The organism is Lysinibacillus sp. FSL M8-0216, assembly GCF_038595555.1.
GTDB lineage: Bacteria > Bacillota > Bacilli > Bacillales_A > Planococcaceae > Lysinibacillus > Lysinibacillus fusiformis.
Map to the genome: position 1 here is coordinate 1,325,929 of NZ_CP152007.1, position 57,671 is coordinate 1,383,599.

Sequence of the window (57,671 nt, forward strand, 5' to 3'; positions counted from 1 at the left end):
GTTCTTTTTATTCAATCTTCCACTCGTACTAATAATCTACTTGATTTATCATCGGTTTATCCATCAACCAATCATGAGCCATTTACCAGAATTTTTACAGGATTTTAATAGCTATCAAATTTCAGGGACTAAAACATGGAAAATCATTGTTTTTAGTTATTCAGCATTATTAGGTATGCTAACCCATGTCATATGGGATTCATTTACACATCAAAATGGGTATATGGTGACCAATCTTCGTTTTCTTTCTCAAACATTTACTTTATTTGGATTTCATATCCCCATTTATAAGTTTTTACAGCACGGAAGTACATTGTTAGGCATTACGCTTATTTTTGGATATATGTATTACAGGGCATCTTTGATCAAACATAATAAAGTGCCGGCGGTATCTCCTCAGAAAAAAATAGTTTTTTGGAGTGCGCTAGCTTTCTTAACGTTTGTTTGTGTATGTCTTTGGCAGTGGATCAATGGCATTCCGTTAAGCAGCTACGGGGTATGGGTTGTCCGTATCATCGATTCATTTTTTTGTAGTGTACTGACCCTTTCCATCTGTTTAGCATATCGGAAAAGAACGATGAACGATAAAAAGACTACCTAAAATGGGAGTCTTTTTACGAGATAGGGAGTGTAAGTGTAAAGGTAGTGCCTTCCTTGTGCTTGCTATTAAATGAAATTGAACCATAGTGTTCCTCCATAATATGCTGACAAATGGATAGGCCAAGCCCCGCTCCTTCGTTTTTAATAGCAGATTCTCTTTCGGCCTGATGACCTCTAAAGTAACGTTCAAAAATAAAGGGCATATCTTCGGGAAGCATCCCATTGCCATTATCTATTACTTGGATATAAAGTGTTTGATCTTCAATATAAGTAGTAATAGTTATGGTATCTCCATTGGAGGTATGCTTTAATGCATTGGTAACAAGGTTGGATATAACCTGCTCTAGCCGTCCCTCATCTACTTGAATAAGGACATTAGGAATCATTGCAGGTTTGATAAAATGAATATTGGTTGTTTGGACATAATAGTGAATCGGCTGCAAAATGTTTGTAAGGACGTCTCGGCTATATTGTTCTTTTAAATGGATGGGGATGTGGCCGAGTTCCTTTAATGTATGAATAAATAAATCATCAATGAGTCTCGACATTTTTTCCGTATTTATCTGCATGATATGAATGTAGGACATAAGTGAATCTTCATCTCGACAAACGCCCTCAGATATAGCGTCCAAATAAGCTTTTATAGTAGTTAGAGGTGTTTTCACATCATGAGAGATATTCGAAATGAGCTTTTTTTGATGTTGCTCCTGTTCATTTCGTTGGATGACTAATTGTTTAATCTCTAATCGCATTTGGTCAAATACGGCATACAATTCACCAAGCTCATCCAATTTCGGATAGCTACTCATTTGTTCGTAATTCCCTTTGACAATTTCCTCGGTGTTTTTTTTCAGCTCATGTAATGGTGTTAAAATGTCTTTCTGTACTTTCCTATTCATATATAGGGCGAAGCATATAATAAAGAAGCTCAGAGCGCCCATCATGACTACTAAAAATAAGTAGTTTGAATTTGGTTGTTTGGATGGAAATAGACTATCTTTGTTTAGGGTAAAAATAGCATTTCCTATTTGTTCATGACTCTCATCATTAACAATAGGAAAAGCAATATTTATTTTTCCCGGTTCTTGTTGTGATGTAAATAAATCATAATGTATATCATTTTTAATTTGAATCGTAGATGTAAGGTCATTCTCTTTTGTATGGAATATTACTTTGCCATCTAGGTGAAGTACGGTCATATCAATTTCTTGGTCATCGCTCATTTGTTGCAGCATACTACGTATCTCGGAATCTCGTTCTAGAATTGAAAGATGATCTTCTATGTACAATAATAACTGGTTCACGGATAATCGAATTTGATTGATGACATATTGATCCTCTGATACTTCTTGAGATTTGTTGGTAGCAAAGAATAGAATAAGAGTTCCTATAAACAATAGTCCAACACAGATGATAAGCGTCCATATCCATTTGTTGATCCATTTTTTTAAGTACATTTGAGTCTCCTATACGTGATTGGATGTACTGAATTTATAACCAACTCCCCAAACGGTTTGAAGATAAACAGGATGAGAAGGATTGATTTCAATTTTTTCTCGAATCCGTCTAATGTAGACTGTAATTGTATTTTCGTCTCCATAGGTGTCATAACCCCAAACTGCATCAAGCAACTGACTTTTGGAGAAGACTTGATTTCTATTTTTAGCTAGAAAAAATAGTAACTCGAACTCTTTTGCTGACAGGGGAATAGGCTTGTTATCGCGCAAAAAAAGATATTCCTGCTTATTAATAATGATATTATCAATGTGAAGGACATCCTTCTGAACGTCATGATCTTGAAGCCATCTATCCTGCCTTCGTAAATGGGCATTAATTCTTGCCACTAGTTCACTTAGTGAAAATGGTTTAGTCATATAATCATCCGCACCAAATCCTAGCCCCAATACTTTATCGGTATCACTCCCTCTAGCACTTAAAATGAGTATTGCCACATTACTATGTTCACGGATCTTACGGCATATTTCGATCCCATCACAATCGGGTAGAGAAAGATCAAGGATCACGAAATCTGGAGCGGATTCTTGCAAATAAAGGATAGCTTCATGGCCAGTTCTTACAATATGTGAATCGAACTGATGAACGCTTAAGTAATCCTTTATAATATTGGCAATATCATTTTCGTCCTCCACAATTAGAACGTTGATGTTCTTCATTAAAATGATCTCTCCTTAATTTAATGTCTAAATCATTTTCTTCTCCGATTAACGAGGAAGAAAAATAAAGTAATGATAAGGAATGCGTAAATGATTATCCAAGCAAAATGCCAGTAAAATACGTTAGGGACTACTTCTATTTGATCGCCAATGCTCATTATTTCTAGTGAAAAATGAACAGGCGGTAGTAGCCACAGGAGACCAGCTTGGATATTGTTTTTTAAAGTAGCGATAACGACAGAAATAATTAGGATACTTATGACACCCCACCAAGTATTTTGCCTATTGTTCACAATCTCTCTTGTGAACAAGGCAGTGAGTGCAATAGCAAGAATCGATAAACTAAAATGAGACAAGAAACCTAATCCTATATGTAATGGTGTTGGTTTTTCGAAAAACGCATCAATGAGAATAGGATAGAAGACTGAAACACAACTTAAGCTAAAAGCAATTAAACCACAAATAATGAAAACTCCAATATTGTAATGTGTTGGACTTTTGGCATGAAGAGTAGTAATCAACTTTTGCCCCTCATCCTCAGCATGAAATAATGTAACAGTAAACCAGCCCATTAAAAAGAACAGAATAAGCGATGTAAATGAATAGCTATCTAATATTGGATTAGGCACAAACGTATAGTTAACGACAAGACAGAGGATGAATATTGTAAAAGGTGGAACGTATTGATAGGTTCTTAAATAATTAATAAATTGATAGCGCAATAAACTGCTCATCTTTTTCGATACCTCCTATTAAAAATGAGAAGAAAATTGTTCTTTTTTGTGATGGCCATTAGCTAAATATTTAATAGAGGCATTTTTTTGTAGTAGTTTTAGCAAAATTTGATCTGAATCCTTTGCCTGCACTATCGATACGATTTCATAATGACCATTCGCTAAAGGTTGTTTTTGTTGAATTTCCATCAAAGGTACAATTTCATCGAGTAATGCTAGGCTTGCAATATCAAATATTAGTCGATATACAGGCTGGCTATTCAAATCCTTTGCTTGAATGAGTTGATTTTCTTGAATAAGTAAAACTGAATCGACAAGACTTTCGAGTAATTTCGTTTCATGGCAAGTTAGGATGATGCTTAGTCCTTTATCTCTTACTGTGGCCAATATTTGTTCGAAATCATTTTGTGCTTTGGCATCAAGCCCCGATAATGGCTCATCCATTATTAGTAAATCTGTTTCTTCTAGCATTGCCTGCATGATCATCACCTTTTGCCTCATTCCTTTTGAGAAGTGGACGATCCTTGTATTTTGAGACTCTTTTAATTGAAACATCTCAAGCAATTCATCTATTTTCTGCAAAAGACGCTTTTTAGGCATACCCCGAATCCGCCCCATATGATAAAGATATTCTTGCGGGGTAAATAAAATATGGGAAGGGGTGACTTCTGGGACATAACCGACTTTTAGCGAAGTTTTATGCGCCACAATTTTACCGCTGTCTGGTTTAATGAAAGCCGCAATAATTTTGAGTAAAGTGCTTTTTCCAGATCCATTTTTTCCGACAAGCGCAATAATTTCTTTGGCTGCAATCGAAAACGATGCATGCTCTAAAACTGTTTTCCCATTAAATTGTTTACTAACGTTTTGTACTTCCAAAATAGTAGCCATCTTCACTCACCTTTATTCTTTAGATAAATCTCGACTATAAAATTATTATAAAGAAATTTGGTCTTTCACTTCAATGAAATTGGATAAATTCCCTATATTTAGATATTATCATACCCGCAATAAAAAAAGTTCTGCCGAATGGAGCAGAACTTTTAACGTTTTATTATAACGAGCGATATTTTTTTAAACTAATAATATTTAAAGTGATGAAAACAATGGCGAAACAAGCAAGTATGCTGAGATTCAGGATAATATCCAGGAAGGCATACCCTTTATACATAACGCCATTCAATGCGTCTGCTGCATAGTAAAGGGGCATGATTCTGCCGATACTTTGAAGCCATTCAGCCATACTATCAAGTGGGAAAATGCCCGAAAAGAATACTTGTGGAACAATAATTAATGGTATAAATTGCATCATTTGAAATTCGGAAGCGGCAAAGCTTGATAATAGCGCACCCAATGATAAGGACACAAGAGCGACTACCATATTAATGAGTAAAACAAGCCAGATAGAGCCTACATGAACAATATCTAGTACATAAATACCAAACAACACGATAATAATCGTTTGTAGAAAGGCAAATAGACCATAGCCGACCATATAACCTACTACAATTTCTGAACGTTTAATCGGTGTGGCGAGTAAACGTTCCAATGTTCCAGAGGTGCGTTCCTTTAACAGGGCAATGCCAGTAATTAAAAAGACAAAGAAAAAGACAAAGAAGCCAATGAGCATGGGACTAAAAATATCGAAAATGGCAGTATCTTCATCACCATACACATAGTCTGTTTTCAAGCTCCTCATTGCGGCTTGTGATGGCTGTAAAATTTGTGCAAGCTGCATGGTTAAAGCTTTTGACTGGGAAGGATCATCATTTAATAAAGTTAATTTACTACTATTTGGCTCTATTTCTAGCCATCCGTCATACTCTTTATCCTGCAGTTGTTTTTTCGTAAAATGATCGTCTACAACAATCGAAAAATCCGCATTTTTAAGTTTCTCTATTAATGGCGTGGGGGCATCGGAGACAACTAGTGTGATCGTCGCTTCGTTACTATTAAAAATAAAGTACATTAATGACAGTACGAGCAGTGGGGCAAAGAACAATAATGCAAGTGTCCGTTTATCTCGTTTCATCTGTTGGATGATTCTTGTTACAATTGCACCCATTCTCATAATACGTCCCCTCCAGCCATTAAAAATACTTCATCAAAATCCTTTGCTTGGTAATGATCCTTTAATGCTTGGGGTGTACCTTGTGCAATAATTCGACCATTTCTTAACATAGCTAATTGATCACATCTTTCTGCCTCATCCATTGCATGAGTCGTTACTAAAATCGTTTTCTGTTCTTGATCTTTTAAACGAATGAGCTCTTGCCAAATTTCTTTTTTGAGGACAGGATCAATTCCTACTGTTGGTTCATCTAAAATCAATAGCTTAGGATCTTGAATAAGGGCAATCGCTAACGATAATCTTCTTTTCATTCCGCCTGAATAATTCCCCACTTTACGTTGTAAATCATCGGTAAGACGGACAAGATTGCCAGCATAGGCAACACGCTCCATTCTTTCGGCTTTCGATAAGGGATAAAGCTTAGCGAAAAAATGTAAATTTTCCTCCCCCGTTAAATCTGTATAAAGAGCATCTGATTGTGCCATATAGCCGATATCTTTCAATAATTGTTGGTGGGGTACAACCAAATTTAATACTTCAACAGTGCCGTTATCAGGTTTCAGCATGCCCATTATCATTTTAATTAACGTTGTTTTACCACAGCCTGATGGACCAAGTAAACCCATTAATTGCCCTTTTGGAATCGTTAAAGAAAGGGGGGCAATAACCTGCTTATGTTGGAAACTTTTTTCAAGGTCTTTTATTAAGATCGCATGGTCGACCATACAAATTTCACTCCTTCACTGAACACAATGTTGATTTGATAAAAATTTTAAGGTAGCATGTGAGCAAATACAATAAACAGTTTGCCAGTATGTGTTAAGTATATGGAGGGAAGTACATTGTCCGTACATGACAAGATGAATTTTGAAACAAAACAAGCCATTAAATCGGCATTGATCCAGCAAGTAGAGGAGGTGGGCTTTGAACGTGTGACAGTAAAAAATTTAGCACTAACAGCCCAAATTAATCGAGGAACCTTTTACTTGCATTACTCAGATAAATATAAAGTAATGGAAGATTTGCAGCAGGAACTGTTGATGGAATTAGAACGCTATGTGAAGTATGTACAACCAGTAGATGCTTTTCAAACATTGAAAATGGGACAACTCTATCAACCGTTCATCAAGGTTATCACCTGCATAAAAGAGCATGCACCCGCCTATCGTATGTTATTAGGTGAACAGGGAAGACCTAGCTTTACACAAAAGATGAAAACCATATTTGGCAATCATATTTTGGACAGATTATCGGTAGTTCGCGAGGAAGTGAAGGACCCGGAATTCCAGCAATACTTACAAGCCTTTATAGCATCTGCCATTTTAGGAGTGATTCAAGAATGGTTGGAAAAGGGCAATGACAATTTAACGGTAGAAGAAATGGTCACGATGCATTTTCGGTTAATGCGATTTTTAGGGAATGTAGTAGCTAGCAGTTAAACACAAAAATCTACATAACGTAGAATGGGCCATGTAGATTTTTGCTCCTTATAAAAACTAGAATAACGCTAAGTATGCGAAATAGAACAATGGGAAAATGAAAAAGAACATGATTGGCATCATTCACATCGCCTACCTCATGTTCTAATTAAGCGTATTCAAATTTATTTTCCATAATAATCATTTAATGCAACTTCCAAGCGTTCTTCTAAGTGTGTAGAAATATAATTTAAAACGAATTGCTCTTTTTCCATTTCAATTTGAGAGGATCTGAACATCCTTTTGAAAAAACTAACTTGATTATTCATTGAAAATTGCTGTAATGCTTCTGTACGTAAGGTAGAAACGATTTCATTTTCGATATGACGCTCTCTAATTTTCTGTACAATTTCCTTGACACCATTTTCTTGTAGCTCGGTAATCTGTTGTTGGAGATTTTCATTTTCTTGTTTTAATTCCGAGGTTTCCTTTTGAATTTCCTCAAACTGAAGGGCCGAATCGGAGGATAATCGTTGAATGTTCTCGGCAAGAAATTCCTGATTAATGTTAACTTGTAATGTTCCATGCTTCTCATCCGGCAAAATCTGAAAGAGCCCTGTTTGAATCATTTGCTGTAGGACATTCCCAAGAACATCAATTTTATTGGATAAATCCCCGGAGTCCATAGTCGTTGCCGTAATTTGATGCCTCAACAGCTGACCATTATCATCAATACCAAGCAATAATTTTATACCCTTCACACGATATTCATCCTTTAATAATAAAATCATTCTTAGCCTTAATATAGCTGGTAAGTCTAAACGGATATTTCCATGCTCATTCGGTGTAGCATTGTCGAAAATGTACTGCTCAAACGGCTTTAAATAGTAGCGAAGCATGGCATCTGTAATATCGAACCAGCCAGCGATTTCTGCTATTGTATAGTGATTAGTTTCATCGATGTTCGTTAAATAATCATCATTGTAGAGGCTCTCCTCTAAAGGCGTATGCTGTAGCGCAACAAACAATGGGTCATCTTGCACAATTCCAAGTACCATCTCTTTTGCATCATTTACTTTAAGCATCCTTTCACACCCCACTTTATTTTTCCCATAACAAAATGTTCCCTATATAGGTTTCTATTCGATTGGTAGCAATTGTATGCCTAATTTGTGTAGGAAATAATCATTAGAACAATGTACCTTTTAACCTTTTATGACTCTTTCGAAAAAAAATAATTTGTCCTAAGAGGAGATGTGTGGAGTTATTGGGAGAGGGGACTTATTGGATGGTTACCATCCAGCTTTATTAGATGAAACTGGTTTGAAAGTATTCGCTATGTTTTAAATAGATAGAGGATTGGCAAGGTATGAATTGAAGCTACAAGGAAGTTGAAAAATGATTCAACCCAATAATTTCAAAGGCTATAAAAAGTTCAAAGTAAAGTCATACACAAATTAACAATAATTAAGATAGATCGTAGTGGAGCGAGTATTTGGGAAATTGATAAAGGGCTTAATTGCCCCTAAGCATCAATGGTTTCAATAAAAAACTTAGTTACCTCAGTTTTTTCAACATTTGTTTTAGCTTCGCAAAATAGTACTATTGCACTTTCCTCATCGTCAAACCATAAATACCTTACTTCTGTACGAAAGCCGCTTTTATCATTATATTCGTATACATCTATGTCCATCTCTTCATCACTTTTCGGTAAGGTAAGGGTACCTTGCATTTGAAAAACTTCGTGTAAAAACTCTGCAGTCTCATCATTAATCTTATTCTCCTCTTTAAGTTTATCGTAGCGAAGATTTACTAGATCAACGAGTGTTTCTTTAGTTAATTGCACTATTTTTTCTTCTAATGTCATGGATAATCATCTCCTAAACTATGAAATAATTAACTAATAGTATACCATGATTTAATTAACTAAACTGACAGTGAGCGAGTTAAAATCTTGATTTTTGAGAAAAAACATCGACACTCTTTTTAGGAAAGAAACATTTAGCGTATATCCGTTCACTTCATTACGACAGTATATATAAAGATAGAAAAGATAGATGACCATTAGTAAATTGAGAATATCAATATTGCACATGAATGAATTGGTGGTCACTAATTACCTAGAGAAAGTATTGAAGAAACTAGTATTTTATCCCTGTTAATTTTGTTGAAATATAGTCAAAACCTCTCTTTTTATGTATATTATTGGTTATGGAGGGAATTATAATGAAGAAAATAACGATTTTATCATTTTTATTTTTATTGAGCTTTTTTGCAATTTTTGCTAATAGTGCAAGTGCGGAATCTGTTTTTAAAGATGTTGAAGAAACCAATCCTAATTACAATGACTTAAAATTTTTATATGATAAAGATTTATTATCTGATTCTGTTGTAGGTAAGAAACAAACTTTTGGCAAAGATAGGAAAGCAACACGAGGTGATGCTATGACTATGATAGGAAAAACAATGGGCTATAAAATGTACACTACATATACTCCATATAAGGATGTAGATTATGATGAAGTATTTAGTGGACACGTTTTAGAATTATCTAAGTTAGGGATTATAAATGGTTATTCTGATGGCACATTCAAGCCTGATGGCAGTCTTACGCGAGGACATCTTGCTTTATTCATTGTTAGAGCATTCGGTAAATATTTGCCTGAGGGTAATCAAGAGTTCAGAGATGTTCCAAAATCAAATGATGCTTACAAAGCTGTAAAAAAATTAGTTGGAGCAGGGATTACAACAGGTTATAGTAATGGAACATTTAAGCCCAATGAACCTTTAACGAAAATGCATTTACATGTGTTTATGGCAAGATTAGTTAAATACTTAGAAGAGCAAAACATAAAAGTACCTTTGAATGATCCTTTGATTGAGAGTACTGAAAGATATAAACCGATTAATGATGCTAAGATAAAATTAGGTTTATCTAAGTCAGAAGTATATGAGTTAATTAAACATCGTATGACTAATAAACAAACTGATAGATGGTATTCTACAAATGTTGGTAGGAATGGTTTAGATGGGAAAACTACTTATGGGTTTTTTGATGGAAAACTTGAAAGTATTACGAATATATATAATTGGAAATCACAAGTGAAAGCATCCAATTCAATTAGAAATATACATGAGATATATTTAGAAGAATATAAGAAAGAATTTGGTGAAAACTATAAAACAAATATAGAAGATGATTTAATTATGACATTTTGGGATAAATCGACTTTCACAATAAAACTAAACACACATATATTAGATGGAAAAATAGATGTAGTCTCACATATTTCTACTGATCCTATACCCTTCTAGTGCAATAAGTGCCTTTACGTTTATATAAACCAAAATATTAACAATATATAAATATTATTAACATTCCTCAATATTATATTTTAAATTCATGCATATAATTAATAGTAGGGGAAGTAAGTTAAGAAGTCTTTCGCTGACGGATCGCCGTATGCGATGAAAGTCGCCTGTGCGGTGAAGGCTCGTTATAAACCTAAAGAAAAAGAAGGATAAGACGAGAATGGCATAGGTGCAGCAATTACAGGAGTAGGAACCCCTTCATCTGTTTTACAAATGGGTGAAACTACTGAATTAATTGCTGCAACAATAGAGTTAGGCACAATTATTTGGTCATCAAACAATCCTAATGTTGTGACAATCAATTCTACCACAGGTAAAATTACTGCTAAAGCTCCTGGTATAGCAACAATTTCGTATGCAAGTAGTAACGGTAAAAAAAATTTTATCAATCTTAACGTACATGGAGAAGCAATGGCAAAAAATCCAACCTATACGCAAGTATTGCAAATGGGCGAAGTAACTACAGCTACAGTGGGAACAGGGTTATCTGCCAGTGCAACAAACAAAAGCTTTGTATCTAGTACAACGAGTGTGGCAACGGTTAATGCTACGACAGGTCAATTAACTGCAATAAGTCCAGGAAGTTCTGTTATTACGTATGTAGGGAAGGACAATAATGGAGTAGTAGTAGAAAAAGGAACGATAACGGTGACAGTTTATTCCCAAGCAGCAGTGGGTGCAGTACCGACAGTTTCAGCACCATTTTCAGTTATCGGATGGGGCTCGGCGGCAACAGGTTTTACGACTCCAGTTACTGGTCAATCTATCATTTGGACAGCAAACAATGGAACAGGTTCTGCTTTTATCCACCCGAGTACTGGGGCTATCAGAGGTGTAACAGCCGGTGATGTAACTGTAGCCTATAAAATTGTGGATATTAACACAAAAGTAGTGGTCTACAAGTCCGCTCCAGTATCGATTTCAATTCCTGATACACCAAGAGTAAATATTTCAGCACCATATGTTGATGAAGGGACTATTGGTGGAACTTATTCATCATCAACTAATGTAAATTTGACAGGTGTAATAGTAGGAGAAGATAACGCAATTGTCCTGTTTAGTAATCCAAGAAGTAACGATATAAATATTGCAACTGCAGTGATTGTGGGTCCAAATCCATCGGGGCATGTTTTTTTGAACGTGGAAAAAAAGGGTGTTGGCGCAGTTCAAATAACATTTGATTACACGGATAGCAACAACAAAACGGGCACGATGACCTGGACGTTTAATTTCCAATAAAACTATAGATAAAGAATGCTTCAACGTTTTCTTTTGCCTTCCACAAATCTGTGGAGGGTTTTTTTGCTTTTTTGTAGGATATATATTTCTATATCAATCAAGAACAAATGTGACGGAGGGCTCGGGGCTTGGACTAGCGATTGCCAAAAGCATCGTGGAGCTTCACGGAGGAACAATTCACGCGAAATACAAGAACGAAACATTGTACTTTGTTATCTCACTGCCCTTTACGACGTAACTAATTTGTCCAAAGTGGATAAATGGTTATAGCATGATGTGGTTGTTCATGGCTGGCAAGCATATCCTGCATGGCAGCTAAAAAAGCAGTGTTTTTAATTAATATTTGAATTTCTGTCTGTTTGTATTGCTTTTGAAAATCAATAATATAATCTCTAATGATTGAAAGGTTGTAGTGACTGTTAATTTCCACTTCAACGAAAAATGGCAATGTTAAATCAGGAAGCTTGGTACTACCACCGCGGCGAATCCAAACAGCTTCTTGTACATAATAACGGATGGGTAGTTGACGGTTACTGGCAATAAAAATATCCATAAAAAGCCCCCTTCTATGTCTATTTCAAGCCTAAAGGAAAATTCCTCAGTCGTCAAAAGAAAACATGTGGAAATCTTAACAGCAATTTTCTCATGTTTTTTTGTTTGCTTTTTGTAGAATTTTGTTTGATTATGTCCGTTTTTTGGACTAATTGTAAAGGTAGTGTAAACATTTATTTAATCCATTGTAAATGATATGTACAGAAAGCTTAAAACTATTAATAATAAAGTCTGACAACAAGGAAAGGGTTGAATAGATTGGATATCAATATACAGGAGATGATTTTCCAATTTCTTGGAGGGTTAGGCTTATTTCTTTTTGCTATTAAATTTATGGGAGATGGTTTACAGAAGGCTGCTGGTGACCGTCTACGAGATATTTTAGATAAATTTACAACAAATCCATTAATGGGTGTACTAGTTGGTATTATTGTTACGGTTCTTATACAGTCCAGTTCAGGAACCACTGTTATTACAGTAGGGCTAGTAAGTGCTGGACTTATGAAATTGCGCCAAGCAATCGGCGTTATTATGGGTGCCAATATTGGAACAACTATTACTGCCTTTATAATAGGGATTGACGTAGGTGCATATGCATATCCCATTATGGCAGTGGGTGCCATTTGCTTATTTTTCTTTAAGAAAAGTATCATTCAAAATATTGGACAAGTACTTTTCGGGTTTGCCGGTTTATTTATTGGTTTAGAGCTCATGAGTGGTGGGATGAAGCCCCTTCGTGATTGGCAACCATTTTTAGATTTGACTGTCCAAATGTCCGATGTACCGATTTTAGGTGTACTAGTTGGGACAATATTTACGTTAATTGTTCAATCTTCTTCTGCTACAGTAGGTATTTTACAAGGACTTTATGCTGAGGACTTAATTTCTTTACACGGAGCATTACCTGTTTTGTTTGGAGATAATATTGGAACAACTATTACTGCCATCTTAGCGGCTTTAGGTGCTTCTATAGCAGCAAAAAGAGCTGCTGCCACTCATTTACTATTTAACGTAGTGGGTACGATTATCTTTATGCTGATACTTGGCTTATTTACGAACTATGTAGAATGGATTGCTGGGTTGCTTAATTTAGAACCAAAAATGCAAATAGCCTTTGCTCATGGAACTTTTAATGTCATTAATACGCTCGTTCAACTGCCGTTTATTGGCGTTTGGGCATATGTCGTAACAAAATTAATTCCTGGTGAAGATTCAGTCATCGAATATAAACCAAAATTTTTGGATAAAAATTTAATTGTCAAGTCACCTTCAATTGCACTAGGCCAAGCAAAAATGGAAGTCGTGCGTATGGGGGAATATAGTATTCTAGGATTAGAAGAAACGTTAACGATTTTAAAAACAGCTGACACAAAATTGGTAGGCAAGGTCGAACAATTGGAAGAAGCTATCAATAATTTAGATCGGAAATCCACAGACTATTTAATAGAGTTATCCAAGCAATCTCTATCGAACCATGATTCAAAACTACACCACGCTTTGTTTGACAATATTCGTGATATCGAGCGTATTGGTGACCATGTAGAAAATATTATCGAGCTTCTTCAATATAAAGATAGCAACCGCGTCCGCTTAAGTGATCAAGCACTGAAAGAGTTAGAAGATATGTTTATTTTTACATTAGAAACTGTAAAAGTCGCTATTGAATCTCTTGACAAGCAGGATTTATCTTTAGCACAGCAAGTGATAGAAAAGGAAAATGAAATAGATAATATGGAGAGACGTTTACGTAAATTGCATATTAAACGATTAAATGAAGGTGTGTGCTCGGGTTCAGCGGGCATTGTATTTGCTGATATCGTAAGTAATTTGGAAAGAATCGGAGATCATGCATCCAACATAGCGGAAACGGTTATTTCCTAAAATGAGCTGTTCAGTAGCGTAAAAACTACTGAACAGCTTTTTAATTAAGTCATATTCAAAGTGGTAGATACAACTTTGAAAGTGACGGATAGAACCGTAAATGTAGTGGATACAACCCTAAAAGTGACGGATAGACTAGTAAATGTAGTGGATACAACCTTGAAACCAATAGTTATCAATAGTCGTAATCATTGGGGCGTTGAGTTTATTAGATGGAATAAAATACAAGTAGTTTCATCTATATAAGTATAAAAAAAGTAAGTAAGACATGGTTGAGTCTTACTTACTTTTACTTTAATGGATATCTCTTTTCTTAAAGTTCCCGCCACGAACTTCTGAAACATCAGAAATCACAACAAAGGCGCCTTCATCGATATCTTTAATAATAGTAACTAACTTGTTTTCTTCCATACGGTTAATGACACAGTTTAAAATTTCTGTTGGTTCATTGGAGAAGCCGCCACGTCCATGGGTATAGGTAACACCACGTCCGAGACGAGCTTGGATTGCGTCCCCAATCTCCTCCGATTTAGCACTAACAACACGGACTTCTTTTGATTTCTCTAAACCAACTTGGATAATATCGATAACATTTTTTGCAATATAATATGTTAACGCTGAGTATAAAGCGCTCTCTAAGCCAAAGATGAAGCTTGCCCCTAAGAAAATAAAGGCATTGATAAATAAGATAATATCGCCGACTGAAAATGGAATTTTCCGTGATAGTAATACAGCTAAAACTTCCGAACCATCTAAAGCACCACCGTTACGTAAGACAATCCCGATACCTACCCCAAGCAGCATACCACCAGATAGGACAATTAGTAAGGGATCATTTGGGCCTAAAATGGTTTTGACATCATGTAAAAGAACTGTTGATATGGATAATGCTGCGATCCCAGCACTACTCATTAGGGCAAAGGTTTTTCCAACTTGCTTATAACCGATATAGATGAACGGAATATTTAAGACAAAGAGCAGTAACCCTAATGGGAGTCCAAATAGGTGTGCCCCCATAATACTGAGACCCGTTACACCACCATCAATGACAGCATTTGGAATTAATACAGCTTCTAGTCCGTAAGCAGCAATTACTGCCCCGATAATAATCATAATGAATTTTCGAGTGTTTTCTAGTGACTTTCTTTTTTTCATAAATCTTCTCCATTTCTTTACGTAAAATACTACCTAAGGTTTTGGAATAATATTTATTGCAATTGTTTTAGTCTCCGAACCTTTACTTGAGTCGGCCATATTATAGTATTTAGTGAATAAGTCGTTCAATTCATATTCAAAGCTCTTGAATTGATCAGCTGTTAACGATAAGTCAATGAAAGAAAAAGTAGCTAAATCTGTAATACTTTCTTTTTCATCAAGTGAATGTAAATAATTTTGATATTGAGATAGTAGTGCTAATTGATAGTAGGAAATGTAATTTAATTTTTGCTTAGTTGTGAGCTGTGTCCAATCCTCCTTACTAAGTTTTGCTGCTCCTTCATTTAATGCATAAAACTTCTCTGTAACAGAACGGACTTTTCGCTCCTTCACAATTTTTATGATGTTTTCGTCCACTAAAATTTGGATATGTCTATATAAAGTAGCTTGCGGTACATCCTTAATGACCGAAATCATCTCTAAAGTGCTTAAACCTTCTTCTTTATTGTGCATCAGAGCTTGTAAAATTTTCATTCTCACAGGGTGCATTAATACCTCTGCTTTATTGCGCATAAACCGATCCTCCTAATAAAATAATGAGATGGTATCAAGGAAAGCATTAAATGTTATCAAAATGAGAACATTATCAAAAAATATACTATAGCTATTTTTTGAAGATGTACAGTAAAAAGGTAATGAAATTTTTTAACAACTCTGTTATCATTATTGATAATGATAATGAATGGAGGTTTTAGCAATGAAATTACACTATGGTTTTGATGAAATCAGTCAACTCGATTGGGCGAGTATACTTCCTATTCTTTTGCCATTTCTATTGGTGGGATCTATCCTCATTCTAATTGCATTAATCGATTTATACCGCAACAGAAATAGGAGAGAAAACGTACTAATGTGGACAATTATTATTGTGTTTTTTAATACAATTGGTCCTGTTTTATATTTCATGATTGGTAGAAAGGATGTCAATACACGTGCGCTTAGAAATTAAAGGCATTACAAAAAGGTTTAAACAAAAGACGGCAGTGCATGATTTTTCAATGGTCGTTAATGCGAATGAATGCGTCGGATTAATTGGACCAAACGGAGCAGGGAAATCGACATTGATTCAAATCATTGCAGATATTTTATATGCAGATGAGGGGGAAATTCTTCTAGATGGTCAACAAATTACAAGGATGAAAGATCAGATTGGCTATTTACCTCAGTATCCTAATTTTTTCACCTGGATGACAGCATTTGAGACATTATCCTTTATGGGAACACTTTCTGGTTTACCAAAGAATGAATTACAAAACAGAATTCCATTACTTTTAGAAAAAGTTGGTTTAGGGAAAGAAGCCCATTTTCAGGTTGGAACTTTTTCAGGTGGTATGAAGCAACGACTTGGCATCGCACAAGCTTTATTGCATAAACCAGCTTTGATGATTATGGATGAGCCAGTGTCAGCTCTAGATCCAATTGGAAGACGGGAAGTGTTGAATCTTTTAAAAGAGATTAAAAAAGAAACGACCATCTTACTTTCAACCCATATATTAAATGACGCAGAGGAAATTTGTGAGCGCTTTGTCGTTATTCAAAATGGTCACAAAATAGAGGACGCTACAAAAGGTCAGTTGCTGGAGCGTCACCAAGAATCTGCAATCTATTTGATGGTTCGCCAAGAAGACCTTAATTGGGTAACAACGGTTGAACAGTTATCCTATGTCAGAAAAATTGAAAATGAAAGAAATGGCTTTAAAATACACGTCCATCAATTGGAGGAAGACGCTCAAAAATTGTTACAGTATGCGATAGATTCAAATGTCATGTTGTTAAAGTTTGAATTGGGCATTCATGAAAGCTTAGAAGAAATATTTTTAGAATTGGTGGTGTGAAATTGTGAATACTTTTTGGGCATTAAGTAAAAAAGAAGTAACTCAAATGACGAAGGAATTTAAAATTGTCTGGCTACCAATTGTCTTTATTTTACTTGGGTTAACTCAGCCGATTATGATGTACTACATGCCGGTTATTTTGCAATCAATGGGTGGTGTGGAGGGTATTATGATTGACCCAACCTTGGCAAAGCCAGAGGGAAGCGAAGTACTGGCCACAACCCTAAGTTCGCAGTTTGATCAGTTAGGAATTATTATTTTGGCAGTTGCAGCAATGAGCATTATACAAGGTGAAAAAGCAAATGGAATGATGGCATTTATTCTTACAAGACCAGTGTCTATCTCATCCTACTTAAATAGTAAAATTATTGTCCATTATCTAGTAGCTGTTTTCTGTATAGCTCTAGGCTATGGTATGTCATATGGCTATACATCTTTTTTATTTACGGCGGTACCAGTGACGCATGCTTTGCTGGCTTTGTTATTTTATTGTGTGTGGCTATTGTTTGTTATTACGTTTGTTGCCATGATGAGCACGTTTTTTAATAGTTCGGCTTTTATAGCATTAGCAAGTATTGTCGTCCTATTTATCTGCCGTTTCATTGCTGGTTTACATCCGCTTTTGGATGTTGTTAATCCTGCCAGTAATAGCTTGCATGCTACTACTATATTGATGTCAGGGAGTATGAAAGCTTGGTATGGGTTCCATAGTGCAGTTACCATGCTCCTAGTTATATGGATGATTGCAACCATGCGCCATTTCATTGCAAAAAGGAAGTTTTAAATGGGAGTAATGGCGAATTTGTTATAGGTACTTTGTCAAAATCATCGGAAGCCATTATATCCATTCAACTGTATTAATACACTTATTATTCGAAGCACCTACTTTCATAATCGACCATCTTACGTTTGAACATACCCATTGATATCAGTTGTTAAGATTGTATCTTATTACTATGTACAATTATATAAATTTATAGAGTTAGCTCTTAAATGAAGGGATAGACTGGCCAATGAATCTGAAAGTAAATCGAACAAGTAAGGTTCCACTATATCAGCAGCTAAACCAACGATTGCTATTAGCAATAATAACTGGGAATTTAAAAAAGGGTGACCATTTACCATCCATTCGAAATTTAGCTGCACAAACAAATCTTAACCTTCATACTGTTCATAAAAGCTATAAGGAACTTCAGAAAAGCGGGATCATCACCATTAAACCCCATTCAAAAGCAATTGTTATTGTAGATTCTGGGGAAGCAATAAATATTTCCCTTCAACAAATATCTATACGTATCGAACATATAATAATAGAATCTTCTGTTTTAGGGATTAATGAAATTTACCTTAGGCAGATGTTTGAAGGGGTTTTACAGAAATATTACAATGAGCGTTAAATAAAAAGAGGTGGCTCCTATTCTAAGGAGCCATCTCTTTTTGCCTTATTTAAATCAAAAACACCGCTACAATTGTTGTCACAACAAGCCCAATGATTACAGGGATTAAGTTCCGCCTTGCGAGCTCAAATGGGCTCACATTACAAATGGCAGCTGCTGGAATTAATGCCCAAGGAATCAATGTTCCGCCACCAACCCAAATGGCAGTAATTTGCCCTAATGCCGTTAAAGTAGCAGTTCCTCCGCCTAGTGCATTGCCGAATAAGCTTCCGACAGAGCCCGCTAAGGAAATTCCTGAGAAGCCTGAACCATCTAATCCAGTAATGGCACCAACTACAGCCAAAGTGATTACTGCAATTTCCTTCGTTAAAGGGACTATTGCTGCAAGACCAACACCGAGATCATTGACAATACCGTGCGAGGCAGCGGGTAAATGATCTCCGAGAATTTGTGTGAAGCCTGCATCTCCTAAATAGAAGAAAGCAGCAATCGGGATAACAGGTCCGAACACTTTAAAGCCGAATTGAAACCCTTGAATTAAATAGCTTGTTGTCTTTTCGAGCCCCTCTGTTTTATGGGCTACGATACTAAGCAAAAGTAATATGAAAACGGAGGTTCCACCAATTAATGCAGTTGCATCGCTACCCTGTAATTTGAAAACCGACATGGCGATGACATCTAAGATAAAAGCAAAAGGAATAAGCACAGCGAAGAAACGTTTATGTCCAATTGACAGTAGATTTTCTAGCGTTTCTTGCTCACCGTTTTCTTCCGCGGAATTTGCTGTGTTTAAAAGTAAAGTTCCACGTTTCATATCTCGCCGCAAGAAAATATAAGCAACGATTGTCGTTACAACCCCCATAGTAATGACGAGCGGAATACTAGCAGAAACCACGTCTCCAACAGGAATACCAGCAGCATCTGCTGTTAGCTTCGGTGCCCCCTGGATGACGAAATCACTTGATAATGCAATCCCATGACCAAATAAGTTCATCGCCATCGCCACTCCGAGTGCTGGCAAGCCTGCACGAATGGCAACAGGCAAGAGTACTGCCCCTAACAATGCCACAGCAGGTGAAGGCCAGAAAAACCAAGAAATAATCATCATTAATAGACCAATCGTCCAATAGGCAAGAGCGGGTGTTTTAATGATTTTCGTAAATGGTGCAACCATAACCTCGTTAATTCCTGAAGTCATCATGACCCGGCTCATAGCAACAATAATAGAAATGATAAGAATGGTAGATAACAACTCTGTAATGGCATAAATAAAGCTGTTAAATACACCACTAATGGATGAAGTTAAATCGCCAGTCGCAACAATTGCTAGCATGAATATGCCTACTACACAAATGAGGGTGGTATCGCGACGTTTAACCATAAATCCGATGATAAGTACAATAAAAATAACGTAAATCCAATGGAGAGCAGTAAATTCAACCCCCATATGTTTCCCCCTCAATATTCGATCTGATTCTATAGAATATGAAGGGGAAAAAAGTTGGTGATAAATTTAAAAAAATTTCAATCTAAGTGAAGGGGAATGTAATTTGCAAATTGGCAAAAAAACAAACAATTCATATAGGGGATTACAGGGGGTATTTTGATCGAAAGGGGCACTAATTGATTACAGCTTAGTGTTACACAACTTCTAAACAAACTCTATGAAAGTAATCAGCGTAATAACTATTCCATTAGTGGTTTTTCTCATACCCAAAACAAGTTAATTGAAAGATATGGATTTTTATAATAGAATACTTTTATAGATTATCGATAATCTATAATCCATAATATATAACACCTGTAGCTAATCACTCTATACACTGAACTATGTTAAAATAAAACATATAAATTTATTGGAGTGGTTTAATGGGGTTTGATGAAAATTCAATTTCAAAAAAGACAATTTCTGAGCAAATAGCTGAACAATTATTATTTCGCATATTTTCGGGCTATTATGAACAAGGTCAGCGCTTAATAGAAGCGGAAATTGCAAAAGAGTTACAAGTAAGTCATGCACCTGTCCGTGAGGCGCTTTATCTTTTACAAAAAGATGGTGTAGTTGAAAAAGTACAGCATAAAGGTGTAAGAGTGAAGACCATATCGGATCAGGAATTGAAGGATTATTTGGAAGCGCTTTATAACCTTTTGGATTTTGCACTGACAAAGTGTGAAGCTAAATGGACGGATGATTTGCAAAATGAACTTTTATTTCGTTTTGAAGCGATGAAACAAAAAAAGTCTGCTGAAAATATTTATGAATATGTTGTTTCGTTTGCTCACTTATTACAATTGTTTTTTGATGTTTCAGGAAATATTGCGATGCTACGATTCTTTAAAGAAACAATCTTTGTTACAAATGTAGCTGCCCAAACAAAATGGAAAATGAATCTAGTTGAATCCTACCATATGTCCATTAATACATTTATTAGGTGTATAGAAGCATCGGATTTTGATCATGCACGAGTAGCTATTAAAGATGTTATTTTATGGTACCAATTTAAATAATTTTTTGGGGGTAACATAAATGAAAGCTGCAGTTTGGCATGGTGTAAAAGATATTCGAGTAGAAGAGGTTGAATTATGCGCTTTACGAGAAGATGAAGTGAAAGTAAAAGTAGCATGGGCTGGTATTTGTGGAAGTGATTTGCATGAATACGAAGAAGGTCCAGTTTTCGTACCAGTTGATGTAAAAGCAGAATTAACAGGTGAAGTTGCCCCACTGACAATGGGTCATGAATTTGCTGGTATCATTGAAAAAGTTGGCTCTAACGTGACGGACTTAAAGGTAGGCGACCGAGTTGTCATCAATCCTACTTTGACTTATAGAAACAAACATGAAGATGTTGATCGCTATGATGGATTTAACTTTATCGGATTACATGGAGATGGTGGATTTGCGGAATATGTTAATGTTCCTGCAACAAATATTCACCGTCTAGCCGATAACTTAACATTACAAGATGGTGCATTAGTAGAACCAATGGCTGTAGCAGTCCAAGCTGTCAAAGATGCTGGGGTTACATTAGGTGATTCGGTCGCAGTATTTGGGGCTGGACCAATTGGGTTATTAACAGTTATCGCTGCAAAAGCATCTGGCGCAAGCAAAGTTATCGTATTGGATTTATCTGATGACCGTTTAGAAAAGGCAAAAGAGTTAGGCGCAACCCATGCGATTAATTCAGGTAAAGAAAATCCTGTACAAGCAGTTCGGTCAATTGTTGCAGATGGGGTGGATGTATCCTTTGAGGTGGCGGGAGTTGCTCCTACCTTTAAGCAAGCAATTGATGTAACAAAACCTCGAGGTAATATGATGATTGTTTCAATTTTTGCTAGACCAATCGAATGGAATCCAATGCAACTTACAAATACTGGTGTTAATATACTATCCTCGATTGTATATACACCGTCCATATTCCAAAGAACGATTGATGCAATGAGCTCGGGTCAACTAAATCCACAAGGTATCATTACAAGCCAAATTGAACTAGATGAAATTGTGGACAGAGGATTTAAAACATTAACAAGCGACAAAACGCAATCTAAAATTTTAGTTGCAATTAGCGGAGAAAACTAATAGATTCATCTATTTCTATTTTTTAAATGGGAGCATGGCTAATTACAGCCATGCTCCTTTCGTATATTTTTTGCATGAAGCCACCAAATCTTCACTAGTCATTTCCACTTCTCCGCTCACACAAACTACAAGGTAGTTGCACCTCCAATAAATGCGCTCCATAAATAGTAGTAGGGATAATTTCATTTCATGACCATAGGTTTTTCTTCTTCTTTATTGAAAAGCGTTGTTTTGGACAAGAATTGACATTTATACAAAGAAATCGTTGCGTTTTTTCCATTGTTTCACCTTTTCACACAAATTATAATAATGTTGTAAATGATAATCATTTTCAATTAAAGATCGAAAGGAGCAACAAGTGTGACAAAACAACATGGAAAGAAAATTATACAATGGGTAGGGGGGTTCCTCCTGTTGTTAATCATATCAGCATGCAGTACTTCTAATGCTAATAGCAATGTGGCTGATGAACAGAAAGAGGAAGGTGAGAAAACAGTATTATATACAACGATTACTGGTGAACAAGTAGAAATACCTGCGGATCCAAAACGAGTGGTTTATATTGGTCAGACAATTGGTGATTTCTTGGCAATGGATATTCCGGTTGTTGGTAATAATCTTCCGAAAGAGCCTGCTAGTTACTATGAAGGTAAACTCGAAGGAATCGTTGATATTGGAAATCCTGCTGACTTAGAGACGATACTTACCTTAAAACCCGATCTGATTATTAATGGCTATTACAAGGCGGATCCAAACCTGAATGAAGAATTGGCAAAAATAGCTACTACGATTCCCTTCAACCCAGCTCTTCCTTATACAGAACGTGTAAAGGAAATGGGGAATATTTTGGGCAAGCAGGAAGAAGTAGCTCAAGTAATTGCTAAATTTGAAACACGTTTTACAGAAATGTTTGAAAAGCTTCAATTAGCAGAAGGGGAGACTGCAACAGTTTTCTATCAGTTAGGTAAAACGCTTTATGTTATGGGCGATCGTAGCCTTGGTGCTATTATTTATGGAGAAAATGGCTTTGCTGTCCCTCCAGCAGTACAGAAGAATATTATTGATGTAGAAGGCGTGTCTTTCGTTACGGTTTCAGAAGAGGTGCTTTCTCAGTTTGCTGGTGATCATTTGTTTGTAATCGTACAAGAGGATGATGAAAGTGAATCAGAAGCTGACCGGCTACTACAAAGCCCAATATGGGGAACATTGCCTGCAGTCCAAAAGGGAAATGTTTATGTGATTGCTAATGAATGGAATACAGATGAATTGCTAGCTTTGGAGCAATTATATAAAAAGCTACCAGAATGGATGCACAAACAGTAAAAATTGTATCTATCCAATCAATTATTATAACCGCTAGTTTTCTAAAATTAAGCATCCTCGGTCAAAAGTTGATAGTGAATCATTCTGTGTTATAATAACGATAATGATAATCATTTTCAATTGTTGGAGAGTTGCTTATGAATTTTGCATGCCTATATACTAGGCTACAACACTATGATAGTTTTCAAGTTAATCAGCAGACGGCAGCGATGAGCTATAAAAAGAGGAATGACAATGAAACGAATTTGTGCACATTATTAATAGCACTTAGCCATGGCATACGCCTCTATGTAGACAAAATTGCAATCGATCTAAGACAAGGGAGCTGCATTCTCGTTTTACCAGTACAACGCTACACTGTGGAATCGAGTACTGGAGAGGCACAGCTTGCACGTTTTACCTTCGAAACCTTTGAAGTAAAAGGAAGGGCTTTACATCCGGCTGCTCATCCACCCTTACTTTGTGGTTATCCTTATAGGCTATTATATTCTCAAGTTAAGCAAGTACTAGGGAATGAAATATGGGTGAAGAATCAATTTTTCTCCTCTCTAACCTCATCAGAAATGGCTATGATGCAAGGTAGACTTCAACTGATTCTAGGGATGATGGCCCAGTTAGATCAGCAAGCTGTCGATTTGCAGAGCGAAGAAAAGACAAAAATGATTCAACGTACGATCCAATATATGGAACAACATTATGATGAAGATTTAACGGTAGAACAGCTAGCGAATATGGCTGGCATTGTCAGGTGGCAATATAGTCAACAGTTTAAAATTTTGACAGGCAAAAAACCAACTGATTTTCTAGTCCATGTACGAATAGACCAGGCAAAAAAACTTCTATGTAATTCCACAGAGCCATTGAACAAAATAGCTCGACAAATAGGATTTAAGGATGAATATTATTTCAGTAAGTGTTTTCATAAATTAACTGGCAACACTCCACGTGAATATGCGAATATCCATCTTCGTACGCAGCAAAGAACAGTTATCGATTCACTTGGTAGAAGGATTCTTGTTCCTCAAGATGCCACACGTATTGTAACAGATGGCAAACATACACTGGGCGAATTATTAGTACTAGGTATATCTCCCATAGGAGCGGCTATCTCTATTATGAAAGAAAACGTAATTTATCATAATAAGCTACGCAATATTCAGAGTATCGGGTATTGGGCCGATCCAGATAAAATAGCACAGCTACAGCCTGAATTTATATTACTTAGCTATTATCCAAAAGATTTGCAGGAACTAAATACGCTTGCTCCAACGGTTATACTGGACAAAAAGTTTAGATTATTTGAGCGGTTACGGTATATCGCCAAACTTTTTCAACGCAGTAAGGCAGCGGAGAAATGGATTACTACATATGAAGACAAAGTAAGATTGGTGCGTAGACAGTTAGCAGATGCCTATGTAACTGGAGAAACAGCTACTGTTTATCTCAAGTTAGGTGAAAAACTTTATATTATGGGCATGAATGGATTGGCGAGCTCTTTATATGAATCACTAGGCTTTCGTCCCTCAGAAAAAGTGATGCAACTCATCGAGCAAGGGGAGGCATGGTTAGAAATTCAGCACCATCAAATAAGTCACTATGCTGGAGATCGGAATTTTGTCTTAGCTTCTCGTAAGGAATTACATACTGTCTCTCACTGTCCATATATTTCAGCTTTAGCCGAGTTAAGTCCCGGTAAGACTCATTTTTTAGATGCTATATGGAATTATGATGATCCCATTACTCGCGGACGGTTACTAGAGGAACTACCATATATTTTTAAAAAGAAGATAGTATGAACCTGGGTTAGTCCCCAGCATTCAAAGGCTTGAAATCATACAACTATTTATTTTTTAGCTTCGAGGGGCTTCCACGATAGCTCTTGTTATTTTTCTCCATCATAACTTTATGATGGAGTTGATTGGAACGAAGAGTCGCGATTTTTGCATTCCTCCTTCACCAACTAACGGGATATGTTTTAACGGTAGCCATACGCAAAAAAGGTGAAGGTGCCATATTATTTAATAGCACCTTTATCCTTTATGAAAACATTTATATTTATTTTTTCAATAGAATTTTCAGTAATGGTATTTAATTTATCGACAGTCCATGATTGGGGTCTGAAACGATAAGCCTTTTCTGAAAGATTGAAAATATCGGAGTCTATTTCCAACCCTTTCATAAATGTACTTTGAAACTGTGCTGAAATAATTTTTTTGACATCCTTTTCAATGGTTTTTATTCCGATGTTTTTTGGATTTTCTCTAATTGAAGCTTTTACATCTAAATTTAAAATGAATTTAGGAATGGTGTCACCGACAATTTCTATATCATAATCTAAATTGTCAATAAACATGGAAACAGATTGATCCTTTATTGATAATTTCATGTTATTAAAATCCTTATTAAACCAATCTAGCCCTGAAAGTTCTTCTTCCTTTATCCAACCATTGAATTTTTGTCGTGAAAGAAAATAAGCACCACTTATTTTTAATATATTTTTAGATTTATTATCCTCCATCCAATAATCTTCACTAATTTTTATTGTAGGAACCATAATTGATCCAACTGGTTCATAATATCTTTTAATCATGTCTTGTACAGTACTGGTTGAGATGAATGAATTAAAGAATAATTGTTCATTTGGATCATAAGGAAATGTTAATATAGGCGGTTTATAAAAGAGACCATGTACATTCATTATCTCTTTAATATCATCTTCATAACCATAAGCTAACGTATTGTAACGTAGATAATAATCTCTACTAAAAAAATCAAAAAATTCATCCAGATGACCATCCAATATATTTTTGGAAATAAAGAAAGTTTGTATATGTCCATAATACAAAGGATTAACAGAATTCTTTTCTATATCATCGATTGCTCCCTGAATTGTTTCACCTTCTCCATGTCCAACAACAATTGGAGCTGGCTCAGATGCAATGCCAGGATCTGAGCCAGCAACATTCGTAAATCCGAAAGCTTGAAAATATAAATGATACACATCATTAGAATAATCAATACCAAGAGCGGTAATATAAACTTCACTTTGTATTTCCTTCGTACCTAAACAGCCGCCTAGAATAAATAATAAAGGAAAAATTAATGATATTTTGAATGTGGAAGTATAGTAATGGGACATTTATAATCTCCCTTCTACTGAAAAAACAGTCAGTCTTTTATTTTAATTCTAAATGGCATTTTTAAAAAACCTCTAATAAGATTGGGTATACTAACTTTATAAAATGTAGAAAGGTAAGGATGCCCGAAACTTTCTAATGACGAGATATATGTTAAGAAAAATAAGACGCTTAAAACAAAGCCATACATTCCAAAAAATGCGGAAATTATTAATGTTGCGACTCTTATTAAAAATACATTGCCTAGTACATTTTGATTAATTAATGTATAGCTAGATATAACGGTAAGTGCTCCAATTACTAATGTTGATGGTGATGTAAATCCCGCTCTTATAGCAGCATCCCCAACTATTAAGCCTCCTAAAACTGCAACAGTTTGACCTACAGCTTTAGGTAAGCGTATTCCCGCTTCTCGAAAGAGGTCAAAAAAAATGAGCATAATAAGAATTTCGAACGAAGAGGAAACAGGGAGTCCAATTTTAGATGCAGATATGGATACTAGTAAGGGAAAGGGTAGCTGGTTAAGTTGATGGACAGTTAATGCAATCCAAAACCCAGGTAAAAATATACTTGTTAATAAAGAGGTAATCCTTAAAATTCGTGAAAAACTCACAAATAAAAAATTCGTTTGATCATCTTCAGCTGCTTTCAAAATAAGTAATAAATTTACAGGTCCAATTAAACAGCTTGGACTTCCATCTACCAATATGACAAAACGGCCTTTATTGAGGGAACTTACTACAAAATCGGGCCTTCCTGAATAATCAAGGAGGGGAAAGAGTGTCAACTTATCATAAAGTAATTCTTCAATATGATAACTACTTGCAATATTATCTACTTTTATTTTATTAAGTTTGTTTTGTACATTTTTTAAAGTGTTTTGATCAATATAGTTCTCAATATAGAGCAATAAAACTTTTGTTTTACTGGTGTCGCCAATTGTAAAATCGTCACTTGATAAATTTTTACTTTTTAATCTCATTCTTATTAAAGAAAAATTTGTATCTATATTTTCAACAAACCCGTCTCTAGGCCCTCTTAATGAGACTTCCATATTTGATTCTTCAATGGATCGTTCAGGTAGTTTAGCTAAATTGGTTGAATATAAGCTATTCGATGGAACATGATAAAAATATAAAAAACCTGAGAAAATTTTTCTATTTATTTCATCTGTCTTCATTCTGTACTCTTGGATCTCCTGTACTTCTAAATAGCGATTTATAATTTCCACATCATATAAATTTCCTTGTTCAGCCAGAAATCTAATATTTGGTAATAATGAATTTAAAAAAAGTACACTATCAATTAAACTATGGCAATAGATAAATATAACTTCATGTTTTTCGTTATTTAACATATAGAATTTACTACTTACCGTTAAATCTGATTGGTGGTCAAATTCTTTATAAAAAAAATCCTTATTTTCAGTCAAGATGATGAACTCCCTTTTGCTTTTTTTCTAATACGTAGAAAACAGTCATAAAAAAGAATAAAAATAAAAAAATAGAAAGAAGATAAGTGCTTTTTATAAATGACAAAAAATCAGAAACAGACCAAGGAATTAATAATCCTATTGTTAAGCTTAGATAACCAATAATTAATATAAATTTTCGATTTTTAAAGAAGGATGACACAATATACATAAATAAACATATACGAATAAAAGCCATTGATAATATTTGGAGAACAGATAAAGAATCTAATCTTGTAAAGTACTTACCAAATGACAAAACTCTCCATTGCTCGTTTATAGGAAAGAGCATTTTTTTAGTGAGATAAATGCCAAATTCAGATACAGTAGTCACAATAGCGATAAAAACTAATAAGACAAACATACTAGAGAAAACGAGTATTCCTGTCCTTTTCATTTGCTCTTTTACATAACTATTTAAAACGATTAAAATAAAGCCCATTTCTAAAATACCAATACATATGTATAATATTCCCCATAAAATGGACGGAGTATTACTTGTATTTACTGGTAATAATAGTTCGTATTCATTGTTCATTGAATTCCCTAAATTGAGGAGTACAAATAAAAAAATGTATAGTGAACAAATAATCAAAGACAGGATAGCTATAGTTTTGATCCCTTTTAGGGAACCATAAAAGCATAATAATATAAATAAAATAACTGTAATAAAATATGGATAATCAGAGTTAAAACTTTCTTCTGCCCAAATAATTGTAAATTTGAGTGAGACGAACGTTGATGAAATTAAATACATGATATATGAAGTAATGATAAATAAATAAAGTGGTCTATTATCTTGTGAAAATTGTTGTTCAAAAAACGAAGTATTATTTAATTTATTGGTAATTCTAGAAATAAGGAATGCTAAAATTAATATTGGGATTAAACTTGCCAAAGCGCTTATCCATGCTTCACGTTCGACGATTGTGAAAATGGTAGGAATTAAAATGAAATGTGCTAAAAAACTAACTGATAAAAATAACAAACAATATACATGGATTGGCTGTATAACTTTATTCATTTTATCTTAAACCTCCTTCTAACAATATTGCCCATATTGGTTGCCATCTAACCCCTTGGAGCTTCTAATGAAATCTATACTCACCTCTCGCAATTTTTAGGCTCCTATATTACTCTCATTCAAACTAGTTTCATAGAAAACCTAGCAATAATTCTATTAATACACGTAAAAAAACAATCAAAAATAGATTTTGATTGTTTTACACTGTATCCTCCTAATTTTGAAGAGTGGCCAAATAATTCACATACCTTTAAAAATGCTGAAATAGTTTTACAAGGCATGGCATATATTGAACTTTAATTCTCAAATTAGGAGTGGGGTAAGTGAAGGATAGGATGTTATTTTTAAAAGAACTACTGAACTTTGATAAGAAATTTCAGTTCATTATCCAGCAAAATATGGAGCAGCAACAGATTAATTATTTTGAGCTGTGTGAATTAATGGATGAATATTCTTCTTTTATCATAAATCGTGACAATGAAGAACAGTGGGCGAATATGAAGGAATCGAAAGAAATCCTATTATTAACCGACAACTTAAGAATGAACGCGTCTGTTTGTGTGCAAATCTTGGAGAAATATCGAGCGTTATTATTAAGTCATGAACAGGAAGCAGTCACAGATTATTTTCGTAACATAGAAAATTGTATTGGAAAGGAATTTGGCGATTTTGAAATAACTAGTCAGTCGAAGGTACTCTTAATTGGATCTGGATCCTTTCCGATTACCTTATTAATGGTTGCGGAGCGCACGGGAGCAGACGTTTTTGGAATAGATATTGATGATGAAGCCATTCAATTAGGAAAACAGGTAGTCAATAAATTAGGGGATCATTTATCCATTCAAATTGATAAAAAGACGGTAGCGGAGCTCGCAGTAATAAAACAAGTTAGTCATATTATATTTAGCTCAACGGTCAGCAATAAATATGACATTTTAAATCAACTATACGATGTAACAAATAAAGATGTGCTTGTTGCTATGCGCTACGGAAATGGGTTAAAGTCTCTTTTTAATTATCCGATGCAGAAGGTAGATGATACCAAATGGCATATAGTAGAAGAGATTATGCATCCTCAGGATGTATTTGATGTTATTTTATATCAAAAGGTTTAACGAAATTGATTGTTGAAAGCAAACAAGAATGGATTTGCATCTTGAATTTAGCAAGGGTTCACATATGGAAAATGATTAGAAAGGCTTTTAGAGAAATGGTTCTATGTTCAAGCTTTTCATAAGTAATGTAAGCCACCAATTAGTAGATGGGTGGTTATATTTCAAATTGACAATGATAATCATTATCGATAAGGTGGGGATAGGCGAAGGTCGTCAACCCACCTTTTTGCATTTCAGAGGAAGAGGAATTGACCTTACACATCGGCTTTTTATGTCTGTATCCCTTAGATGGAACAGTTTGTAGTCAAAAACGCACAGAACATACAGCTAAGATTCCACCATTATAGGCGGTAAATACAATTTTGAAATGAGGTAATTAATTTGAAAATCGATGTTGAGCAATTAGCAGAGCATTTAGCACATATTCCATTTCAAGTACAGGGGGTATACCGATATGCTAAAAGCACTGGTGTGCCCTATGCTGAATATACAGATTCTTTTCCTGGATTCGTTTTTCCTCTTAACGGAAAAATACAATTTCAATTTAATGGCACCCCGTATATCTTTTCACCAGGAAAAATTGTACATGGTGGTGCAAATATGAAGCTAGATCAAAAAAAATTTGAATATGCGAACTGGGAATATATTCTTGTTCAATACCAAATATGTAACACAGAGCTACAAGATTCCAGCTTTTCACAGCAGCATTTTGAATTATTGACTGGACAATCTCCTCGTCTTATCGAATTAATTTTGCGTCTTTGGCAGGTGTACAATCAGCGTGGAGGCATTTCGAGGTTTCAAACCGAGATGCTATTTCGAGATGTACTGAATGAGGCTTTATTATGTGTGGTGAATAGTCAATATAGCAGTGAATCACATACTTTATTCGAACGGGTATGTAACTATATTCATGAGCATTATTATCAAAGCCTTACCATTTCTTGTCTTGCAGAACAAAATCATGTTAATCGAAATCGACTCTCTTATGTATTTAAAAAACATGCAGGGATAGGACCAGCAGAATATTTATTAAAATATCGGATAAACATGGCGCAAAAAATGCTATATACAAGTGAGGCCCCTGTCCAACAAATTGCACAGGCTGTTGGAATTGAAGACCCTTTTTATTTTAGTAGAGTGTTTAAGAAACAATTTGGTATTCCCCCTAAAGAGTATCGAGAGAAGTTCATCAATAATCCATGCTAGTTTCAACAAGCATCCATTCAAAACGATAAATGATTTTACTATACTAATGGCATATCAAGATCATATGTTGGAGGAATTTTGGATGCAAAAGATGAAAGGACTATGTTTCTCAATACTATTATTAGCAGGAATACTAGGAGGCTGTAATGAAACACCAACTGTAAATAAAGAAATATCTACAAATGAAACATCTACTTCAACGGTTCAGCAGGATACTAATGATTGGCCAAGAACAATTAAGGATGCCTTGGGTAAAGAAATAGTGATCGAGAAGAAACCTGAAAAAATAGCTTCCCTTTGGTATTTTTACCCGGAAATATTAGTGGCATTGGGTGAGCCTCCTGCTGCTTCTACAGATAAAGAATATTTATCTTCTTTAGCATATTTAAACGGAAAGCTAGCTTCAACCGAGGAATTAGGAGATAAATTGTCTCCTAGTATTGAAAAAACTCTATCGATTGAGCCTGATTTTATTTTAGCAACAGAACATCATGAAAAACTGTATGAATCACTAGAAAAAATTGCGCCAGTCATTACTTTAAAATCCCAGGATATTTATGAAGATTGGCAATATGGTCTCCGTACAGTAGCTGAGATTATTGGCAAAGAGAACGAAGCTGAAAAAGTAATCGAAAAAATGATGCAAGCAATTACAACTGGTCGACAAGATTTAAAAACGATTGAAGGAGAGACAGTAGCACTTATCGTGTCATGGGATGGAAAAACTTTTAATGTTTTAGGTGAAGATAATCCTGTTTATACACTTGCGTTTGATAAAGAAAGGGGGTTGGGGCTTACACCAGATACCACATTCAATGGGAAGAGTAATCAATTTTCTGCGTTCGAGGGAATTTCAACTATTCATGCAGACCACATTTTCCTTATAGGTGACATAACAAAAAAAGAAACATTAATGAGTGAGTTAAATCAAAATAATGTTTGGAACAATATGAACGCAGTAAAGAAAGGGAATATTTATTTGATGGATACGTCTGCTATTACGGGTGGTCCATTAGCAATTGAATACGCTTTGCAAAATATAACGGATGCTCTGCAAAAGCACTAAAAAATAAAGTAGAATTCTATCGAAAACAAATAAAACAATAGGGAGAGATGTCTATGAATTATCAAGCTATTAATCTTAATGAGAGTGCAGCTCAAATAAAAGAACTTTGGTCTCCGAAAGTTGTTGGTGAAATACACGATTTCCAATTCAAAGTGGTGAAGATTGATGGGGAATTTATGTGGCATGAGCATCAAGGCGCCGATAAAGTATTTATTGTGCTCGAAGGAGAGCTATTTATTACTTTTCGCGATGGCCAAGTGAAAGTTTCTCAAGGGGAGATGATTATTATTCCCGGAGGGCCCGAGCACAAGCCTTTCGCCGAAAAAGAATGTCATATCATGTTAGTGGAACCAAAGGAAGTAGTAGACACGGATAGTCATTAACGTAACATGAGTATTGAGCTGCATTGTCAGCTCTTTTTTTATTGAATAAAGGCGGTGATTAATAGTTGTAGATAAATATATCGACTAGAGAATATCGACCTTCTGAAGGATAATTTTATAGGAGTAAAATACCAATAAAATAGAATGTATTATGAGGAAAAAAATGTTGAAAAATACTTATTTTGTAATATAATTATTTGGTAGGGTATCATACTATAGTATTTATTAATTTATCGGAGGTATTTAAATGTCAGACAAAAGTTTTGTAACAACAGTATTACTTTGTTTCTTTTTAGGAGGTCTAGGTGTTCATCGTTTTTATGCTGGTAAAATCGGTACAGGTATTTTAATGTTTTTCACACTAGGTGGATTCGGTATTTGGACAATCATTGATTTAATTATGATTATTCTTGGTAAATTTACTGATAGTGACGGGAACCTTATTAAATCTTAATTGAACATAAGTAGTAAACTATTAAAATAAAAAAGCGATAGGCTTGTACATACAATTTTTTCAGCTTGTTGATTTTATCTATAGTAATAGGATTAAAGAAGGGAGACTTTACTATGTCTACCCTTCTTAATTATTTAGTGGCTGATTGCGAATTTTATTACTTAAATAAAGGTAACAATATACTACACTCTTTTTTTATTAGTAATAATAGCTATCATCCATCATTTCTACTGCAAACCCTATTACAAATGAAATAACCAAGACAATAATTGAAATAGCTATACCAAACAAAGCATATATTAATGCTGATTTTGCAGCTTTAGGTTGTGAATCTTTCCAGACAACATAGATAATAATTCCAAGTATAGGGGAGCAGCATAAACTGAGTACATTAATCCAAATGTTTGGTGTATCATCTTTTGCAGTAGTTACTTGACCGCTAAACTTTAATACGTTAACACCACAATGTACACAAATTTCGGCATTCTCGTTAATGCTAGAACCACAATTAGGACAATACATATTTATACCTCCTGCATCTTAAAAAATGCCCTTTTGCAACTATCGCCTGCTGTTTTAGCAATAGGTTTAGTACTGATAACGTATGGTTGTACGCCTCTTCTAGTGTAATTTCAACTAAATCCAAACTATGTTCACTACAATACTTACAATACATATGTAATCCCTCGTTTTAGTAACTCAAAAATCCAATAAGGAGCATGGCAATATAGAATAATATGATAATTCCTATATTAATAAAGAAGAACATTAAAGCTGATTTAGCAGCAATTGGTTTTTCGTCTTTCCAAACAAAGAACAGAATTAATCCCACAAGTGGAACGCAGCAAAGTGTAATTATGTTAACAGCCCAGTTTGGTTTGTCTTCACCACTTGCATTTTTTACACGTACACCACAGTGGATACAAATTTCTGCATGCTCCGAAATTTGTTCGCCACAATTTTTACAATACATAATAGTACCTCCAATATCCTGCTATAGATTTTTTCCAACATATTGACCAAATAAAAAAAATTGGTAGCCAATAGTGTAGAAGAGATAAATAATACCGATTCCACCAGGTAATCCAGTGAAGAACCGTCTAATATTATTACTTGTCCATTTACCAAATAATTGTCCAATACCATCGATAGCCATTGGTAAAATTAATAAGGCTATAATCCATAAATCAAATCTTCCAAAACATATGACTAATATTACGGATAAAAAATAGCCTACTGCCATACCAGTACATCTTGCACATAGGGGGAATTTTCTCCCATTATAATGAAATGAACGGTCTGGCATTTGATGGCAAAAGAAAACAACCTTCAATAAAAAATTAATACTATTTACCAAATTTGTAAACTCCTTTATTATTCTAGCGTATAGTATATAACATAAATAGTATTTATGGAATATACTACATAATTTAGTTTTTAATATAAAATGAAGCTAACGGAGAACAATATCATGAATAGCTGACGAGTAGATTAGACTCCTCAGCTTTTTACAGTTAATGAGATTATCGCATTGTAAAAAATTAAGGAGAAAGTGAGCCTATGTCTTGGTTACAACCATTTAATGTTTGTGGGAACTAGGGGGCACATTTACGCTTTTGTTCATAGTTATATAAGCCGAAATAGTTGAATGAAACGTTACGGGAAAAAAGCACTGTTATTACTGCTCTTATTCATATTGTAAAAGTTTAGTATGGATTATTTTACATAGTATTTAGAATATTAATAATAAATTAGAATGTTTTTATTATTTTTCTGTTAAAATTATTATGTTAACCAATATTTTGGTAATGTTAATTGGATTTAAAATTTTCCTTATTAAATAGGGATGGGGAGGTATTACTCTAAGTATGAGTAAATGGAGGAAATCGAAGAAATCGAAGTATTTAAAAGCAATAACAGCAATGGCTTTAACGGCTTCAGCCGTAGTAGTTGTAGCACCGATTGCATCAGAAGCAAGTAGCTTCAAGGATGTACATCGAACGCATCCATTTTATGACGACATTAAAAATTTAAATGATCGGGGCATTATTAATGGGTTCCAAGATGGCACATTTAAACCTGAACAAAACTTAACACGTGGACAAGCTGCTAAAATTATTGCAAGTGTATTAGAACTGGATACATTGAATGTTAGCAATCCCAACTTTAAAGATATTCCCACTACTCATCAATACTTTGGAGCTATTGCTGCTTTAAAGCAAGAGGGGATTATTGATGGCTATGAAGATGGAACATTCCGTCAGGGCGATTATATTGAGCGTAACCATGTAGCAAAAATTTTAGCGAACGCCTTCCATTTAAAAGCTTCGAATACAAATTCATTACCATTCACAGATGTGCGCGCTGATTACAAGGAAGCAATCGCTGCTTTATATGAAAACAACGTAACGACTGGTAAAACAACTACATTATTTGATGGTTCTTCAAATGTAACACGAGGGCAAATGGCTGCATTTATTACTCGTTCAGAAGCTGTTGGTCATCCGATTTTCCAACCTTCACAAAGTGTAACGTTTAAAGTTGAAGAATATGCGGCGAGTGAAATTACTATTAATGGAAAGACGTATTATTTTGATGATTCGGTAAAATCAATCTTTACTACTGAAAATAAGACTGCACTTACGGGGGCAGAAATTACAGCAACTATTAAAAATGGTGTTATAACAAAAGTAAATAATGTTGTTTTAAATAAGGCAGGTTCAGCAGAGAAGGAAGTTGTATTCAAGACAAATGCAACGCTCGATTCCATAACGATTAACGCAGATGCTGTGATAGTTAAAAATGTATCGATTACAGGAAATGCAATTATTAGCTCAAATGTTAAAGCAAAAGTGGCATTTGATGGTGCTACAATTACTGGCGATATAATAGCAGAAGCCATAGATGGAGCAAAAGCTTCATTAGAAAATAAAAATGCAAGTCAAACTACACCTGTATTGACAATCAAAAATTCGCAAACAGGAAAAGTCCATGTCAAACGCAATAATATCTCAATTATGTCGAACTCGGTTATTCCAGAAATCATTATTACAGCTACTATTTCTGCTATAAATATTGAGGGAGCTGTAAAGAAGGTAACAATAGAATCTACGGCAAAACTGAAAATGACTGGAAATGTAAATTTTGAACGACTATTGCTTTCAACGGCCGTGGAATTAGCGTTGAATGTTGGTGGTGTAGTTAATTATTTATCGGTTCTAAACACCGATGCTCGAATTACAATCGGTTCAGGTTTACTGATCAATACGTTGTCGATTCCAGCGGGTTCAACTGTAACAAAGATTATGACGAACTATGCAGCAGTTGCTTCCCAAATTAAGGCCGTTATTGGAGGTTCTTCGCCAAGCACTGGGGTTCCAAACAATGGCGGAGGAAATGTAGCACCCGATCCAGTTATTCCACCAGAAAAAGTAAATGAATTTAATGTCAAGAATGCTGAAGAATTAAAACAAGCATTAAAACAAGCAAAAGCAGGAGATTTAATTAAGTTAATGGCTCCAGTGACTATAGATATAACGTTAACAGATTTAGTAATGTTTGATTTGAATGGTTATACCTTGAATGGAAATGTAACGATAACAGCCCCAACAGCTAAAGGGAGATATACTTTCATGCCAGCTGGTAGTACGGGTACGATTTCAGGAGATTTAATCATTGATGCACCAAATGTAAACATCAATTTAGATGGATTAACCGTTGAAGGACACACAGTAATTGAATAATAACTTTCACGTAAATTCCTTTGCAAAATAGAGAAAAGGATGAACGATAAAAAATAATAAGGAGCTTAACGAATGAAGAAATATGAATTTAATTTCGTTTCTAAAATAGCTTTATCATTTTTACTTATAATATCTATGATTTTGCCTTCCTTAACAGTTGTAAAGGCGGAAACGACAGAAGCCACTTCAATTGACTTTGTTGGACTTGATCCAACAGAACAGACTGAGCCAGCTAATCCTTCAGTCACTGAAGGAACAATTGCCGAAGCTCGTGCAGCTGTTGGAAAAGACCAAACATTTCAAATTCAAGGGACCGTTACGACAAAACCTGGTAGCTGGGGAGGCAAGGCCTTCTATGTACAGGATGAGTCTGCAGGGGTTTATGTTTTCTCTAGTTCTACAGAAGCAGGGAACTTAGCTGTTGGAGATATTGTCAAAATCACAGGGAAAACGAGTTTATATAGTGGAGAAGTTCAATTTAATTCACCGACAATTGAACGTATTTTTATAGGGACAGCACCTGCACCGCAAATAGTGAATCTACCACTTGAAGATAGCTTACAAGGTACATTAATTACACTTGAAAATGTGAAGATTAAAGATTTAGCGTCATCTGGTACGAATGGAACATTTGAGTTTAAAGCCGTTGATGCAGAAAATAACGAGCTAGTAATTCGCCATGATAACCGTACAGGCTATCAATTCTCTCAATTTGTAGCAGATGGGTTCAATAACAATGATGTAATTACAGTGACAGGGATTGCTTCCATTTTTAACGGGACCTATCAATTAAAAACCTTAAGCGCGGAAAGCTTCCAATTAATAGGGAACTACGAGCCTACACAAGTAGCGAATGTTAAAGCTTATCCAGCAACGGGTGAAGTTTTTGCAGGGTCAAAAGTAACATTGTCTACAGATACACCAAACGCAACAATCTATTACACGATAGATGGTTCTGAACCGTCAACAGCTAGTGAGGTTTATGATGCAGCAGCGGGCATTGTTGTAAATGCAGCAATGACGATCAAAGCATTTGCTACAGCAACTGGCTTAAACAATAGCGAAATTAAATCCTTTCATTTTACAGTTAAAGATGCGCCAGCCACTATTTCAATTACGGAAGCACGTAATAAAGAAATAGGACAAGTAGTAATCGTATCGGGTATTGTAACAGCAAAATTAGAAACTGCTACTGCTCACATTCAAGATGAAGAGGGTGCGGCGATTGCCATTTACCCTGTAGATAGTCTTACTGCAAATGTCGGCGATTTGGTGACGGTGCAAGGTCAAGTTGCTGAATATAGCGGACTAAAGCAATTAACAAATATTTCACTTGTTGGCATGCCTATTCCTTCTAAACTACCAGGGGCAAACATTATTAAAAGTATTGAGGTTGCAGAAGACAATGAATCGAAATTAGTAACGATTAAAAATGTAGCCATTACTGGTTCAGGTCAAAATTTTACCGGAACTGATGATGTAGGCACATTTGCTATTTACGATAAAACACGTGACTCAGGTTTAGTAAGTGGAAAAACGTATGGGGAAATTACCGGTATTGTTGGTCAATATACAAATCATCAACTACTCCCGATTCGCATTATTGAAGATGTAACAAAGGTTCAGGATATTAAAGCTTCTCACGTTGGTGGGGTAACAGCGGGTACAAACGTTACACTTTCTACCATGACAGAAGATGCAACGATTTATTATACAGTGGACGGCTCAGCACCAACTACAGCTAGTACAAAATATACAGGGGAAATTCTTGTTAATAAACCGTTGACGATTAAAGCGATTGCAGTAAAAGAAGGTTTAACGAATAGTGCGATTGCTACATTTGTTTATGAGATTATTGATACTGAAAATGCCACAATTAGCGATATTCAAGGGCCAAGTCATATATCACCATATGTCGATTTAACAGTAAGTGATGTAGAAGGAATTGTAACATTCGTTATTAATTCAAGTAGCTTCATTATGCAAGAGGGCGATTCGACATTCGATGGCGTAAAATCAACAGCGATCAAGGTAAGTAAGTCGGGACATAATGTAGCAGTAGGGGATGTTATTAAAGTATCAGGGAATGTAACTGAAGTGGGTGGAAACTCTCGATTAAGAGATACGCAAATTTCAGCAACGAATATCACAAAAACAGGTGCAGCAGAAGTTCCAAAAGTACTTGTTATAGGAGAGGACCTATCCCCACCAAATAAAATTATTGATAATGATGGCTTTGCTATTTTTGATCCACAAGAAGATGGTATTGATTTTTGGGAATCTATTGAATATATGCGAGTATCATTCCCTGATGCGAGAGTGATTGGACCAATTTATAATAATGATTCACCAATTGTTGTACCGAGCACAACAAATAATACATTTAATGTGAATGGCGGTTTAAATATTGCAGCCGACGATTATAATCCAGAAAAAATTATGCTTGAAGGGGTAGCAGGAAAAAATTATAATTCGGGTGATCGTTTTAATGATCCACTTATCGGATTTGTAGAAAACTTTACAGATGGCTATCGACTGAACACGAATAAAGTCTTCCCTGATGTGACAAAGGCAAATCTTCAGCAAGAAGTGACGCATCTTGAACCAGTGGCGGACAAGTTAAATGTCGCTTCCTATAATATCGAAAACTTTTCGAATAATCCTGCCAATACATCTAATGAAAAAGTAGACAGAATTGCAGCGACATTTGTGAAAAATATGAAGTCACCAGATATTATTACATTAGTCGAAGTACAAGATAATGATGGACAAATTGATTCAGGAAATGCTGATGCATCTGAAAGCTATATGCGATTAATTAATGCAATTAAAGCTGCGGGTGGCCCTGCTTATGATTGGATTGACGTAATGCCTATTAATAATACAGTAGGCGGTGCGCCTGGTGGTAATATTCGTGTAGGCTACTTATATAATCCGACACGTGTTTCTTTAGTGACTGGTACAAAGGGAGCGGGTGACCAAGCGAATGGGTGGACAGCAGATGGAAGCCTTGCTTTAAATCCAGGCTTTGTTGATCCAACTAAATTTGCAGATACACGTAAACCAATTGCGGCGGAATTCAAATTCCAGGAAGAGCATGTAGTCATTATAGGAGCGCACTTAAATTCTAAAGGAGGCGATGGTTCACTTTGGGGACCAACTCAGCCGCCAGTGTTAGAATCAGTAACAAAACGTCTTCAGCTTGCTCAAGCCATCAATGATTTTATCGATGAAGGTCTTGCCATCAATCCGGATATAAATATCATTGTAGCAGGGGACATGAATGACTTTGAATTCACACCAGCACTTGAAACATTAAAAGGTGATGTTTTAACGAATATGGTGGATAAAGCCCCAGAGATTGATCGTTTTACGTACTTCTTCCAAGGGAACAATCAAGTGTTGGATCATATTTTAGTTTCGAATAATCTTGCTAACGTTACGGCTATAGACTTGATTCATATTAATGCGAACTTTACAGAAGCGCAGGGGAGAGCATCGGATCATGACCCTGTATTAGTTCAAATTGATTTGAAAGCAGGAAAAGAAGAAATACCAACACCAATAGTACCTGAAAATGTATATAGCTTTAATAACTATAAGACTGGTAAATTAATAATGAATCGTCCAAGCATTTCATTAACGTTAGGAAAAAATACTAATATTAAAAATGGAATTGCAGTATTTAGTCAATATGCCGAATTCCATGGTGAAGGATTTGCAGACAAAACTGTAACAATCAGTCCTAAAAAAGGAAATGCGATTATTGATTTTAAAGGTACGGAAATTGGTGAAATTATTATCGAAGGAAAAAATGTAAAAGAAATTCGTAATTTACCTGCTGGAGCAACTATAACGTATACAAAAGGGGCTTCTGCTGAGGAAATTGAATTTAAATAATAACTACTTGCAGTAAGAATGTTAGGCATATGTCAATCTGTCAATCATTTAGTGTCTTGTTAATTTAAACTGCATGGATTATATTCATGAAGGTCAGTATGCCATTCCAAACCCATTTGGAGTGGCTTTTACTTTTCTCATCTTATCAATATCTATGAAAAATGGAGAGTGGGTTCATTTTCATAAAATAGATAAAAAGAATTACCTTTATAAAGTGAATAGATGTACTTCAACTAACGGTGCTTAGTCGGTATTTTAGGCATGAAAACGAAAAATTTGACGAGAAAAAACTAAATAGATATTATAGATATGTTAAGTCCTTAATAGAGTGATTAGACCCAACCAACTAAACTTTATCCTTTTTTATTGAGATCAATGACTCATATATAATTGGCTTAACAAATGGAATGAAAAAGATATCATACATATAATTAGCGATGTCTTTTGTCTTAATTACAGATATTAAAGGTCTGTAATATATTGTGATATGGAGGGAAATAATGATGAATCAATACGATTGTATGATTATAGGTGGAGGCCCTGCTGGGTTAAGTGCTGCCTTAACATTAGGAAGAGCGCGCAGAAAGGTTGCACTAGTTGATAATGGAACAAATCGAAATCGTGTAACTCAGGAGTCACATGGTTTTTTAACAAGAGATGGGATAAAGCCACAAGAATTTAAGAATCTCGCAAGTAAAGATATAGAATCTTATACTTCTATAACAATGATGGATCAAACCGTCATAGAAATAATTAAAGATGATATAACTGGTTTATTTCTAGTCAATACTTCGGAAAATAAAACTTATGTAACTGAAAAAATACTGTTAGCTACTGGAATACAAGAGGAATTTCCACTCCCGCAAATCAGACAATATTATGGTAAAAGTTTGTTTAGCTGTCCATATTGCGATGGTTGGGAGCTGCGAGACAAGCCATTGGCTATCATTGCAGAAAACGAGGAGCATATTAGTCATATGACGAAATTGGTTTTTAATTGGTCACAGGATTTAATTGTTTTTACGAATGGTCATCAACTTTCCAAGAAGATTCAAAATGATTTTGAACAAAAGAAAATTAAGGCGTATACAAATACTATTAAAGATTTACATGGGGATGATGGTAACTTATCTAGTGTTGAATTAGAAACAGGTGACAATATTTTAAGAGCGGGGGGTTTTGTTGTGCCAAGTTTTTATCGTCCCAATAAATTTGCTAAACAGCTAAATTGTCAAGTTGATGAAAACGGAACAATTATGACTGATGGTGCTGGACGAACAACTGCGGCTGGAATATATATTGCTGGTGAAACGGAAAAGGGTGGTCCCTCTTCTTTAATGATTGCAGCTGCGGAAGGCTTTAAGGCTGCTTCAAGCATAAACATGGATATAACAATAGAAAGATTTTAAATTTATGGTTAGCTGATGAGTCATATAAAATTCATCAGCTATTTTGAATATGACTAGTCAAGCTGGCGGAGAATGAACTTGGATATGTTATACTATAAATAAATATAGAATAACTAGAAAAGGTACATATTCATTGTAAATTAGTTGAAAAGTGTAGAACCGTTGGTTGCCTCTCACCTGTATGTTGAGCACATTTTAGTAGTCTTCGTAATGTTATGACGACTACTAAAATGTGTCATCATCGTAAGAGAGGAGTCCTACTTTAGACTAGTACAATAAAAAATCTACGAAGATAGGATGGATAGAGTAGGATGCGAGATTTACATCATACTCATAGTTTTAGACATAATTGCATCTTTACTGTAAAGGAAGATGCCTTTTTTATGTATAAAATTACTAGGGTGGCTACGTTTTTAGGTAAATAAGCGACTATTATTTTTGTTCCTATTTTTTAATAAAATAATGCTATCGCATTCGTGGTTATATTTTTAGTTGATTATAATTTAGTTCGTTCTTACAAGGTGATGTCAGAAAATATGAATAGTCTCAAATTGATGAACTTTTATTTCTCGATTTACTTTTTATATAAAGGATGGTACACTTAAAACTATCGAAAAACAATATATTGTGTTCGTTTTGTGTAGGTACTACTACATGTAGTTTAATAGGGAAGTTCGGTACTATTCCGACGCTGTCCCCGCAACTGTGAAGCTGACGATGATTGTAACCACTGTGCATTCGCATGGGAAGGAAATCAGAGATTGAAGCAAAGCCAGGAGACCTGCCTATATAAAACAAATTTATCATTTCTTCGGGGATTAAGAGATGGGAACGTCAGTATTTTTAGTATGTTAACGTTTCCATTTAAGCTATCTCTCTAGAAGAGGTAGTTTTTTTATTTTATGAAAAGAGGGATTACTATGAAACTTTATACGAAAACAATCTGTCCAAAATGCCTTTGGGTAAAATCCGAATTACAACGAGCAGGACTTGAAGCTGAAATTGTTAATATTGATCACGATGAACAAGCTAAACAAACAATTATAGATGCAGGTTTTTTAAGTGTGCCTGTTTTAGAGGTAGATGAAACATTTATAGGTGAGGTTCAGGAAATTGTTTCTCGTATTGAGATGATTACACTATGATCGTTTACGCTAGTCGTACAGGAAATGTCCGTAATGTAGTATCTAAATTAAGGGCAGAATCTATTGAACTCTCTGAGGAATTAAGCTTGAATAAGCCTTATCTTTTAATTACATATACAGATGGCTTAGGTGACATTCCAGCAAAAGTGCAACGTTTTTTAGAGAAAAATAGAGATTTTTGTAAAGGAGTAGTTGCTAGTGGCAATAGTAACTTCGGACATCATGTCTTTGGCGCTGCTGGGGAAAAAATTGCTACTACCTATCATGTACCCTTAGTGAGGAAGTTAGATTTGCGTGGCAATCAAACAGATTATGAAGCAATACAAATGTTTTATGAAACGAGGGTAATGGGATGAAAACTTATTTAAAGCTTAATAATGACGTACTGAATCGTTATAGTACAACGGGACTACTAGAGCTAGAAAAGGACCGTGAGGCTACTCGCCGCTACTTTTTAGAATATGTCAACGTACGTTTACGTTATTTTATAGATATAGAGGAAAAAATCCGCTATTTAGTGGATGAGGGTTACTACGAGAAAGATTTTATCGACATGTACGAGATGGATTTTATAAAGATGCTGTACAAAAAAGCATATGATTATAATTTCCGCTTCCCATCATTTATGAGTGCAAGCAAATTTTATGACAGCTATGCTATGAAAAGTCGTGATGGTGAAGAAATCTTAGAAAAATATGAGGACCGTATTGTCATTATTGCCCTGTACTTAGCACAAGGAAACACTGTACTAGCAAAGAGTTCTGTTGAAGCGATGATGGAAGCCTATCAGCCTGCAACACCTACTGCATTAAATAGTGGGAAAAAAGCCCGTGGTGAATTAGTCAGTTGCTTTAAATTATCAATGGATGATTCTATGAATAGCATTGCTGAAAATATTGGTTATTGTTTAGAGCTATCACGCCTAGGCGGAGGGGTCGGGGTCAACTTAACGGATTTACGACCTTTAGGTGATCCAATTAAAGAAATATTAAACCGTGCAAGTGGAGTTATCCCAGTTGCAAAACTATTAGAAAATTCATTTAGTTATTCTAATCAGCTCGGTCAACGAAATGGCTCAGGAGTTGTTTACCTAAATATCTTCCATGCAGATATAGAGAATTTCATTTCATCAAAAAAACCAAATGCTGATGATAAAATTCGCCTCGCAACACTATCAACAGGAATTATTATTCCAAGTATTTTCTTCGATCTGATGAAACGTGATAAAGATATAGTGTTATTTAGTCCATATGATATTTTTAAAGTATATGGTAAACGAATGTCGGAAATTTCAATTTCAGAAATGTACTATGAACTACTTGATAATCCTAAAATCCGTAAAATTAAACGTTTGAATGCGCGTAGACTCTATACTGAGGTGAAAAAAGCTCAATTTGAATCAGGTTATCCTTTTGAAATTTTTGATGATAATGTCAATGAAGTACATCCACTAAAAAATATCGGTCGTGTAAAAATGTCAAACCTATGTACTGAAATCTTGCAAGTTCAAGAAACTAGTGTCATTACAGATCAAGATCAACCAAACGAATATGGGTTAGATGTGTCGTGTAATTTAGGGTCAATTGATATTCATGCAGCGAGTAAAGTAAATGATTTTGAAACATTAATCGATACAGCTATGCACTTATTAACAAATGTGTCACAAATGACATACATCAAAAATGTCCCATCGGTGGCAAAAGCGAATCGATTAATGCACTCAGTAGGGCTAGGTTGTATGAATCTCCATGGACATCTTGTTACGGAAGGCATTATGTATGGCTCGAAAGATTCTATTGATTTCATGGACCGTTTTATGGAAGCAATGAACTATTATTCTCTTAAATCATCGATGGAAATGGCTAAAGAAAAAGCAGAAACGTTCTACCGATTTGAAGATAGCGATTATGCTTCCGGTAGCTATTTTGATCAATATGTAAATAAGAATGAAGAAGAGCTATCATCTGCTGTGTTAAAAGCACTTGGCAACATTCCAATTATCACTAATAAAATGTGGGAATTATTAAAGGAAGATGTTATGGAATATGGTCTATTTCATTCCTATCGTTTAGCGATAGCACCAACCGGCAGTATTTCGTATATTCGTAGCTGTACGGCATCTATCTCTCCTTGTACAGAGCGTGTAGAGGTCCGTGATTATGCAGATAGTCGCACGATTTATCCAATGCCACATTTAACAAACGAAAACAGTCATTTATATGTCGAGGCCTATGATGTTGATCCTTATGATTTAATTGATTTATACGCAGCTTCTCAAAAACACGTTGACCAAGGTATTTCAATGACTCTTTATGTCACTGACAATTGGACAACAGAACAACTAGCTAAAGTATACATTTATGCATGGGTTAAAGGGATTAAGTCCGTTTACTATGTTCGTCAACGATTACAAAGCTTAGAGGAGTGTGTAGCATGTCAAATATAGTGTATGAGGCAGTCAACTGGAATAAGGCAACAAGTGAACTTGCCCAAATTTTCTGGGACCAGCAATGGAAGCAAATTTGGTTTCCTGAAGAAATTGCTGTGAGTAAAGATATTAAACAGTGGAAAAGTTTTGAGCATCAGGACACATATAAAAAAGTGTTTGCAGGACTGACTTTGCTTGATACCGTTCAGACGAATATAGGGATGAATCGTGTTGCTGCTTATACAGACGATTTACAGGAAAAGGCTGTATTAACCGTTTTTGATGCATTTGAGGCAATACATGCTAAATCATATTCTTATATATTTACAACGCTTTGTACAAACGAGGAGATAGACGAGCTCTTTGAATGGGTAAAGAAAAATGAATATTTACAATATAAGGCAAATAAGATTGCGGATATTTATAATAGTATAGAAGAAGGGGACTCTGAGAGCTTATGGAAAGCGATGTTTTCATCCGTTATGCTTGAATCTTTCCTTTTCTATTCTGGATTTTTCTACCCATTATACTTAGGTGGACAAGGTTTTTTAAGAAACAGTGCTGAAATTATTTCTCTCATTTTGCGCGACGAGTCCATTCATGGCGTAGCGGTAGGGTTTTTTGCTCAAAATTTATATAAGCAATTTTCTAAAGAAAAACAAGAATCCTTACAATTATGGGGTTATGAATTATTGCTGGATTTATATCAAAATGAAATGAAATATACCGAGGATATTTATGCGGAGACAGGATTATCGCCTGAGGTAAAAGCCTATGTGCGTTATAATGCTAATAAGGCCTTAATGAATGTCGGCTTTGAAGCCATGTTCCCTGAAGAAGAAGTGAATCCGATTGTCATGAATGGAATTCGTAATGAGGGCTCCACATATGATTTCTTTTCACAAAAGGGGGCTACCTATGCCAAAGCAAAAGTAGCGCCAATTACAGATGACACATTTAATTTTAATCGTTAGGATGAAGAACAATGAACGTAGAAGTAAAAATTAAAAGAATGCATGAAGATGCAATGCTACCAATGCAAGCTAATCCCGGTGATGCTGGGATGGATCTCTATTCCATTGAAACTGTAGAGATACCCGCTGGTGGGACTAAATTAATTAAAACAGGCATTCAAATTGAATTACCTAAAGGAACGGAAGCACAAATTCGACCAAGAAGTGGACTAGCCTTAAAACATAGTATTACAGTGCTCAATAGCCCAGGAACAATCGATGAAGGCTATAGAGGAGAAATTGGTGTTATTTTAATTAATCATGGTCAAAATACGTTCTTAGTAGAAAAATCTATGCGAATTGCCCAAATGGTGATTCAATTTGTCCCTACTATTCAACTACTGGAAGTCAATGAATTATCTCAAACGGTTCGTGGAACTTCTGGATTTGGAGCGAGTGGTACAAAATAAGAGTAAGTTTTAAATAGGCGTATGTCAGGATTGAGTTTGATACTGAACTCAATCCTTTTTATTTTTTTAAAATTGTCACATTCGTGTAACGTAGGTTCAGTACGATTTACATGAGGTGATAATATTAGAGAAATAAATCATAGGAAACGAATGAAAAATAAGTTCAACATGATAGTTTCCCTTTGGTGTGCTTTAATAGTCGTCTTTGCTAATGGCTGTAGTTCTGTGGAGCAAGAAGAAAAACAAAAGAAACAAGAGAAACTGGCAACGCCACAGATGCAAAATGGTTTTTGGGATGAGCAAAGAAAAGGTACAAATTTTATGAATTCCACTTCTCTGCCAGAAAATTATGAAGAGGCTAATGAATTCAACATTGAATTTATCCGTTTAGCGCCTGATAAATGGGCAAAAGAAAGAGATTTCTTATTTGAAGATAAACCTGATGCTACTCCTAATAAAGATTTTTTAATCGGCAATGCAGATCAGTATGAGGGAATAGTTGAAAATGATTTCAAGATGTTAAAAGAAGATTTAGATGCAGCATATGCAAGAGGATCAAAAGTTATACTGACTGTTCTTAGTCTTCCGGGAAACCGATGGAGACAGTTTAATAACTATGAAAATGATGACCGAATTTGGCAAGATTTTAAATATCATGAGCAAGCAGCGCTTTTCTGGAAAGATCTTGCCGTGCGCTTAAAAGATCACCCCGCAGTGGTAGGATATAACGTAATTAATGAACCACATCCTGAAACAGCCACAGGATTTAATGATTTTTGGACAGAAGACTATGACAAATGGTACAACAAGATAGAAAACACGCCAGCAGATTTAAATAGGCTTTATGGAACAATTGTAGATTCTATACGATCTGTAGATGCGATACACCCATTATTTTAGATTCGGGTTTATTTGCTACACCTTGGGCAATAAACTATTTAAAACCAATAGAAGACATAAATGTGCTGTATGCTTTCCATATGTATGAACCGTATGAAATGACAAGCCAAAATCGAAAAAAAGGATTCACATACACTTATCCTGGTAAGGTCAAAGTCGGGAATGATCAAGATGAAAAAATGTTTAATAAAACTTCATTAAAAGATTTTATAGAACCCGTTGCTAAATGGGCAGAAAAGCACAATATACCAAACAACCGAATTATTGCAGAAGAGTTTGGCATTAACCGAATGGTTGATGGAGCGGATCAATATATGAAGGATTTAATTGATATTTTTAATGATTATGGCTGGCACTGGGCATTTTATGCATTTCGTGAAGATACGTGGGATGGTATGGATTTTGAATTAGGTAATAAACCTGTCAAAGAGGCATATTGGGATGCGCAGGCTAATGGAGAACTACCTGATAGAAACGCAATAGAAGTAGATAATTCTATTTGGGATGTCCTAAAAAAAGATCTGAACAAGTAACATGTTTGTTCTCTGCTAAGATCAAATAGAAATTATATGTAGTAGTACAAACCATCGTTTGTACTACTTTTTTGCCTGACACTCAGCGCTTTAATTATTACATCTTTCAATCGATATCTAGTTGTTGCAGTTAATAAAAGATAGTCATTGCATGTCATTTAGTTTCGAAAATAGTTACGCGCTAGTAGAGTTGCAGAATTATATTCAGCAGGCAATTCATCCTCAAAAAAAATAGCCTCTACGGGGCAAACTAATTCACAAGCGCCACAATCAATACAAATATCAGGGTTAATGACATATTGGGTATCCGTATTCACAATGCAATTTACGGGACAGACATCTAAACAAACGGCTGCTTTTTCATCCCTACATAATTCTGTAATTACAAAAGCCATTATAAATCCCCCCATAATTGATGTTTTAATTCTTCAGGTGAGTGTGTCCAATACTGTTTATTAAATTCAGATAAAAAATGGGAAAGTAGTTTTTTTGAATTTGTATCGACATGATTTAGGAGAAAAATCCCTTTAAGTGCTTTATCTAAATAATTTACTTGCTCTGGCAACGATTTATAGCCAAGTTTAATGCGGCGTTCTTCTTTTGATACCCGTACTTCACTTGCGGTACATCCCGCATAATAAGGTCCATTTTCCCCTACCTGAAGAGCTACCCAAACGATCCAATACCGATTATAATCGTCACTAGCATGCGCTAAATCTGGTGAAAAACGCACTTTTTTTTCAATAATACTTCGCCCATGTAAGGCTTCTAGGTCTATAAATACGTGTTCTTTTTCACAATCTATAATAATAGGCGTTACATTATTTAAATCAAGGGTACCTACTCCGAACCCCCCATCTCCATCTGTTGAATCATTACTTAAGATGGTAAAATGTATCTTTTCTTTCATAGAAAACACCCCCACACTCTTTTTACAACATTTACAGGTGTCGCAAATAGAAACAATGTATAGTATTAAAAAGCAAATTCATTACGTATAGCTTTTATAAATTAATCTAATTGAACGTTTTAGTAGTAATTTTTATACTATACGTAATGGTTGCCAAGGATTTCTCCTCATACTTTTTTAATTCAAAAGTATAACTGAAATATACAACTTATTATCCTTTGTTGTCTTCGGACTTACGTCTGAATTGTTATGATATGGTAAATTGATGTTCGCTTACATTTTTATGAACTTTATATAAATAAGAAAATTGACAATGTCTATTTCGATAAATAAATTTCACTGAGTCATACAGAAAGAGTAGAATTGGTACTAAATAGATTTAATGAGAGGAAAAGAATAATGAAATTAGAACGATTACTATCTATTATCTTCAAGCTTCTCAATCATGAAATAGTGTCGGCTTCTAGCTTAGCAAATGAATTTCAAGTATCATCAAGGACAATTTATAGAGACATTGAAGCAATATGTGCCGCTGGGATACCAGTCGTTTCTTTCCAAGGGACAAACGGCGGTTTCGGGATTATAGAAGGATACAAATTCGATAAAAGCTTAATGGACCCTAACGACATTTTGAATTTAATCTCAGTATTAAGTAGTTTATCAAGTATCTTTGAAGATAAAGATGTTGAACATACACTAGAAAGACTAAAAATGCTGGACATAGGTGATAAAAAAAGTGCGTTCATGATTGATTTGGAAAGCTATAGGACGGAACCGAGTTCTTTAATGAACCTTAGACAAGCTATATACGAAAGAAAAGTAATTTACTTTAATTATGTAAATAATAAAAATGAATTTACGTCTCGTGAAGTAGAACCCATTCACCTTCATTATAAGTATTGTAACTGGTATTTATATGGTTATTGTAGAGGGCGTAAAAGTCATAGAGAATTTAAAGTATCGCGTATGATGGGCATTACTCTGTCACAAGAAAAGTATTTACAAATGCATGAGTATAAAAGCGATTCATCCTATTCAAGAGGTCATCAAGAGAGAGTGCAGGAGGTGGTCATCTGGGTAAGTCCATATTCCTTAGCGGAAGCATTAGACCAATTCCAAAATTCTTCAAAGGTCATGAATAGCGATGGAAGTATGACATTTACATTTTCCGTTTATCAACCTCTGCATGCTGGATGGCTGAAATCGATTCTTTTAAGCTTCGGTAGTGAGGCTAAAATTATAAAGCCTGTTGAACTGCAATCAATTTTAGTAGAGGAAGCCAAAAAATTAATCAATATTTATAAAGATGTATGACAGGCTGCTGTCATATATCTTTTTTTATAATCAAAAAGTAAGTTTCTAATACTAATAATAAAGGAGTAGATGTTTTATGAATCATGCAAAAAATATGTACGAGTACCATGTTTGGGCTAATAAGGTGCTATTAGAAAGAATGAGGGAATTGCCAAGCCATGTTCTATATGAAGAGATTAAAAGTTCATACTCAACGATTGCTCAAACATTTAGTCACATATATGTCGTTGATGTAATGTGGTTACAAGTACTTAAAGGAATTGATATGCAAGAAGCATTTCAAGCTGCAAGGACATTGGTAGAAAAGACTAATTTTTATTCTTTAGATGAATTTATTAAGGCAAATGAAGAACTTGCTACACAGTATGAAAAATGGATGAGTAGCCAGCAAGATTTAGAACAGAAAATAAACGTGAATAACCCTTGGTCAGGTTCTAGAAATACAGCATACTCAGAAATTTTATTCCATGTTGCTAATCATGGTACATATCACCGTGGAAACATAACAACTATGTTAAGACAACAGGGGTACGAATCTATCATGAATGACTTTTCTTTGTATTGGTATTTATAGTTGTTCCATACACTAAACATTTATATATAATGCCACAACTACTGATTTTATATGATATTGCTAGAGGTAATGGTAGTAATCAACTCATCATATGGTTGAATCAGCAGAACCTTGCTGGATTTACTACATTCATCATTAAAAAATAAGGAGGAACACAATTGAAAAATGTTTTAGTTTTTATTATTGATGGCTTTGCCGATTGGGAGGCAAGTTATGTAACGGCAGAGTTAAATAAACCTGGGACAGGATTTCAAGTTCAGACAATTGCAATTGATAAAAATCCAAAGAAATCGATGGGAGGATTGACGGTTCTTCCTGACTATAGCCTACTAGATTTTCCTTTTGATTTAGAAATCACTATGTTAATCATACCTGGTGGAACTGGATGGAAGGAAGAGAAAAATCAACAGGCCAAGAAGCTTGTCGAGTTTTGCTTTACAGAGGACATCCCAGTTGCAGCAATCTGTGATGCCACTACTTTTTTAGGGAATCACGGATTTCTTGAGCAATATAAACATACAGGTAATTCATTAGCCTATTTGAAAGAAGCGGCACCTAATTATAAGGGGGATGAAAAATATATAGACCAGCAATCCGTTAGTGATGGCAGTCTTATAACAGCAAATGGCACCGGTGCATTAGAATTTTCGAGAGATATTTTATGTAAATTGGCTGTTTTAGAAAAAAAAGAACTAAAGGAATGGTATGATTTATTTAAAAAAGGATTTATTGTTTAATGGTCATCAGGTTGCTATTAAAATTTGATAAGTCCATTTCTACCATACCTTTAAAATAATAATTTAGGAATAACCTTCTACATCTAAGGATAGTAGGAGGTTATTTTTCCCTTTAGTGTTATATATTTTTTATATTAATCTATAGCTAATAATATATTATCCGTAATAATACGTGGCTTTTATAATGAAGATACCATATAAAAGGAGGGTCTAGCATGGAATTTAATAAACTTGGCAATAGTGGATTATCCATCAGTAAGATTGCCTATGGAAACTGGATAAATCATGGCGGAAAAGTGAATGAGGAGATGGCACATGCATGTGTAAGAGCAGCATTAGATGTTGGTATTACAACATTTGATACCGCTGATGTTTATTCAGACACGAAAGCAGAGGAAATACTTGGTCGCTCATTACAAGATGTGAGGAGAGAGAGCATTGAACTATGTACGAAGGTGTGCCATCCGACTGGTAATGGGCCAAACGATAAAGGTTTATCTCGAAAACATATTCTAGAAAATTGTCATGCTTCTTTACGTCGGTTACAAACCGACTATATTGATGTCTATTTTGCACACAGGTACGATCCAACTACTCCTCTCGAAGAAACGATGCTAGCATTCTCAGATCTTGTAAGACAAGGTAAAGTACTTTATATCGGTGTAAGTGAGTGGACGGCAGAACAAATTACTAGGGCTGCATCTCTTGCACGAGAATTGCATATTCCTCTCATCGCTAGCCAACCACAGTATTCCATGCTATGGAGAGTTATCGAAACTGATGTGATACCGACTTGCCAACGTGAAGGGCTAGGACAGGTCGTTTGGTCGCCTCTAGCACAAGGTATTCTTACAGGAAAATATTTACCACAAAAACCAGTGCCAGTGCAGTCCCGGGCTAACTCTGATGCGGGCAAACCTTTTTTCAACAAACTTGCACGACGTTGGATGGACGACAATGTACTCACGGCTATACAAAAGCTTAAACCTATTGCACAAGAGATGGATCTTACTCTTGCTCAACTTGCAGTAGCTTGGGTACTACAAAACGAGCATGTTTCCTCAGCGATTATTGGTGCGTCAAGCCCAGAACAGGTAAGAGAGAATGCATTAGCTGCTAGCGTCAAACTAGAACCTGCAATCATGAATCAGATTGATGGAGTTCTAGAAGGTATCATTGAGTACGACCCAAGTAAAACGGGATAATTTTTTGTACAAGACTTTTCATACTTGATGACCCATCCCATTATAGGATGGGCTTTTATTATTGGTCATTCATTTGGGACATGGAATAGTGCTCTCTAACAATTGTTAAGAAATGAGGAACGACTGAAGATTTTTCATCTTGTCTCCAGCCAACATATAGGTTTATTTTTGGTGTAGTCTCTTTGATTTTTTTATAGATTACTCCAGGACGGTTATAACTTTCCATCGATGAAGGAACAACAGAAACACCCATTCCAGTTGCCACTAGATTAACAATCGTTTGCATTTGTATAGCCTCTTGCACGACGTTTAAACTTACCCCGTGATCCCAAAAGTAGCTAATGATTAAATCATAAAAATGGGGACCAAAATGCCGCGGAAACATTATAAACGGTTCATCCGCTAGTAATTGTAATGGAATTTCGGGCAAAGAGACTAAAGGGTGATCTTGATGTAAAACTAATCTTAAAGATTCCTCAAAACAAATTTCTGAAGCAAGTGTTTCGTTGTTCTGCTCAGAACGTATAAATCCAATATGAATTTGTTTTTCATAAAGTGCTGCTAATTGTTGTTCTGTTGTCATTTCACGTAAGGTAAGATGAACTTGTGGAAAGCGTGCTCTAAATTTATTAAGGATTTTTATAACGATTTCTGTTGAATCAACAAAACCTATGATTAAGCTCCCATTTTTCCCTTCAGCAGCAAGTTGTGTTTCATGTATGGTTTTTTCTAATTGAATGAGAGTTTGCCTAGATCCTTGTAAAAATATCTTCCCTGCATCTGTTAGCTCAACCATTCTCTTTGTCCGATGAAAAAGTTGAACGCCCAGCTCTTCTTCTAATTTACGAATTTCTTGGCTAAGGGGAGGCTGTGCCATCCGAAGACGTTCTGCCGCACGACTAAAATTCAATTCTTCTGCCACCATCATGAAATAGCGCATCTTTCTAATATCTATTTTCAATCACCCCTTCTAAAATCGATATAGTAATGATAGGCGAACAATAATTATAGCTAATTTTAACAATTTATATTTTATTAGCATAGAATTTAACCTGTTAATGCTTTACATTTATACCGTTCTATAATTCATTAAACATACTATTATACCAAAACAATAAATGGAATCTGAAAAATGGAAATTAAAGTTTCCAGCTATAAATAAATGTTTTTATGTGCATTTTGTCTTCGTTTATCTAATTATTGGGAAAAAGTTATGTAATAATTACCTATCTAACCAATTTGATATTAAAATTACCTTATTTTTAGCGTTTATTTATTGGTAATGTAGTTATATTATTGTCTTGTAAAGCAAATTTAAGATTGATTGGTATTTTTCATCATGAAAAATTTTGAAGGCTGCTTTATCCATAACGATTAGTAATTATTATTTGAGAGAACGTATTATACATATCTTTAAAAGTTAATAGAGCGGTAATATTGTTCTCACAGAATAATATAATTTTATTTGAATTCTGGAGGAATATAAAATGACGAAACATAACAAAGGTCGTAAATTTTTCGTAACTACTGCTACAGCAGCACTTGTAGCATCAGCAATCGTACCGGTAGCATCAGCTGCTGAATTTAATGATGCAGATAGCATTTCATCATGGGCAAAAGAAGCGGTGCAGTTTTTAACTGACAAAGGTTTCATCCAAGGTGATGAAAAAGGAAACTTCAACCCAGCAGGTACACTTACTCGTGCTGAAGCTGCTGAAATTTTATCAAAAGCATTAGACTTAAAAGCTACTGGAACAGAAGATTTTACAGATGTAAATGAAAATGACTGGTTCTATAATGCAGTGCTTGCTACTTCACCAGAATTATTTGACGGTATGGGTAATGGTAAATTTGAACCAAAAGCACAATTAACAAGAGAACAAGCTGCTAAAGTTATCGTTCAAGGTTATGAATTAACTGGTAAAGCAGACCTTAGCCAATTCTCAGATGCTTCTAAAGCTTCTAAATGGGCTGTATCTTACTTAGAAACAGCTGTTGAAAATGGTGTAATCAATGGTAAAGGATCATTATTAGCGCCACAAGATAAAATTAGCCGCGAAGAATTCGCTACTATGGTTAAACGTACAATTGATGCAGTTAAAGAAGTAACACCAGCAGTAGAATCAGTAAAAGGACTTAATGCAAAAGAATTTGAAGTGAAGTTCAACACAGCTGTTGATGCAAAAGATGCTGCTGTAACAGCGAAATATGCAATTGATGGTATAACGATTACGAACGCTAAAGTATCTGAAGATGGAATGACTGTTACTTTAACAACTGATAAAGAAATTAAATTAACAAATGGCAAAGTGACTGTAAACCCAATCAAAACAAAAGCAGATGCAAAAATTCTAACTGAAGAATTTAATAAATTAATCACATTTGCTGATACAACTCCTGTTAGCGTAAATTCTGTTGAAGCAAAAGGCACAACAGCTGTAATCACTTTCGATGAGCTTGTACAAAACGAAGGAACAGTAAGCTTAAACGGTACTGAACTTGCTAAAGATCGTTATACATTATCTGGAAAAACATTAACGATCAAAGGTTTAACTGCTGATCAAACTTATAAAGTAGACATCGTAGGGGCAACTGACTTCGCTAATAATATCGCAAATCCAATTGCAGTGAACTTCACGGTTCTAAAAGCAGACGTTGATAATTCTAAACCAACTGTTTCTACTGCAGTGAATGGAACAGAAATCACGTTTGATTTCTCAGAAGAATTAATGAAACAAAATCTTGATGCAGATGCTGGTGCTACTGCTGCCGAATATGCAAAAGTAACAGTCGGTTCTACTGTTTACTACTTAAAAGATGCTGATATGAAAGATACAGAGGATAAAACTGTATTTACTATTGATGCAAAAGCTGCATTAGGTACAGCTACATTCATTAATGCGGACGTGAAAGTCGAAGGACAAAAAGATTTAGCTGGTAATGCTGGAGATGCATTTGAATTCAAGGCTATTTTATCTAAAGATTTAACGCCTGCTACACTTGTATCTACTTCGACTAAAATGTTAGTAGCTGACGATGTTAATGCTACTACTGATGTAGATGCTCTATACCTTACTTTTAGCGAGCCAGTAAAAGTAGATGGTAAATTAACAGTTAAAACTCAAAATGGTATTGCTTACACTACTGGAAAAGAAACAGCTGTAAAAGCAGATGCTGGTTACGATGTAGATGGTAACGGTAAAATTGAGGGTGCCGAGAAAAACACTGTGAAAGTGAACATTGACTTAGATAGCAATTCAACATACACATTTGAATTATCTGCTAAAGCAGTTGCTGATTTAGCTGGCAACGTAACTGCAGATACAATCACATTCAATGTGACAACTGGCACGTATGAAGCTACACCTGAAACTACTACAGATTCATTAGTATTTGGGGCTACACCAGTTGTAGTAACAGATAACAATGTATTCACTGTTGAATATGCTGCTGATGTGACTGCAACAGCAACAAACGCTTCTAGCTACACACTTGGAGGAAAAGAGCTACCTGCTGGCACTCAACTTCAATTTGTTGATGGTACTAAAAAGGTACGCTTCACTTTACCAGAGGGTTCTATCACTGCAAATGGTAATTATGTACTTGAAGCTAAAAATGTAGTAGATACTAAAGGTAACACTCTTAAAAATGGCAAAGCGACAACTCTAGTTGCTCTTAAAGAAAATATTGTGCCTGTAGCTTCTAAAGTAACAGTAGTAGATAGCAAAACATTTACAGTTGACTTCACTGAAAGCATTGCTGATCAAGCTACACCAACAGGTTTAACAGTTAAAATTGCTGGCTCAACTGTAGAAATTGCTTCAGCTTCTGTAGCTAATGGTAAATTAACTGTAACAACTAAAGCTGACTACGCTTTAACTGATAGCATTGTAGTTGAATTTAAAGCTACAAACCTTGTTGATGCAAATAACAACAAAGTAAAAGACGGTTCAGTTTCAAAATAATTAAGCTGATCATGTAAGAAAGCCCTGTGGATTTCCGAGGGCACTGAAAAAGTCAATATCTTCTCATATTGCGAGGTATTCAGCGATTAAATCGTTGAATACCTCGCTTTTTTCATTTGGCACTGTAACTCTACTGTTGTTTTCCGAAGCATTCCGCTCGCTTTCCGCGGGCGAGCGCCGAGCCTCCTCCTACGCTTCTCTTCGTGCGGGGTCTCGTCTGTCTCGCTTTCCCGCAGGA

At 35.2% G+C, this 57,671-nt stretch carries 52 protein-coding genes, 2 pseudogenes and 1 riboswitch (1 of these 55 running past the window's edge); of the genes and pseudogenes, 33 read left to right on the forward strand and 21 right to left on the reverse strand.

The features are described 5' to 3' along the window. Positions 1-601, forward strand: partial view of a DUF4184 family protein gene (locus tag MKX57_RS06225; RefSeq protein WP_220388013.1) — the 3' portion only. 158 nt of this gene lie to the left of the window's left edge; the window shows 601 of its 759 coding nt (coding positions 159-759); its start codon lies off the left edge, out of view; it ends in the stop codon at positions 599-601. A gap of 13 nt (positions 602-614) precedes the next feature. Here the strand turns inward: MKX57_RS06225 and MKX57_RS06230 are convergent, their stop codons facing one another. The 6 genes from MKX57_RS06230 to MKX57_RS06255 all read right to left on the reverse strand — a co-directional run bounded on the left by MKX57_RS06230 (position 615) and on the right by MKX57_RS06255 (position 6,304). Then, positions 615-2,057, reverse strand: a complete 1,443-nt coding sequence (locus tag MKX57_RS06230; RefSeq protein ID WP_342550847.1) for a HAMP domain-containing sensor histidine kinase — start codon at positions 2,055-2,057, stop codon at positions 615-617. Between the two features lie 9 nt (positions 2,058-2,066). Further along, positions 2,067-2,780, reverse strand: coding sequence for a response regulator transcription factor (locus MKX57_RS06235; protein ID WP_085961711.1), 714 nt, complete (start codon positions 2,778-2,780; stop codon positions 2,067-2,069). A gap of 26 nt (positions 2,781-2,806) precedes the next feature. Beyond that, on the reverse strand, positions 2,807-3,508 hold the full coding sequence (locus MKX57_RS06240) for a resistance to Congo red protein (protein ID WP_043989765.1): 702 nt from the start codon (positions 3,506-3,508) through the stop codon (positions 2,807-2,809). Positions 3,509-3,526: 18 nt separating this feature from the next. Further along, a complete protein-coding gene (locus MKX57_RS06245) occupies positions 3,527-4,399 on the reverse strand; it encodes an ABC transporter ATP-binding protein (RefSeq protein ID WP_008174539.1) in 873 nt (290 codons plus the stop codon). Positions 4,400-4,562: 163 nt separating this feature from the next. Continuing rightward, positions 4,563-5,579, reverse strand: a complete 1,017-nt coding sequence (locus tag MKX57_RS06250; protein ID WP_089985447.1) for an ABC transporter permease — start codon at positions 5,577-5,579, stop codon at positions 4,563-4,565. Then, on the reverse strand, positions 5,576-6,304 hold the full coding sequence (locus MKX57_RS06255) for an ABC transporter ATP-binding protein (protein ID WP_090001109.1): 729 nt from the start codon (positions 6,302-6,304) through the stop codon (positions 5,576-5,578). Before MKX57_RS06255 ends, MKX57_RS06250 begins: the two co-directional genes overlap by 4 nt. A gap of 117 nt (positions 6,305-6,421) precedes the next feature. On the opposite strand from MKX57_RS06255, the gene MKX57_RS06260 reads away from it, so the two are divergent. Further along, positions 6,422-7,018, forward strand: coding sequence for a TetR/AcrR family transcriptional regulator (locus tag MKX57_RS06260; protein WP_342550848.1), 597 nt, complete (start codon positions 6,422-6,424; stop codon positions 7,016-7,018). 164 nt (positions 7,019-7,182) lie between these two features. Here the strand turns inward: MKX57_RS06260 and MKX57_RS06265 are convergent, their stop codons facing one another. Further along, positions 7,183-8,082, reverse strand: coding sequence for a hypothetical protein (locus tag MKX57_RS06265; protein ID WP_008174535.1), 900 nt, complete (start codon positions 8,080-8,082; stop codon positions 7,183-7,185). A 440-nt stretch (positions 8,083-8,522) separates the two neighbouring features. Next, positions 8,523-8,864, reverse strand: a complete 342-nt coding sequence (locus tag MKX57_RS06270; RefSeq protein WP_090001113.1) for a hypothetical protein — start codon at positions 8,862-8,864, stop codon at positions 8,523-8,525. A 359-nt stretch (positions 8,865-9,223) separates the two neighbouring features. Here MKX57_RS06270 and MKX57_RS06275 point away from each other — a divergent pair, with 359 nt between their 5' ends. The 3 genes and pseudogenes from MKX57_RS06275 to MKX57_RS06285 all read left to right on the forward strand — a co-directional run. Next, complete coding sequence (locus MKX57_RS06275) at positions 9,224-10,312, forward strand: S-layer homology domain-containing protein (RefSeq protein ID WP_342550849.1); 1,089 nt, start codon at positions 9,224-9,226, stop codon at positions 10,310-10,312. Positions 10,313-10,582: 270 nt separating this feature from the next. Continuing rightward, a complete protein-coding gene (locus tag MKX57_RS06280; RefSeq protein ID WP_089985455.1) occupies positions 10,583-11,608 on the forward strand; it encodes a hypothetical protein in 1,026 nt (341 codons plus the stop codon). 94 nt (positions 11,609-11,702) lie between these two features. Next, positions 11,703-11,846, forward strand: a pseudogene (locus tag MKX57_RS06285) (ATP-binding protein); the annotation flags it as partial. Here the strand turns inward: MKX57_RS06285 and MKX57_RS06290 are convergent. Continuing rightward, on the reverse strand, positions 11,847-12,161 hold the full coding sequence (locus MKX57_RS06290) for a hypothetical protein (protein WP_008174498.1): 315 nt from the start codon (positions 12,159-12,161) through the stop codon (positions 11,847-11,849). 278 nt (positions 12,162-12,439) lie between these two features. Here MKX57_RS06290 and MKX57_RS06295 point away from each other — a divergent pair, with 278 nt between their 5' ends. Continuing rightward, positions 12,440-14,041 (forward strand): Na/Pi cotransporter family protein, encoded by a 1,602-nt coding sequence (locus MKX57_RS06295; protein ID WP_171365314.1) that lies wholly within the window; start codon positions 12,440-12,442, stop codon positions 14,039-14,041. 294 nt (positions 14,042-14,335) lie between these two features. Here MKX57_RS06295 and MKX57_RS06300 read toward each other — a convergent pair whose 3' ends face one another. Further along, positions 14,336-15,196, reverse strand: coding sequence for a YitT family protein (locus MKX57_RS06300; protein WP_090001119.1), 861 nt, complete (start codon positions 15,194-15,196; stop codon positions 14,336-14,338). Positions 15,197-15,229: 33 nt separating this feature from the next. Beyond that, positions 15,230-15,769, reverse strand: coding sequence for a transcriptional regulator (locus MKX57_RS06305; RefSeq protein ID WP_090001121.1), 540 nt, complete (start codon positions 15,767-15,769; stop codon positions 15,230-15,232). A 184-nt stretch (positions 15,770-15,953) separates the two neighbouring features. Between MKX57_RS06305 and MKX57_RS06310 the strand changes: the two genes are divergently transcribed. The 4 genes from MKX57_RS06310 (at position 15,954) to MKX57_RS06325 (ending at position 18,488) form a co-directional block, all read left to right on the forward strand. Beyond that, positions 15,954-16,205, forward strand: a complete 252-nt coding sequence (locus MKX57_RS06310) for a PLD nuclease N-terminal domain-containing protein (protein ID WP_036226714.1) — start codon at positions 15,954-15,956, stop codon at positions 16,203-16,205. Further along, complete coding sequence (locus MKX57_RS06315; protein WP_090001123.1) at positions 16,189-17,091, forward strand: ABC transporter ATP-binding protein; 903 nt, start codon at positions 16,189-16,191, stop codon at positions 17,089-17,091. The genes MKX57_RS06310 and MKX57_RS06315 overlap by 17 nt, the downstream gene beginning before the upstream one ends. A 4-nt stretch (positions 17,092-17,095) precedes the next feature. Further along, the gene (locus MKX57_RS06320) at positions 17,096-17,875 is read left to right on the forward strand and encodes an ABC transporter permease (protein WP_239354310.1); all 780 of its coding nucleotides are present in this window, start codon (positions 17,096-17,098) and stop codon (positions 17,873-17,875) included. A 229-nt stretch (positions 17,876-18,104) separates the two neighbouring features. Beyond that, a complete protein-coding gene (locus MKX57_RS06325; RefSeq protein WP_008174484.1) occupies positions 18,105-18,488 on the forward strand; it encodes a GntR family transcriptional regulator in 384 nt (127 codons plus the stop codon). A 49-nt stretch (positions 18,489-18,537) separates the two neighbouring features. Here MKX57_RS06325 and MKX57_RS06330 read toward each other — a convergent pair whose 3' ends face one another. After that, on the reverse strand, positions 18,538-19,935 hold the full coding sequence (locus MKX57_RS06330) for a hypothetical protein (protein ID WP_089985462.1): 1,398 nt from the start codon (positions 19,933-19,935) through the stop codon (positions 18,538-18,540). A gap of 422 nt (positions 19,936-20,357) precedes the next feature. On the opposite strand from MKX57_RS06330, the gene MKX57_RS06335 reads away from it, so the two are divergent. From MKX57_RS06335 to MKX57_RS06350, 4 genes are all read left to right on the forward strand, one after another. Next, positions 20,358-20,996 (forward strand): GntR family transcriptional regulator, encoded by a 639-nt coding sequence (locus tag MKX57_RS06335; protein WP_089985464.1) that lies wholly within the window; start codon positions 20,358-20,360, stop codon positions 20,994-20,996. A gap of 19 nt (positions 20,997-21,015) precedes the next feature. After that, complete coding sequence (locus tag MKX57_RS06340; protein WP_342550850.1) at positions 21,016-22,065, forward strand: 2,3-butanediol dehydrogenase; 1,050 nt, start codon at positions 21,016-21,018, stop codon at positions 22,063-22,065. Positions 22,066-22,425: 360 nt separating this feature from the next. Next, positions 22,426-23,388, forward strand: a complete 963-nt coding sequence (locus tag MKX57_RS06345; RefSeq protein ID WP_170844075.1) for an ABC transporter substrate-binding protein — start codon at positions 22,426-22,428, stop codon at positions 23,386-23,388. Positions 23,389-23,525: 137 nt separating this feature from the next. After that, a complete protein-coding gene (locus MKX57_RS06350) occupies positions 23,526-25,184 on the forward strand; it encodes an AraC family transcriptional regulator (protein WP_342550851.1) in 1,659 nt (552 codons plus the stop codon). A gap of 218 nt (positions 25,185-25,402) precedes the next feature. Here MKX57_RS06350 and MKX57_RS06355 read toward each other — a convergent pair whose 3' ends face one another. Genes MKX57_RS06355 through MKX57_RS06365 form a run of 3 tightly spaced genes read right to left on the reverse strand, consistent with a single transcriptional unit; the run spans position 25,403 to position 29,020 of the window. Continuing rightward, positions 25,403-26,527, reverse strand: coding sequence for a Ger(x)C family spore germination protein (locus tag MKX57_RS06355; protein ID WP_008174471.1), 1,125 nt, complete (start codon positions 26,525-26,527; stop codon positions 25,403-25,405). A 29-nt stretch (positions 26,528-26,556) separates the two neighbouring features. Then, the gene (locus MKX57_RS06360; protein WP_342532361.1) at positions 26,557-27,957 is read right to left on the reverse strand and encodes a spore germination protein; all 1,401 of its coding nucleotides are present in this window, start codon (positions 27,955-27,957) and stop codon (positions 26,557-26,559) included. Then, the gene (locus MKX57_RS06365; protein WP_239354319.1) at positions 27,950-29,020 is read right to left on the reverse strand and encodes a GerAB/ArcD/ProY family transporter; all 1,071 of its coding nucleotides are present in this window, start codon (positions 29,018-29,020) and stop codon (positions 27,950-27,952) included. Before MKX57_RS06365 ends, MKX57_RS06360 begins: the two co-directional genes overlap by 8 nt. 323 nt (positions 29,021-29,343) lie before the next feature. Between MKX57_RS06365 and MKX57_RS06370 the strand changes: the two genes are divergently transcribed. From MKX57_RS06370 to MKX57_RS06390, 5 genes are all read left to right on the forward strand, one after another. Continuing rightward, positions 29,344-30,135, forward strand: a complete 792-nt coding sequence (locus MKX57_RS06370) for a nicotianamine synthase family protein (protein ID WP_239354321.1) — start codon at positions 29,344-29,346, stop codon at positions 30,133-30,135. A 381-nt stretch (positions 30,136-30,516) separates the two neighbouring features. Beyond that, positions 30,517-31,344 carry an AraC family transcriptional regulator gene (locus MKX57_RS06375; RefSeq protein ID WP_089985469.1) on the forward strand — a complete coding sequence of 276 codons (828 nt, stop codon included), beginning with the start codon at positions 30,517-30,519 and terminating at the stop codon, positions 31,342-31,344. Positions 31,345-31,426: 82 nt separating this feature from the next. Continuing rightward, entirely contained in the window at positions 31,427-32,410 is a 984-nt protein-coding gene (locus tag MKX57_RS06380) for an ABC transporter substrate-binding protein (protein ID WP_239354322.1), read from the forward strand. Positions 32,411-32,463: 53 nt separating this feature from the next. Further along, positions 32,464-32,793 carry a cupin domain-containing protein gene (locus tag MKX57_RS06385; protein WP_239354324.1) on the forward strand — a complete coding sequence of 110 codons (330 nt, stop codon included), beginning with the start codon at positions 32,464-32,466 and terminating at the stop codon, positions 32,791-32,793. 247 nt (positions 32,794-33,040) lie between these two features. After that, a complete protein-coding gene (locus MKX57_RS06390; protein WP_107921746.1) occupies positions 33,041-33,247 on the forward strand; it encodes a TM2 domain-containing protein in 207 nt (68 codons plus the stop codon). Between the two features lie 198 nt (positions 33,248-33,445). Here MKX57_RS06390 and MKX57_RS06395 read toward each other — a convergent pair whose 3' ends face one another. From MKX57_RS06395 to MKX57_RS06405, 3 genes are all read right to left on the reverse strand, one after another. Beyond that, positions 33,446-33,769 carry a zinc ribbon domain-containing protein gene (locus MKX57_RS06395; protein WP_107921747.1) on the reverse strand — a complete coding sequence of 108 codons (324 nt, stop codon included), beginning with the start codon at positions 33,767-33,769 and terminating at the stop codon, positions 33,446-33,448. A 169-nt stretch (positions 33,770-33,938) separates the two neighbouring features. Then, a complete protein-coding gene (locus MKX57_RS06400) occupies positions 33,939-34,220 on the reverse strand; it encodes a zinc ribbon domain-containing protein (protein ID WP_107921748.1) in 282 nt (93 codons plus the stop codon). 21 nt (positions 34,221-34,241) lie between these two features. Further along, positions 34,242-34,604: a DUF2085 domain-containing protein gene (locus tag MKX57_RS06405; RefSeq protein ID WP_237068749.1), complete on the reverse strand. Its 363-nt coding sequence runs from the start codon at positions 34,602-34,604 to the stop codon at positions 34,242-34,244. Positions 34,605-35,115: 511 nt separating this feature from the next. On the opposite strand from MKX57_RS06405, the gene MKX57_RS06410 reads away from it, so the two are divergent. From MKX57_RS06410 to MKX57_RS06450, 9 genes and pseudogenes are all read left to right on the forward strand, one after another. Continuing rightward, a complete protein-coding gene (locus tag MKX57_RS06410; RefSeq protein ID WP_342550852.1) occupies positions 35,116-36,990 on the forward strand; it encodes an S-layer homology domain-containing protein in 1,875 nt (624 codons plus the stop codon). A 72-nt stretch (positions 36,991-37,062) separates the two neighbouring features. After that, positions 37,063-40,890 carry a chitobiase/beta-hexosaminidase C-terminal domain-containing protein gene (locus tag MKX57_RS06415; RefSeq protein ID WP_342550853.1) on the forward strand — a complete coding sequence of 1,276 codons (3,828 nt, stop codon included), beginning with the start codon at positions 37,063-37,065 and terminating at the stop codon, positions 40,888-40,890. A 503-nt stretch (positions 40,891-41,393) separates the two neighbouring features. Next, complete coding sequence (locus MKX57_RS06420; protein WP_342551113.1) at positions 41,394-42,299, forward strand: NAD(P)/FAD-dependent oxidoreductase; 906 nt, start codon at positions 41,394-41,396, stop codon at positions 42,297-42,299. Positions 42,300-42,924: 625 nt separating this feature from the next. Then, positions 42,925-43,103, forward strand: a riboswitch (cobalamin riboswitch). 116 nt (positions 43,104-43,219) lie between these two features. Continuing rightward, positions 43,220-43,444 carry a glutaredoxin gene (locus MKX57_RS06425; RefSeq protein ID WP_025114200.1) on the forward strand — a complete coding sequence of 75 codons (225 nt, stop codon included), beginning with the start codon at positions 43,220-43,222 and terminating at the stop codon, positions 43,442-43,444. Then, positions 43,441-43,800 (forward strand): class Ib ribonucleoside-diphosphate reductase assembly flavoprotein NrdI, encoded by a 360-nt coding sequence (nrdI, locus tag MKX57_RS06430; protein WP_025114201.1) that lies wholly within the window; start codon positions 43,441-43,443, stop codon positions 43,798-43,800. The genes MKX57_RS06425 and nrdI overlap by 4 nt, the downstream gene beginning before the upstream one ends. Beyond that, positions 43,797-45,890 carry a class 1b ribonucleoside-diphosphate reductase subunit alpha gene (gene nrdE, locus MKX57_RS06435; protein ID WP_171365234.1) on the forward strand — a complete coding sequence of 698 codons (2,094 nt, stop codon included), beginning with the start codon at positions 43,797-43,799 and terminating at the stop codon, positions 45,888-45,890. The genes nrdI and nrdE overlap by 4 nt, the downstream gene beginning before the upstream one ends. Then, the gene (nrdF, locus tag MKX57_RS06440; protein WP_008174439.1) at positions 45,878-46,846 is read left to right on the forward strand and encodes a class 1b ribonucleoside-diphosphate reductase subunit beta; all 969 of its coding nucleotides are present in this window, start codon (positions 45,878-45,880) and stop codon (positions 46,844-46,846) included. The genes nrdE and nrdF overlap by 13 nt, the downstream gene beginning before the upstream one ends. A gap of 11 nt (positions 46,847-46,857) precedes the next feature. Continuing rightward, on the forward strand, positions 46,858-47,295 hold the full coding sequence (dut, locus tag MKX57_RS06445) for a dUTP diphosphatase (protein WP_107921752.1): 438 nt from the start codon (positions 46,858-46,860) through the stop codon (positions 47,293-47,295). 276 nt (positions 47,296-47,571) lie between these two features. Beyond that, positions 47,572-48,728: pseudogene (locus tag MKX57_RS06450) on the forward strand (cellulase family glycosylhydrolase). A 158-nt stretch (positions 48,729-48,886) separates the two neighbouring features. On the opposite strand, the gene MKX57_RS06455 reads toward MKX57_RS06450, so the two are convergent. Then, positions 48,887-49,123 (reverse strand): ferredoxin family protein, encoded by a 237-nt coding sequence (locus tag MKX57_RS06455; RefSeq protein WP_008174433.1) that lies wholly within the window; start codon positions 49,121-49,123, stop codon positions 48,887-48,889. Next, the gene (locus MKX57_RS06460) at positions 49,123-49,638 is read right to left on the reverse strand and encodes a YwhD family protein (protein WP_342550854.1); all 516 of its coding nucleotides are present in this window, start codon (positions 49,636-49,638) and stop codon (positions 49,123-49,125) included. Before MKX57_RS06460 ends, MKX57_RS06455 begins: the two co-directional genes overlap by 1 nt. A 399-nt stretch (positions 49,639-50,037) precedes the next feature. Between MKX57_RS06460 and MKX57_RS06465 the strand changes: the two genes are divergently transcribed. The 4 genes from MKX57_RS06465 to MKX57_RS06480 all read left to right on the forward strand — a co-directional run bounded on the left by MKX57_RS06465 (position 50,038) and on the right by MKX57_RS06480 (position 53,468). Next, positions 50,038-50,952 (forward strand): YafY family protein, encoded by a 915-nt coding sequence (locus MKX57_RS06465; RefSeq protein ID WP_171365231.1) that lies wholly within the window; start codon positions 50,038-50,040, stop codon positions 50,950-50,952. Between the two features lie 76 nt (positions 50,953-51,028). Then, positions 51,029-51,526, forward strand: coding sequence for a DinB family protein (locus MKX57_RS06470; RefSeq protein ID WP_008174428.1), 498 nt, complete (start codon positions 51,029-51,031; stop codon positions 51,524-51,526). Positions 51,527-51,684: 158 nt separating this feature from the next. Beyond that, complete coding sequence (locus tag MKX57_RS06475; RefSeq protein WP_008174425.1) at positions 51,685-52,263, forward strand: type 1 glutamine amidotransferase family protein; 579 nt, start codon at positions 51,685-51,687, stop codon at positions 52,261-52,263. Between the two features lie 215 nt (positions 52,264-52,478). After that, the gene (locus MKX57_RS06480; RefSeq protein WP_342550855.1) at positions 52,479-53,468 is read left to right on the forward strand and encodes an aldo/keto reductase family protein; all 990 of its coding nucleotides are present in this window, start codon (positions 52,479-52,481) and stop codon (positions 53,466-53,468) included. A gap of 58 nt (positions 53,469-53,526) precedes the next feature. On the opposite strand, the gene MKX57_RS06485 is transcribed toward MKX57_RS06480, so the two are convergent. After that, positions 53,527-54,423, reverse strand: a complete 897-nt coding sequence (locus MKX57_RS06485; RefSeq protein WP_089985563.1) for a LysR family transcriptional regulator — start codon at positions 54,421-54,423, stop codon at positions 53,527-53,529. A 532-nt stretch (positions 54,424-54,955) separates the two neighbouring features. Here MKX57_RS06485 and MKX57_RS06490 point away from each other — a divergent pair. Then, a complete protein-coding gene (locus tag MKX57_RS06490) occupies positions 54,956-57,433 on the forward strand; it encodes an S-layer homology domain-containing protein (RefSeq protein WP_239354338.1) in 2,478 nt (825 codons plus the stop codon). Positions 57,434-57,671: the final 238 nt, after the last annotated feature.

What these genes read in the sequence shown, in the direction of transcription:
- MKX57_RS06460 (WP_342550854.1), bottom strand. Translation starts at nt 49,638, where the DNA reads ATGAAAGAAAAGATACATTTTACCATCTTAAGTAATGATTCAACAGAT.
- MKX57_RS06255 (WP_090001109.1), bottom strand. Translation starts at nt 6,304, where the DNA reads ATGGTCGACCATGCGATCTTAATAAAAGACCTTGAAAAAAGTTTCCAA.
- MKX57_RS06395 (WP_107921747.1), bottom strand. Translation starts at nt 33,769, where the DNA reads ATGTATTGTCCTAATTGTGGTTCTAGCATTAACGAGAATGCCGAAATT.
- MKX57_RS06480 (WP_342550855.1), top strand. Translation starts at nt 52,479, where the DNA reads ATGGAATTTAATAAACTTGGCAATAGTGGATTATCCATCAGTAAGATT.
- MKX57_RS06275 (WP_342550849.1), top strand. Translation starts at nt 9,224, where the DNA reads ATGAAGAAAATAACGATTTTATCATTTTTATTTTTATTGAGCTTTTTT.
- MKX57_RS06420 (WP_342551113.1), top strand. Translation starts at nt 41,394, where the DNA reads ATGAATCAATACGATTGTATGATTATAGGTGGAGGCCCTGCTGGGTTA.
- MKX57_RS06465 (WP_171365231.1), top strand. Translation starts at nt 50,038, where the DNA reads ATGAAATTAGAACGATTACTATCTATTATCTTCAAGCTTCTCAATCAT.
- MKX57_RS06270 (WP_090001113.1), bottom strand. Translation starts at nt 8,864, where the DNA reads ATGACATTAGAAGAAAAAATAGTGCAATTAACTAAAGAAACACTCGTT.
- MKX57_RS06250 (WP_089985447.1), bottom strand. Translation starts at nt 5,579, where the DNA reads ATGAGAATGGGTGCAATTGTAACAAGAATCATCCAACAGATGAAACGA.
- MKX57_RS06355 (WP_008174471.1), bottom strand. Translation starts at nt 26,527, where the DNA reads ATGTCCCATTACTATACTTCCACATTCAAAATATCATTAATTTTTCCT.
- MKX57_RS06410 (WP_342550852.1), top strand. Translation starts at nt 35,116, where the DNA reads ATGAGTAAATGGAGGAAATCGAAGAAATCGAAGTATTTAAAAGCAATA.
- MKX57_RS06365 (WP_239354319.1), bottom strand. Translation starts at nt 29,020, where the DNA reads ATGAATAAAGTTATACAGCCAATCCATGTATATTGTTTGTTATTTTTA.
- MKX57_RS06295 (WP_171365314.1), top strand. Translation starts at nt 12,440, where the DNA reads ATGATTTTCCAATTTCTTGGAGGGTTAGGCTTATTTCTTTTTGCTATT.
- MKX57_RS06340 (WP_342550850.1), top strand. Translation starts at nt 21,016, where the DNA reads ATGAAAGCTGCAGTTTGGCATGGTGTAAAAGATATTCGAGTAGAAGAG.
- MKX57_RS06325 (WP_008174484.1), top strand. Translation starts at nt 18,105, where the DNA reads ATGAATCTGAAAGTAAATCGAACAAGTAAGGTTCCACTATATCAGCAG.
- nrdF (WP_008174439.1), top strand. Translation starts at nt 45,878, where the DNA reads ATGTCAAATATAGTGTATGAGGCAGTCAACTGGAATAAGGCAACAAGT.
- MKX57_RS06415 (WP_342550853.1), top strand. Translation starts at nt 37,063, where the DNA reads ATGAAGAAATATGAATTTAATTTCGTTTCTAAAATAGCTTTATCATTT.
- MKX57_RS06290 (WP_008174498.1), bottom strand. Translation starts at nt 12,161, where the DNA reads ATGGATATTTTTATTGCCAGTAACCGTCAACTACCCATCCGTTATTAT.
- MKX57_RS06400 (WP_107921748.1), bottom strand. Translation starts at nt 34,220, where the DNA reads ATGTATTGTAAAAATTGTGGCGAACAAATTTCGGAGCATGCAGAAATT.
- MKX57_RS06240 (WP_043989765.1), bottom strand. Translation starts at nt 3,508, where the DNA reads ATGAGCAGTTTATTGCGCTATCAATTTATTAATTATTTAAGAACCTAT.
- MKX57_RS06280 (WP_089985455.1), top strand. Translation starts at nt 10,583, where the DNA reads ATGGGTGAAACTACTGAATTAATTGCTGCAACAATAGAGTTAGGCACA.
- MKX57_RS06305 (WP_090001121.1), bottom strand. Translation starts at nt 15,769, where the DNA reads ATGCGCAATAAAGCAGAGGTATTAATGCACCCTGTGAGAATGAAAATT.
- MKX57_RS06385 (WP_239354324.1), top strand. Translation starts at nt 32,464, where the DNA reads ATGAATTATCAAGCTATTAATCTTAATGAGAGTGCAGCTCAAATAAAA.
- MKX57_RS06350 (WP_342550851.1), top strand. Translation starts at nt 23,526, where the DNA reads ATGAATTTTGCATGCCTATATACTAGGCTACAACACTATGATAGTTTT.
- nrdI (WP_025114201.1), top strand. Translation starts at nt 43,441, where the DNA reads ATGATCGTTTACGCTAGTCGTACAGGAAATGTCCGTAATGTAGTATCT.
- MKX57_RS06390 (WP_107921746.1), top strand. Translation starts at nt 33,041, where the DNA reads ATGTCAGACAAAAGTTTTGTAACAACAGTATTACTTTGTTTCTTTTTA.
- MKX57_RS06245 (WP_008174539.1), bottom strand. Translation starts at nt 4,399, where the DNA reads ATGGCTACTATTTTGGAAGTACAAAACGTTAGTAAACAATTTAATGGG.
- MKX57_RS06380 (WP_239354322.1), top strand. Translation starts at nt 31,427, where the DNA reads ATGCAAAAGATGAAAGGACTATGTTTCTCAATACTATTATTAGCAGGA.
- MKX57_RS06265 (WP_008174535.1), bottom strand. Translation starts at nt 8,082, where the DNA reads ATGCTTAAAGTAAATGATGCAAAAGAGATGGTACTTGGAATTGTGCAA.
- MKX57_RS06425 (WP_025114200.1), top strand. Translation starts at nt 43,220, where the DNA reads ATGAAACTTTATACGAAAACAATCTGTCCAAAATGCCTTTGGGTAAAA.
- MKX57_RS06310 (WP_036226714.1), top strand. Translation starts at nt 15,954, where the DNA reads ATGAAATTACACTATGGTTTTGATGAAATCAGTCAACTCGATTGGGCG.
- MKX57_RS06470 (WP_008174428.1), top strand. Translation starts at nt 51,029, where the DNA reads ATGAATCATGCAAAAAATATGTACGAGTACCATGTTTGGGCTAATAAG.
- MKX57_RS06335 (WP_089985464.1), top strand. Translation starts at nt 20,358, where the DNA reads ATGGGGTTTGATGAAAATTCAATTTCAAAAAAGACAATTTCTGAGCAA.
- MKX57_RS06300 (WP_090001119.1), bottom strand. Translation starts at nt 15,196, where the DNA reads ATGAAAAAAAGAAAGTCACTAGAAAACACTCGAAAATTCATTATGATT.
- dut (WP_107921752.1), top strand. Translation starts at nt 46,858, where the DNA reads ATGAACGTAGAAGTAAAAATTAAAAGAATGCATGAAGATGCAATGCTA.
- MKX57_RS06330 (WP_089985462.1), bottom strand. Translation starts at nt 19,935, where the DNA reads ATGGGGGTTGAATTTACTGCTCTCCATTGGATTTACGTTATTTTTATT.
- MKX57_RS06455 (WP_008174433.1), bottom strand. Translation starts at nt 49,123, where the DNA reads ATGGCTTTTGTAATTACAGAATTATGTAGGGATGAAAAAGCAGCCGTT.
- MKX57_RS06230 (WP_342550847.1), bottom strand. Translation starts at nt 2,057, where the DNA reads ATGTACTTAAAAAAATGGATCAACAAATGGATATGGACGCTTATCATC.
- nrdE (WP_171365234.1), top strand. Translation starts at nt 43,797, where the DNA reads ATGAAAACTTATTTAAAGCTTAATAATGACGTACTGAATCGTTATAGT.
- MKX57_RS06490 (WP_239354338.1), top strand. Translation starts at nt 54,956, where the DNA reads ATGACGAAACATAACAAAGGTCGTAAATTTTTCGTAACTACTGCTACA.